We start from the raw sequence: 57671 nt of genomic DNA, 5'->3' as shown, positions 1-57671 counted from the left end.
TTGACTGTTCTTCTTGGTTTGTAACAGATTCGTCTGAATCTTCGTGAAGTTTCTCGTCCTTTTTATGATGTTCAGCTAAATACTTTTGGTTGGCCTTTTGCCACGGAGTTAATTCATCTTGGTTATCAGATGAATTGGGTAAATCATTGGGTTCTTTCTTTTTACTCACTAAGACCACCACCTTTTACTTTTTAATAACACTTTGAACCAATTCATATAAACGTTTAGATGCGTCTGGCATCCCTTGTTTTTTTGAAGCCTGTGACATTTGCTGTTGCACTTTTTCGTCTGTCATGATTTCATTGATTGCTCTTCCTAAAGTTTCACCTGTTAACTCGCCATCTGCGATCATTCTTGCAGCACCCGCATTCACTAAGCTTTGCGCATTTTTAGTTTGATGATCATTAGTAACATAAGGACTTGGGATCAAAATTGCTGGTAATCCTAATGCTGTAAATTCTGCAATGGACGTTGCACCTGCTCTTCCTACAAGCAAATCACTACTTGCCATCACTTCAGCCATCTGTCGAATATATGGTTGAATACTGACATTGCTTAGCTTGATAGCACCAACTTGACTTTTAATTTGTTCATAGTAGCGATCTCCTGAAGCGTATAATACTTGGTAACTATCATCATTAAAGCTATCTAGGAAATTCATTACCGCTTCATTCAACTTCAACGCACCTTGGCTTCCACCAAAAATCAGAACTGTTTTTTTATCTGTTGCTAATCCGAAATTAGCTAAAATAGTCGATTTCGGTGTGTCAGCGACTTCCTGTGCGCGAGGATTACCAATCAGACTTGATTTTTCTTCTGGAAAAAATTGTGCTGCATCTTGGAAAGAAAGCGCAATATGGTCAACATAACGACTAAGAAACTTATTGGTAATTCCTGGAACACTATTTTGTTCATGAATGATTGTTGGAATATTCAACTTTGCCGCAGCGTATACAACAGCACCTGATACATATCCACCTGTTCCAATCACCACATCTGGCTGAAAATCTTTCAAGATTTTTTTTGCTTGGCGAATACTTTTCAAAAATAGTTGGACTGTTTTGACATTGTCAAATGACAATTTCCGTTTAAATCCTTGAATTTCTAAAGTATGAAAAGGAATACCAGTCTCTGGAACAATCTTATTTTCTAATCCTCGTTTTGCCCCGACATACATAAACTCAGCATCTTGATCTTGAGATTTCACATAATTAACAAAGGCTAATGCTGGATAGATATGACCACCTGTTCCGCCGCCTGTAACCAAAATTTTCATTTTTATCGCTCGTTTCTTTTCTATTTTAATTTATTGACAGCTTCCATGAAGCGCGTACCACGAATCTCGAAGTTAGGATATTGATCCCAGCTTGCATTAGCTGGAGATAACAAAATAACATCTTCTTCATCACTCAACGCTAATGCTAGTGGTACAGCTGTTTCAACATTTTCTGTTATTTCAATTACTTGAATACCGGCCTTTTGACCAGCTTCAACTAGTTTATGTTTCGTTTCGCCGAACGCAATCAACGCTTTCACATTTTGAAGAGACGGAACTAGTTCATCAAAACTATTACCTCTGTCTAATCCACCAGCTAATAAAATCATTTTTTCTGGAGCAAAACCACTTAGTGCCATTTCCGTTGCTAAGATATTGGTTGCTTTAGAATCGTTATAAAATTTTCTTCCCTGAATTTCTCCTACATATTGAGTGCGATGAGGAACGCCATGGAATAAATGCAGTGTTTGTTTAATTGCTTCCGTCGAGATATCGTATAATTTAGCAACCGTAATTGCCGCCAAAGCATTTTCAATATTGTGCGCACCAGGAACGCCTAAATCTGAAGCATCCATGATTTTTTCTTGATTATAATAAATGATTCCCTCTACGCAATACGCACCTTTTTCCAATACTTCTGTTGTCGAGAAAGGTAAGATCTGTGCTTGCGTCGTTTGAGATAACATTCGTAGTTCTTCCTGGTTCCAATTCAAAATCAAATAATCTTCAGTTGTCATATTTTTTTGAATTTCCCATTTTGCTTTTACATACTCTTCACGTGTTCCATGATAGTCAATATGTGCTTCATAGATATTTGTGATAACTGCTACATTTGGATGAAAGTCTGTAATACCCATTAGTTGAAAACTTGACAATTCCATAACAATTTTATCGTCTGCTTGTGCTTCCTGAGCTACGCTACTTGCTGGATAACCAATATTTCCGGCTAAACGAGCCATTCCCTTGCTTTCTCCAGCATTTAACAGTAATCCCGTCATTGTTGTCGTTGTCGTTTTTCCATTCGTTCCAGTGATACCAATAATTGGACATTCCGCTACCTCGTAAGCTAACTCTACTTCCGTAATTACCGGAATACCCATTTCTTGTGCCTTCGCCACCAATGGATGGTTATAAGGAATACCAGGATTCTTTACCATTACAGAAAAATCTTCATCCAAAAGTTCAATTGGATGACTACCTGTAACTACTTTGATTCCTAAAGCTAATAAATCTTGGGCCTCAGGGTTCTCATCAAATGGTTTTCCGTCGTTAACGGTGACAAGTGCGCCCAATTCATGTAACAATTTGGCCGCACTAAATCCGCTTTTTGCAAGTCCTAAGACTAGGACTTTTTTATTTTCATATGTTGTTATTTTTTTCATTTCCTGTCATCTCCTACCAAACAAGCCATAATGTAATAAGTGAAGTTCCTAAGCTAACTAACCAAAAAACAATATCGATTTTCCATTCAGACCAGCCACTCATTTCAAAGTGATGATGAATTGGTGACATTTTGAAAATTCGTTTCCCAGTTAACTTAAATGAAGCTACTTGTAACATTACACTTGCCGTTTCCATAACATAAATCAAACCAACTAATAACAACGTCCATTCTTGATTTAGCATCATTGAGATTGCTGCTAACAAACCACCTAAAGCCAAAGAACCCACATCACCCATAAAAATTTTCGCAGGTTTGTGATTGTAAGAAAAGAAACCAATTAATCCACCAACGACACTTAAACAAATAATCAAAACATCTAGTTGGTTTTGATGCCAAGCAATAAGGGCATAAGTTGCAAAAGAAATCGTTCCTAGTCCTGCAACTAAGCCATCGATTCCATCCGTCAAATTCACTGCATTTGAGAACCCAACCAACCAGAAAATTGCGAATAGCCCATAGAGAATTCCTAAGCTAATTTCTAATCCAAAAAAGTTAAGTATACCTGGGTAACCTTCTGAACGATAAACGAGATAAAAAGCTACTCCTCCAACAATTTGCCCAATCAATTTTTGAATGGAATTTAATCCCATATTTCTTTTTTTAAAAACTTTAATGAAGTCATCTAAAAAACCAATGGCACCATATAACGCTAAAACAAATAACAAAATAAAGAGTATGGGTGTTAGCTGGTTTTGCCATGCTCCCACCCAGATGCCAGTTAAGATTGCTGCAATTAGGAACACTAAGCCACCCATCGTCGGAGTCCCGGCTTTGATGTTATGCCATTTAGGTCCTTCTTCACGAATCGCCTGTCCTTGTTTTTTCATTTGAAAGTAGCCAATAAACAATGGCATTACTGCAACTGTCATCGCAAAGCTACTCACAATGGGAATTAATGCTTGTGTCCATTCCATGCTTTTTTTCTCTCCTATTTCTTTTCTTACTCTTTTAAAGTAAAGTGTAATTTTTTATCGGTAATTTTTTCATACGGCGCGAGACTTTGCTCGGTACAATAACCATCACCATCAAAAGTGACTTCAATGCCAAGAATTTTGCCTAACTTCATAATATCGGCTTTTGACCAACCAGTAACATCAGGCATCAGTTCATCGCCACCCGTTTGTAGAATCAATTTTTCTCCCAGAATGAGTTTGTCGCCGTTGGAAGTTGATTGCTTGATAACTTTCTTTCCGTTACCAATCACTACTGGCTGTAAGCCGCTCTTTTGCGCATCAGCCGCAGCAATATCTGATTCTAAATTGCGGTAATCAGCAACCACCACTTTTTCTGTTTGATCCGTCGTTTCTTTAGTGTCGCCTTCTGTTTCTTTGAAGTCCATCGCACGTTTCATTAATGGATTTGCAATTTTTGCTAAAGCCATTCGATCATATGTTTTTGGATGTTTCATCGTTAGATAAAGAACATATTCAGGATCTTCTGAAGGAACCATTTCAACGATTGAATAAAGATAAGAAGTATCTCCAACTTGATAACCACCAGAGTCAGAAGCAATCTGTGCTGTACCAGTTTTTGCTGATACGTTATACCCTGGTACAGAATAAACACCATAAGCACTTCCGTAATTTTCACTTTCAACAACATCACGCATATATTCACGTACTTTTTCTGTCGTTTCTTTTGAATATGGTTGTCCTAATACTTCTGTCTGAGTTGTTCGTTCTTCTCCAGTTTGTGGATCAACGATTTTACTGATGAATCTAGGTTGAAGCATCGTTCCATTGTTAGCGATTGAAGAAAATGCCTTCATCATTTGAAAATTAGTTACACCAACTGCTTGACCATATGCACTCATTGCTCGGTCAACAATATTTTCTGTTGGCAATGTGCCTGCATTTTCGTCGTCTAGTCCAGAGTGAGTACTTTGACCAAAGCCAAGTTTTTGAAGATAGTTGTACCAACGTCCACCTAGTCTTTGTTCTAAAATAACCATCCCCACGTTACTTGACCAAGATAGTGCTTGACGCATTGTCAATACACCTTTTTCACCAAAGTCATGGTCATTGATAGTTGCATCAGCCACAGCGATTTTACCAGAAACAAATGTTTCGTTTTCGTTGTACTCGCCTTCTTCGATAGCCGCAGCAGTCGTAAAGACTTTCATTGTCGAACCTGGTTCATACCGATCCTGTACTAAGAAATTACGCCAAACAGCATTTTCGTCATTTAGCCCCTCCATTGTTTCGGGGTTAAAGGTAGGGCGTTGACCCATTGCTACGATTTCACCAGTTTTAGCTTCCATTAAAACAGCAGTCAGCTCTTCAGGTTGATATTCTTGATTGACTTGATCCATCAAAGTTTCTAAATAACTTTGTAATCTACTATCTAGAGTGGTATAGATATCCTGACCATCTTTAGAAGCAACTTCATCAGCAACCGTTCCTGGTAAAGGATTTTGATATTTATCTTTTTGATAAACAATCTTGCCATCTTTCCCAGTTAAAATATCATTATAAGCGGATTCTAATCCCAAACTACCGACTAGCCCATTGCCTTCCTTATTAGGAATTGCAAATCCAATAAAGTGGGAAGAAAACACACCATTTGGATACATGCGAGACTTGTGAGAATCAAAATAAAGACCAGCTAAACCAGCCTTTTTCATTTGTGACTCAATCGTCTGCTTTGTTTCCTGCGTGATATTCTGTCCGTAATTACCAAATTCAACTTGATATAACTCATTATCCGCTCCATTTTGCAAGATTTTTAGTGCGGCATTTTTCTTAATTGATAAATTATCACTTAAAATTGTTGCGATTTTACTAAAATCTTTTTCTTGAGCATAAAGTTTTTTATTTTCAGACGTATATGTTTTTGAAAGAATTGCTTTGATGGAATAAGAGGTCGCATCTTCAGCAATTGCAATACCATTTCGGTCATAGATTGTGCCTCGTTTCGCCTGCACAACTTCACTTCCTCGGTAAAGCTGCTCTGTTTTTTCAGATAACGAAGTACCAGCCACGTGACCACCTATTATAATGTACGAGAAACGGACGGCAAATAAAAAGAACAACCCAATACTCGTAGCAAATAAAATGATACCTACTTTTTTGCGATTGTTCATCGGATTTTGATTTTTCTTTTCCATAAACCGCCGAAATTTATTTTTAAGACTCATTTACTTCACTTTCCTTAAATTGTCGTCATTAATTGACAATCCTTTTTCTTCTGCGATTTGTTTTACGCGTTCTGTACGCGAAAGTTCATTCTTTTCTTGTTCCAAAGTTGTTTTTTCTGTTTTCTTTTCAGTAATATCCGTTTGGATCGAAGTAATTGCTTGTTCAGCACCACTAATGTTGGTTCTTAACATAATTGTCAAAACGGACAAAGAAATTAGCATAACAATTAAACCACTGATAACTAATTTTTCTAAATTAGAAATTCGTTTCAATCGTCTAGCAGGTGATTGAGGTAGAACAACTTCTTGACTAGAATCTGGCAGTTGTTCAGCTTGATCCACCATGTCGGGGAAATCATATGGATATTCATGTGCTCTTTTTAGTTCTGCCATTATTCTACTCCTCTGTCACTCGTATTTTTTCCGCAATTCGCAGTTTTGCACTACGTGAACGATTGTTTTCTGCTAATTCTTCTTCTGATGGAAGGATTGGCTTTCTAGTGATTACTTTTAATTCCGGTTGAAACTCCTCAGGAACAACTGGTAATCCTGGTGGTAGATCTCTAACTGTACTGTATTCTTTGAATAAACTTTTAACGATTCGATCTTCTAATGAATGGAACGTAATCGCACTGATTCGACCATTTAATTTCAATAATTTGATTGCTTGTTCTAAAGAAGTTTCTTCTGCTCCAAGTTCATCATTTACCGCAATTCGAACTGCTTGGAAAATTCTTTTTGCAGGATGACCACCTTTTCTCCTAGCTGGGGCTGGAATCACACGTTTGATGATTTCAACTAATTCGCCAGTTGTTTCGATTGGCTTTTCTTTTCGTACACGCTCAATTTCACGAGCGATTTGTTTCGAAAATTTTTCTTCGCCATAACGAAAGAAAATTTTTACCAGTTCTTGATAAGAATATTCATTGATAACATGAAAAGCAGAAATTGGTGCTGACTGATCCATCCGCATATCTAATGGTGCATCCTGGTGGTAACTAAACCCACGTTCGGCCTCATCTAATTGAGGTGAAGAAACACCTAAATCATACAAAATCCCATCGACTTCTGTCACTTCTCGTTCAGCTAACTGAAGTTCTAACTCCCTAAAATTAGCCTTGATAAAAGTAACCATTCCTTTTTCAACATATGGCGCTAACCGTTGTTTTGCATGGTCAATTGCCTTTTGATCCTGATCAAAAGCATAAAGATGCCCATCGGTGTTCAATTGGCTTAGTAAATATTCACTATGTCCGGCACCGCCTAAAGTACAGTCTACATAAGTCCCGTTTGGTTTAATGTTTAAGCCATTTACGGTTTCCTTCAACATGACTGTATAGTGTTGAAATGTTTCAGTCATTGGTCAGCCTCTTCCTATTCTATAGTCCAAAATCAATCATATTTTCAGCAATTTCATCGAAGTTACTCTCAGCTTCATCAGAAAATGTTTGCCAACGTGATTCGTCCCAAATTTCGATTCGATTTGAAACACCAATCACTACGCATTCTTTTTCTAGACTTGCATGACTTCTCAAAGTGCTGGGAATGTTGATACGACCTTGTTTATCAAGTTCGCATTCAGTGGCAGCCGAATAAAAAAACCGCACAAAAGTACGTGCATCTTTTTTGGTTAACGGCATTTCGCTAAGCTTATCTTCTAAGTTTTCCCACTCGCTCATTGGATAGCCAAAAAGACAGCCATCTAAGCCACGAGTTAGTACGAACTTTTCACCAAGCTCATCACGAAGTTTTGAAGGCACGATCAAACGACCTTTTGTGTCAATATTATGCCGATATTCGCCCATAAACATTGAAACTACCCCCATTCCTCCACTAACTAAAATTAGTCTACCACAATCCCCCACTTTCTACCACCTTTTCTGGAAAATCTGAGACGAACTTTTTTTACATTAACTATTTTTTAAAAAATCAAGCTGCGAAAAATCTTTTAAAAGACTTTCCACAGCTTTTTTGACGTTATAAATAACTCACAATGTTGAACACAATGAGCACTAAATACAAAATGATTGTTAGCAAAAAAGTTAACCGCCACGTCATTTTCAGATAACGTGAATAAACAATTTCTTCATAATAGTATGCCTGAAAAACTGCAATACAAATTCCTAAAAGTAGTACAGAAATAATAAAAAAGGGTAAAACTGAAATTGTGCCCATATTTCTTGAGAGTTCATGCATTCCTCCCCACAGAAATGGGACAGATAAATCAGGAGCCTTTAAATTAAAGCGGCGATTCAATGCAAAGATTCGCACTAAAAATTGGCAACCAAATAAAACGATTGCCGGAAAGATATACCAAAATAATACAATTGGTGTAAAAGTACCCATGTGATGAAAACTCCTTCTTTCTAATTGCTCTAAGTATACTGCAAATACTTTACACAACTATTTCATTTTATTTAATTTATTGTGATTATCATTTTCAGACCATCACTTTTGTTTCTTGTCTATTACAGTCAGATTATTTTTATAGTAGAAACTAGTAAATAACTTGACAGCTGTTACTAATTAGACAACATCTAAAAAAGAGCTTATCATAATTTTCATCTGTGAACCACCGTTTTAAAAAGTCATTCTTAAATATTTTATTTTTAACAACGAAAAATTTACTTCGTAACTTGAACAAAAACACAAAAGGTTGTACACTATTGCTAATGAATCTAACTTAAGGATGAACGCGATGAATAATAAAAAGCAAACAAGTACTTTTTCTAAAGTAACAAAAGTAGTGATTTGGACAATGCTGATTTTAACTGTTGGCTCAGTTGTACTAACTGCTGTAATGAGCGTATTATAAAAAAGAAGCACCAGCTATTCTCTTGCTTTCAAGAGAGAGCTGGTGCTCTTTTTTATTTATTATGATTTTTTTTTGCCATTTTCAATAACTCTTTGGCATGCTCAATCGTCAATGGCGTAATTTCACTTCCAGCTAGCATCCGAGCAATTTCTTCAATTCTTTGTGGTTCAGCAAGTTCTGAAACTGAAGTTTGTGTTCGACCTGCAACAACATCTTTCACAATATAGTATTGGTAATCAGCAACCGCTGCAACTTGCGGAAGATGCGTGATACACAAAACTTGAGAATATTTTGAAATCTGCGCAATTTTGTCTGCGATTGCTTGCGCCACTCGACCGCTTACCCCAGTATCTACCTCATCAAAAATAATACTTGTCACGCCTTGTTCCGAAGAAAAAATCGTTTTTAACGCTAATAACATTCGCGATAATTCTCCTCCAGAAGCAACTTTCACTAAAGGTTTTAATGGTTCACCAGGATTTGTCGTTATGTAAAATTCAACTTGGTCAAATCCATTTTGGTCAAAGGTTGTTTCTTGTTTAGCAAAACGAACTTCAAACTCTGTATTTTCCATGTACAACCCTTTTAGTTCTTGTAAAATTGACGTCTCAAGTTCCTTAGCAATTTTTTGTCGTTGCTCACGCAAAATCATCGCTTGCTGATGAAGTTCTGTTGCCTTTTCTTCGAGTTCTTTTTTCATTTTCTCTAACTGACCCTCAGAAAAATCAGAGTCACCTAACTCTTTGGTGATATCCTCATAGTAAGTTAAGATTGCTTCAATTGACTCGCCATATTTTCGTTTCAATTGACGGATTACTTCTAATCGCTGATTTACCTCTTCCAAGCGATTATCATCAAGTTCCAAATGATCAATTTGACGACTCATATCTCCAACTGCATCTTGTAACAAGTAGTACGCATTTTGAATGTTCTCAAAAATCGCTTCATACTCTGGATCTAAATGTGCAATCCCCTGCATTTCTGAAACCGCTCGTCCAATTCCATCCACGCTACTCTGCTCACCATTATCCAGCGCGCCATATCCAGCATTCAAGCTATCCACGATTTTCTGATAATTACTTAATTTATCGCGTTCCTCAACTAATCGTTCTTCTTCACCTAGTTGAAGCTTCGCAGCCGCAATCTCTTCTTGCTGAAAATGAAGCATATCCATACGCTGAACAAAAGACTTCTCATTTTGCTGAACTTTTCGCACTTTAGCTTCTAACGTTCGATAATGTCCGTATAATTTTTGATACATTTTTTTCTTCTGTTGGAAGGCTGTATCACCGAATCGATCTAGTAAGATTAAATGTGATTCAGGCTGTAATAGTTCTTGATGTTCATTTTGTCCTTGAATATCAACTAAAAAAGCGCCAATTCGTCGTAAATTTGCCAAAGTCACAATGTGTCCATTGACGCGACAAATATTTTTACCTGTCAAAGCCATATCTCGTCGAACGATTAGGTTATCTTCATCTGATTCAATTCCTAATTCTTCCATTAAATCAGAAAATCCCGGCTGTTTAGGCAACTCAAAAAGGCCTTCAAGAATACACTTATCTGCACCTTGACGAATATAATCACTTGAGCCGCGATCACCTGCTAGTAATCCCAAAGCATCAATGATGATTGATTTCCCAGCTCCAGTTTCGCCAGTTAGTGCCGTCATCCCTTCGTGAAAAGACAATTGCAACTCGGGAATAATCGCAAAGTTGGTAATACTAATTTCTTGTAACACAGCAATCACCCCTTAATTACAAGTAATGTAAGAAATCTTTTTTTAATGACACTGCATCTTCTTCTGTGCGTGTAATCATCAAAACATTATCGTCATCATTAATGATCGAAAATAGTTCTTTCTTGTAGCACTTATCGATTAGGTTCGCCGCTGCAGAAGCATTCCCAGGTAATGTTTTCAAAATGACAAATTTTTCCATCTGATCCACTGCAACAAAAGCATCTTTTAAAATTTTTTCTAATTTTGTTTGAACATCTTCACTTGTTTCTGCCGGCAAACTATAACGATAACCACCATCAGAAGCAGGAACTTTAATCAACTTTAGTTCTTTAATATCCCGAGAAATAGTGGCTTGAGTCACAGAAATTCCTTTGTTTTTCAAAATTTCGACAAACTCTTCTTGTTTCCGGATATCACGTTCGCTCAATAATCGAGTAATCAAACGGTGTCGATCTTTTTTTCTCATTGCTTTTCGCTCCTTAGCTCATTCTTCTTGTTAATGATAGCTTATTTTTCCGGCTTAAGAAAGAAGAAATCTGCAAACCGCTTACTTTTGTTCAAATTGTTCATGTGCCTTAGTGACAACTGCTGAAATATCAATTGTCGGACTCATTGTTCCTTTACCAGAAACTTTTTGGAGATGTGCCAAGAATTCGATGTTTCCTTCGCCACCTGTAATTGGTGAGAAACTCAGTTCTAAGACATCGTAACCACTCGCCATTGCAAAAACTAATGTGTCTTCGATTACTTTTTGGTGCGTTTGAGCATTTCGAACAATTCCATTTTTCCCGACGGCTTCTCTGCCAGCTTCAAATTGAGGCTTAATCAGCGTAACGACTTCTCCCTGATCGGCCAGAATTGCATGTAGAGGCGGTAACATTAATTTCAGTGAAATAAAAGAAACATCAATCACTGCTACTTCTGGTACGCCCTGTTCAAAATCTTCTGGTTTTGAGTAACGAAAGTTGACGCGCTCCATCACGACTACTCGTGGATCTTGACGAATTTTCCAAGCAAGTTGGTTGTACCCAACATCTAAGGCGTAGCTCATTTTTGCACCATTTTGTAATGCCGCGTCTGTGAATCCTCCAGTAGAAGCACCAATATCTAATAAAATTTTATCTTGAACAGTTAGATCAAAAGCTTTTAAAGCTTTTTCTAGTTTAAGACCACCACGAGAAACATACGGTAATTTTTTCCCTTTGATTTTCAACTCATTCGTTACAGGAATCTTTTCACCCGGTTTATCAAAGCGTTCATTCTTTTCGTTATAAATTAACCCAGCCATGACAGAGCGTTTTGCTTGTTCTCTTGTTTCAAAAAGTCCTTGTTTAACGGCCAAAACGTCTACACGTTCTTTTTCCATTTTTTTCCTCATTTCTCCATATCAAATTGTCTGATTAATTGACGTAGCAACTCGCCATCAAATACTAAAACATCTTTTTCTAACTGTGTAACCAATTCATTGGCTTGTTGGATTTCATTTGCTAAAGCTGCATACGTTTTTTCAATTCCTAGTAAACGCGGATACGTATTTTTTCCTTCTTGCGCATCTTTACCAGCTGTCTTACCTAATTTTTCGGTTGTACTCACCACATCTAATAGATCATCCCGAATTTGAAAAGCAAGTCCGAGATGTCCAGCCAATTTTTGTAAACACATCAAAACTTCTTCTGGCTGATTAGCTAAAACACCACCTGCTAACAACGCATAGCGAATCAAGCGACCTGTTTTTCGTTCATGGACAAAGGCAAGTTCTTCTATAGTCAATTCTTGTTTTTCACCTAAAATATCTGCCGTTTGCCCGGCTACCATTCCTTGAGCCCCACTATTACTTGCCAATTGTTGAATAAGCAATAACTTTTTTAAGGGTTCTAGTTGTGTCAAACTAATTAATTGAAACGCCCCTGTCAACAGGCCATCTCCAGCCAAAATAGCAATTGCTTCACCAAAAACTTTATGGTTTGTCGGTTTTCCTCTACGTAAATCATCATTGTCCATTGCAGGTAGATCATCATGGATTAATGAGTACGTATGAACCATTTCAAGAGCCCCTGCTACTTGATATATGGGAGTAGATAATGTTTCACCAAAGGAACTTGCTGTCGCTAAAAGTAGTAATGGTCTAATTCGTTTTCCACCAGCATTAATCGAATAAAGCATACTCTCTTTCAATGCTTCATCAGTTGTATATTCCATTAAAAATTGGGTGATTTCTTGTTCAACCATCGGTAAATTGGTTGCTGAAAATTCGGTTAATTGCATCAAGCTTCCTCGCTCTCACCAAAAGCAACTTCTTCGTTTGTTTCAGTCATCATCTTAGTCAAGGTTTCTTCTGCTTTTGTCAGTGTATCTTGACATTGTTTACTTAGTTCCATTCCGCGTTTAAATGCGTCTAATGCTTTTTCCAAAGGTACATCGCCTTGCTCTAATTGCACAACGATTTTTTCTAATTCTTGCAATGATTCTTCAAATGTTGGATTTTCCATCGGTTATTCTCCTTCTTCGATTTCTTGGACTTTTGTAATAACTTGCCCATCTTGGTAGTGAACAGTCAGTAGTTCTCCTTGTTGGATTTCTGTCACACTTTTAGCTACTTGATTATTAGGTAATGTCGTATAGCTGTAACCTCGGCCCATGATTTTCAACGGGCTTAGTAAATCAAGGGACTGAACAGCTGTTTGAAAATGGCTTTTTTGTTGTTGCATATATTGTTCCATTTTTTCTTTCAAACGCTGTTGTAGATAATCGGTTTCTTGCTTAGCTGTTTTTACACGATAATCAGGAGCTACTTGTTCGAGCTGATGTTTAAGAGAAATAACTTGCTTTTCCTTTTCATAATAAACTTGTTGCGCGGCTTGTTGTAAACGTTGCTTGAAGTGATCTAATTTGATTGTTTGTCCTTCATACAGGCGTTCTGGTTGTCTGAAAACATACGACTGTCTCGAATGTTCAAAACGCTGTTGTTTCGTTTGAATTTGACGCGAAAAAGCTTGCTCTAATCGGGCTTGTCGTTCTTTGATTTTCAACAATACTTCTGATAAAACCGGCACCGCTAATTCAGCTGCTGCCGTTGGGGTTGCAGCCCGCACATCTGCAACTAAATCAGCAATCGTTGTATCTGTTTCATGCCCGACAGAAGAGATAATCGGCGTATTTGCCGCATAAATCGCCCTGGCTACCCGTTCTTCATTAAAAGGCCAAAGATCTTCAATTGATCCCCCACCGCGACCAATTATCATCGTATCAAAATTGCCTAGCGCTTCCACTCGTTCAATATTTTTCACAACATCGTCTGCCGCCTGATTGCCCTGAACTACAGTCGGAAACAATACTAACTGCGCAATTGGATAACGTCTTTTCACCGTCGTAATAATATCCCGAATAACTGCACCGCTAGGACTAGTTAGGACAGCAATTCGCTTAGGAAAACGAGGTAGCGGTTTTTTAGGTCCTTGAAACAGACCTTCTTTCATCAATTTTTCTTTTCTTTCTTCTAGCGCTTGATACAGCGCACCGACACCATCTGGTTCCATATGCTCCACATAGATTTGGTAAGAACCACCAGCTTCATAAAGTGAAATTCGACCGACGACTAAAACCTTCATTCCCTCTTTTGGTTGGAATTTAAGTTTTTGAAACGCGCCTTTAAACATAATTGCCGAGATTTTTGCATGATCGTCTTTCAAGCTGAAATATTGATGCGCGTTTGCCCGCAGGCGAAAGTTAGAAATTTCGCCAGTCAAATACACTCGTTCCAAATAAGGATCTAAATCAAATTTTCTTTTTAGATATTTAGTCAACGACGTTACTGTTAAATATTCTTGCGTCATTTACTCACCTGCTCCAAAAGCTTCAGCAGACTTAACTGTTTGATACATCAACATTGTAATGGTCATTGGCCCAACACCTCGAGGTACTGGCGTGATATAGCTTGCTAATGGCTCGACTTCATCAAACTTGACATCCCCAATTAGTTTGCCTTCTTCATTTCGATTCATTCCCACATCAATTACTACTGCACCTGGTTTGATAAATTCTTTTGTTACAAAATGACCGCGTCCAATCGCAACAACTAAAATATCTGCCTCACGCGCAAGTGCTGGTAAGTCTTTTGTTTTTGAATGTGCAATGGTAACTGTCGCATCTGCCATCAATAATAACTGTCCCATTGGCTTACCAACGATATTACTACGCCCAATTACAACGGCTCGCTTCCCAGCAGGATCAATCGAGTAAGCTTCAAACATTTTCATAATTCCATATGGTGTACAAGGAATCATGTCTGGATCACCAGCAAATAAACGACCAAGATTCATTGGGTGGAATCCATCGACATCTTTTTCAGGTCGGATTGCCAATAATACTTGTTCTTCGTTGATATGTTTTGGTAGAGGTAATTGTACTAAGATTCCATGGAATAATGGATCTTGATTATATTTTTCAATTTCTAAAAGTAATTCTTCTTCAGAAATGGTTTCTGGATAACGTTCTACTTTTGAGTGGATACCAATTTCTTTTGCAACTCGTTCTTTATTTCGAACATAAACTTGACTTGCTTGGTTTTCTCCTACTAATAAAACAACTAGACCAGGATGGATACCAACTTCATTGAGTTCATGCACTTTTTCAGCAATTTCTGTTTGCATTTTTTCTGCTAATTCTTTTCCATTGATTGTGACTGCCATAGAACCACTCCCTGAACTTTTTGTCTTTTTATTCTACCATAGAATTTGATTACCCAATAACAATGATTTTTATTTCTCAAAAAAAAGCTAGGGCCTATGCCCCAGCTTCCATTTCATTTAAAATATTGGATAATACGCCGTTCACAAATTTGCGTGAACGATCATCACTAAATGTTTTCGTTAACTCGATTGCTTCATTTAAAGCAACTGGAGCTGGAACATCGGTCACATATTTCATTTCAAAGATTGCAATGCGCAAGATAACTAAATCCATTTTTGAAATTCGATTGATACGCCAATTATTTTTTAAATGTTTTTCAATCATTTGATCTAATTCATCTTTTTTCGCACACACACCACCAACTAGTGTGTCCAGATAAACCGGAACAAATTCTGATTCTTCCTCATTAATCAATTCACGCTGATCTAACTCAATTGCATGCATGATTGCATCTTCTTTTGTTAAATCTGCATTGAAATCTAGTGGAAATAGTGCTTGCAACGCCATTTCACGAATCTTATGTCTTGATATTTCTTTATTCATTTTCGTCCTCATCGTCTTCAAAAAGTTCTTCCAGTGCGGGTTGTTCTAATTTTTCAGGTACCACTGCTACCACGTGAATATTCACTTCAGCTAAAGCCACGTCTGTCATAAATAAAACTTGTTGGACAACACGTTCTTGCATCTCCATTGCCACTTTGGGAACCGATACTCCGTATTCTAAATAGCAATAAATATCTACTTTTAAGCCATCTTCTTCATTCGCAAGATAGACACCTTTACCATGAGCTGCGCGACCCAATAGTTCAGTTACATTGCTAGCAAAAGTACCACGCATGCCATATACACCTTCTACTTTAGAAGCTGCAATTCCAATAATTACTTCAATAACTTCAGGAGCAATAACAATTTCTCCTAAATCTTGATTTGCGTTTAAGACAAGATTTTTTTCTTCTGCCATTTTTCTTCCTCCTTTTACCTAAGCACGAGATACATATGAACCGTCTCCGGTATTAACAATCAGTTTATCTCCTTGGTTCACAAAGAAAGGTACATTAACCGTTAACCCAGTTTCCATAATTGCTGGTTTCGTTCCGCCAGAAGATGTATCTCCTTTGATGTTCGGATCCGTTTCAGCAACCTCGAGAATAACTGTATTGGGTAACTCAAGACCTAAAATTTCTGTGTCGTACATGATAATGTTAACTTCCATGTTTTCTAAAATATACTTCAATTCATCTTTAATCTGTTCTTCAGGAATTTCAATTTGTTCATAGGTTTCTAAATCCATGAAAACATGGCTTCCTGCACTTTCATAAAGATATTGCATTTTTCGATTACTGATTTGAGCTTTTGCTACTTTTTCTCCAGCACGAAAAGTTTTTTCCTGTACGCCGCCTGTACGCAAGTTTTTTAATTTTGAACGAACAAATGCAGCACCTTTTCCTGGCTTAACATGTTGGAATTCAATCACTCGCCAAATCCCGCCATCCACTTCAATTGTTAGTCCTGTTTTGAAATCATTTACAGAAATCATAAATAGCCTCCTAATTCTTTACGGAGAAAAACTCCCAGCTCTGCTATCTTCTACATGCGTAAAAGTCCTTCTATAGTGTATCACTAAATCTAGCTATTTTCTATAACAAAAGTCGGTGTGCCAAGCAGGAAAAGAAATTTTTAAACATCGGGTGAAACTATAGAATAATCAATTCTTTTGGTGAGTGAGTCAGCACACGATTTCCCTCTTTTGTAATTAATAAATCATCTTCAATTCGAACGCCACCAATTCCTGGCAAGTAAATTCCAGGCTCATCAGTGATAACATTTCCAGGAACAAATTGTTTTTCTGCACGAGAAGAAACATTTGGACCTTCATGAATTTCTAACCCGATACCATGTCCAGTCGAATGACCGAACGCTTCACCGTACCCATATTTTGTAATATAGTCACGTGCTACCGCATCTAGTTGAATACCTGTAAGCCCAGGTTTTGCTGCATCTAAGACAGCAAGCTGTGCATCTAACACGATTTGATAGATTTCTTTTAACTTTTCACCAGGATCACCAATAGCAAACGTCCGAGTCATATCAGAAACATATCCTTGATAATAACAACCAAAGTCCAACGTAATCAAGTCACCTTGCTCGATTACTTTTTCACTCGCTACACCATGAGGCATGGCTGAACGTAACCCACTGGCAACAATCGTATCAAACGAAACGCTCGTTGCACCTAACGAACGCATGTAGAAATCAACCTGATTTGCTACTTCGATCTCAGTCATTCCTGGTCGAATCATTTTTAGAATATGGTCATAAGCCATATCAGCAATGCTACATGCTTTTTCAATAATCGCGATCTCTTCTTCGTCTTTTACTTCGCGTAACTCTTCAATCATTCCACTAACTGGGATCAATTCTGCATTGATAATTTCTTCTAACACAGAATATTCTAAGAAGGATACCGTTGTTTCTTCGAACGCTAAAGCATTTAAGTTTTCTCTTTTCACTAAATCAGCTACTTCATCAAAAATCGGGCCAACGTTTTTAATAATTTCAAAACCTTGTGCTTGATTAGCAGCTTGTTCTGTGTAACGGAAATCTGTAATAAAGAATGCTTTGTCCAACGTGATAACTGCTAAACCAGTAGTACCTGTGAAATTGGTCAAGTAACGAAGGTTATAGGGACTTGTAACTAAAAATGAATCCAAATTTTCTTCTTGCATTTTTTTGCGTAGTTTTTCAACACGTACCATCATCAATAAAATCCTTCTTTCTTTACTTTCTTTTTTCTATTATAGCAAATTATTGTTGTTTCTCGTATGAATATGAATGAAAAAAATTTGTTAACTTTCTTTCCTCAGCAAAAAGAAAAAAGAATTTGTTCAGCAAACGCCAAACAAATTCTTTTCCAACAAAAAACAATCGAATCATTGCTTTTTCTATTTAAAAACTTATGCTTTTTTCCCAAAGAAAAATGAAACAACTGCAACTAAAATAACTGCGCCTAAAATTGAAGGCACAATCGCCATGCCTGCAGCACTTGGTCCCCAGTCGCCAAAAATCGCTTGACCAATACTTGAACCAATCAATCCTGCGATGATATTTGTAATGCAGCCCATTGAATTTCCTCTGTTTGTGATGGCGCCAGCAATTGCTCCAATAATTGCGCCAACGATTAGTGTCCATAACCAACCCATAATCTAACCCCCTTCTTTACAAGATAATTTTATCATAATGATTTTCTTACGAGCAAATGATTGAATTTTACTCCAAGAACAAAACAGAAAAAGAACGAGTAACTTTTCCTAACAGAAAAATCACTCGTTCTTTTTTATTTACGTTTAAAGATATTGCGAACGCCTCTCTTAACAACATCAAAGAGACTCAAAGATTTGACCATGTGATCAGGATCAACATAATTACGGACTGCTCTTAAAACGACTTTTGGTTTTTTTGATGAAAAAGAGTACGTACCATTTCTTTTTGTTTGAATAGCATACCGAGGTATCCATTTACCCTTAAACATTACAGAAGCAATCACGTAATCGACTTCTTCCCAAGGGATTTGAACAAACTTGCGTGCATCTCTTTCATTATAAAATTCAAACCCTTTATCACCAATCATGATTTTCCCATATTCAGTAATTCCTAAATAAGAAGTAGCATTGACTGTTAAATCGACTTTTGTATTGATTGATTGTACCATGCTAATATTAACTCCATTCAAGTTATTCTCTGTTCCAACAGAACAAAATGCTCGTCAGTATCATTACAATTATAGACATTTCTAAAAAATAAAGCAATGCAGGATGAAATCACTTAACTTATCAATTTTTCGAGAAAAATTTAGCGAAATTATCTAAAAATTCACTGATTTCTTTTTCCGTTACTAGTTGAAAGGAGGGTTGGTCAGGACTTACACTTGCGACACAAATACACCCTTTACGAAAAGAATACTGATGAAGATAGACTTCACTACTAACTGCATCTTTTAATTCACCATTAGCGTTGTAGATTAATTCGGTTGATGGTGAAGAGTACCAGTCTTCATTATACAGTTTACTGATTGCCTCTTTAGCAGTCCAGAAAACTACTTTTAGAAAATCATTCTTCATCACTTGTGTCTTTTCGCTTATTGAAAAAACTTCATTGACGATCACATCGTTAATATTTGATTCCATCTCACAATCAATTCCGATGTTTTCATTCGAAATTCCGATGCTAACTAATTTATTTGTATGAGAAATTGAAATATGACAATTCATTTCTTCCAGATAAGGCTTTCCATTAGCCCCTATCTTAATTTCTCCAACTAATTTTTCAGTTGCTAAACAAAGTAATACATAGGCTAAAGCCGAGTTATATTGATCCTCTTTTCTATAAAAATTACCTACATAATCATATCGGCTTCGCGAAGCGCCTCTCACAAACGTCATCACTTCTTCAAATAACAGCGTATCAATCGGAGCAATCAATACTCTTTTCATTTTTCAAAACCTCCTGCAGGTATAAGTTGAAGAAGTTTTTTGATTATCAGAGCAGTCTCTTCCTCAACAAATAAATAATCATGTCTTGAAAATACATCAATTATTCGATTATTACTAAACAACCTACAGATTTGTTGGTTGCTTAACGGACGTTCTTCCACCATACTTCGGACAAAAATAGTTGGTACCGCCAGCGTCTTAGGTTCGTAGTCAATTAAATCTTGAAAAACATCATGATTATTTTTAATCAATCGTTCTGTTGTAATATTTTTCTGATCTCTATTTTTAAAAATATGTGTTTCTTCAAAATATTTTCGATAGTAACCATTTTTTTCTCTTGTTTGTGCCAATTTTACGTCTTCTAGATTTAAATAAAACGGAGAATCTAGAATGATTAGTTCTGTAACTTCCTTATACTTTCTATTTGCCATTAACTGATGGCAAATTTCACTAGCAACTACTCCACCATAACTCCAACCCATTAGTTTAATCTGATCGTTCTCTTTTTCTGGAATAAAATTCTCAATAAGTTCGCTGTAATACTTTGCAATATTTTCAATTCCATCAATTCGTTTTCCTGATGTAAGTAAGTTATGAGGCTCAATAACATAGATAGGAAATTCTGGCGTAATGATTTTTTCAAACAAGGGGCGATAAACATCACTGCCAGTATTTCCTGAATGGACAATGAATAGACCTGGATTTCCCTTCATTTTGGCTGTCCTAGCTACAAAAGTATAAATCGACTGAAAATTGTTTTCTTCTAACAACAACATAGCCATATCACAAAGCTTACTTTGTTTGTGCAGTTCTACAAAATTAACTTTTTGATTTCTATCTTGTAAAATTTTCACACCTAATTCCATTATTTGTAGGGAACTGGCACCTAATTTTTTAAAATCACTATCAAAAGTGATTTTTTCTTCATTAATATTTAAAATTTGCGCCCAAGCTGTCGTTAGATACGCTTCTATCTTTTCTTGCTTTTTACTGATGTGACGCTGATCCACTACTTTCACTTGTTCTGACAGCTCAGCGAAAAGCTGGCTTTCATCCGTTTTTCCATTGCCATTAAGTGGTAGTGATTCTATCTGACTGATTCTGGTAGGGATCATTACATCTGGTAAATAGTGATTTAGTTGTTTCAGAATTAGCTTCTCATTCTCAATTTCTTTGCTACTAATCCAACAGTAAATACGATTTTCTCTGACGGTCACATAACTTTGCTGTAGCTGAGAAATAACACATTGTAGAGCTTCTTCAATTTCTGCTAAATCAATTCTCACACCGTTTATCTTGTATTGTCGATCGCGTCTCCCAAGATATTCAATTTCACCTGATGCTAGTATCCTTGCAAAGTCTCCAGTACGATATCCCCTAATTTTTTGTTGATTATTTGTGTCCTCCACAGTTATAAACGTTTTTGATGTAGCTTCAGGATTAAAGTAATACCCTAGCGCTACTTGTGGACCATAAATAAAAAGCTCACCAACCTCATTTTCAGCAAGAATCTCATTTTGCTCACCAAGTATAAAAGCACTCATTCGGTATACTGGCTCACCAATAGTAATTTTTTTATCGGTATTCTTAATTTCTTTAATTGTTGCAGCCCCGCATTCAGTGTTTCCATAAACATTGAAAATTTTATATGATACCTTACTTAAATCGATATTAGGAAATCTTTGACCTGAAAAAGTTAATATTCTCAAACTAGGAATCTTCATGCACCTAACTATTTGTTCCCCAATCACTGCTGTAGTATTCATAAAGGTAATTGAATGTTTGATTAAATACTCTTCCAATAAATTTAAATCATGGCGAATGAATTCGTTAACTGTATAAAGTGTCGCACCAGAGTAAAGAGTTGAAAAAAGTTCAATATAACTGATTGCAAATGAATAAGGTGTATATGCTGCTACTTTATCTTTCACACTAATTTCAAATTTATTTTTTTCCCATATGACCGTATTCATCACATTTTCTCTAGGAATCTCTACAGCTTTGGGCTTTCCTGTAGAACCAGAAGTAAAATAAATTGCCCACGCATCTGTACGTTTACTTTTTTCTTGTGCAACTTTTTGGAACTGATAATTTCCATCTTTTACAGAAATAATTACTGTCGCTTGAGCCGTCTCAACCATTTGGGTAAGTCTTTCCTTTGGCTGAGTAACATCTTGTGGAATAAAGGTGACAGACAATCTTGTTAGCGCAAGAACCATAATTGGAAAGTAAACACTTCTTGGTATCTGAAGAGCCACACACTGATTATCAAGTTGATATTTTTTTACTAATCTAATCGTCTCATCTATTTTTTCTTTCATTTCAAGATAGGTTAATTCATTTTCATCATCAACTAAAGCTAGTTGATTAGGTATTGTATTTGCATAATCAAAAATTTGTTCTAAAAAATCTTTTGATTCGACCATTGCCTACTCCTCCTGCTCATTCCTCTTCAACAAAATCATTTTGGATATTTGTGTCACTATTTGATTACTCTTTAGCGTTCAATATTGTTTCTAAAATACGAGGATTTTTTACAGCAAATTCATTTTTAGCAAAATAATAATTAATTTGTGCAGCTAGATTAGGTGCGTTGGGATCTAATTGAAGAGCGGAAGCAACTTTTATTTTTTCGTTTTCAAAAATCGTATTGCTTGCATTCATTAAAGCTGCTGCAATAAAAGCTTCATCTGCATCAATATTATTGCTTTTGACTAAGTTTAAAGAATTCTCTGTCCTTTCAAATATTTTTTCATATTCACGAATAATTTCATTTAGAAAATATTTTTTTCTTATTTCTGACGTAATTTCAGTTGTTTTCTCGTTCATTAACAAGTTTTTTTGTAAAGATGGGAAGGTTTGATTTCGAATATAATATCCATAACTTCTTCTCAAAAATGGATGTACCACATATAAATCTGATTCCCATAGCCATTCTAGGAAATACTTGCAGCCTTCATCCAGTGACTGTTCGAGTGCTTTTAGCAATCCATTTAGGTACGGTGGTTCGCCATTTCGATCCCAATGTATTTTGTCAGCAATGAAGACAATTTTTACGAATGAAGAAGCATTATCAATACAAGTCGTATGGTAAAGGATTGCATTTAATATTTCTGTATCTTCGATTTCAAACAAATTTCTGGCAAAAAATTCCCCTTGTTTTGCATGAACAAGCATTGGAATCTTTTTTTCTTCTTCAAAAAGCGGGATGCTATAAAGCTGTGCTACTTCAACTCTATCGCTATCGGGAATGGCTCCCCCTAGATCATGAAGAACACCTGCTACAAATGCACGCTTGGGATCAACATCAAATTTTTTTGCTAACTCATAGGAAACTTTCCCCACGCCAATTGCGTGGAGAAAGTTTTCTGTTACTGGGTTTAAAAAATTTCTTTCTTTCATTTTTATTTTAGCTCCTCTGTTAGTAACCCATACTTTTCGTATCTAACTTTCCGCTGAACTTTATTCGCTTCATCAACCAAAACAACATACGGTTTGTTATCTGTTACCTCACTAATTTTTAACTGACAGTAGCTCATGATAATTATTTTATCTCCCACAGAGACGCATCTAGCTGCTGCCCCATTCAAACAAATCATCCCTGAGTCTCTTGGTCCTGCAATAACATATGTTTCAAACCTTTCACCATTATCAACATCGGCAATCTGTACTTTTTCATATTCAAAAATATGACTTGCTTCCATCAAAGCTTCATCAATCGTGATACTTCCTACATAATCAAGTTCTGCTTCGGTGACCGTTGCTCGGTGAATTTTTCCTTTTAACATTTCAACTAACATTTAATTCTCCTCCTGAAAAATAGCTTTTATTTGAATCATTGGATTTTCAATTATTAAGTGAACGATTCTTTGATAAACAGCTATGAATAATTTTATTTGATCTGGTTGGAACAAATCTTTAGCATAATTGAAATCCAATGTTTGTCCCCAAACAAAGAGTGTTAAATCGCTGAAAGCATCTTTTTGGACTTGTTGATTCATTTCTTTTATGCCTTCAAACAAATTAGAATGACTCAATGCTTCTCCCTTAAATCCTTGAATTCCAAAATATAGCGTATTTCCGCTTAATTGAATCTTGTTTTCCTCTAGCACTTGTTCAAGTGGAACATCCTGATTACTTTGCGCTGAAACAACTTTTTCATTTAGTTTGTTTACAAATGTTATAAACGTATCTGTTTCATTTATCTCGATCTGCAACAATAACTGATTGACAAACAATCCAATCAACTTATCCACTCCAGCAACATTTCGATTGAGCGTAGGGATGGCAATAGCAATTTTTGATTGCTTCGTGATTTTTGCACTCATTAAATAGAAAATACTTAATAAAATGTTATGCATGGTCAAATCATTTTTCTTAATTAACTGTTGAAGTTTTTCGTATTGTTTGTCGTCAATATGGAAATATTCATCTCCGCCAGCCATTTGCTGATTTTTAGAAGTAATCTTGTCAGCTAAATAAACACCTTTAAAGTTCCCTAATTCTTTTTTCCAATACTTCAATTGCTGTTGTTTGCGGTCACTGTTCAAGAAGCTATATTGGCAAGCTGAATAATCCTTGTATTGATAAGGCAATTGTTCTAATTCTTTTTTGTCATAAAATGCTTCAATTTCTTTTAAGAATAGTGAAGTAGACCAGCCATCAAAAGCAATATGATCAATCACACAACAGAATTCATCGTTGGTTATATTTACTTTAATTGGAATTTCCTTGCTCAAATCAAATTCATGATTAAAATATCTTTCAGTATCAATTTCATCTGAAGTAACTACTAGTTTTTGCTCATCTACGACTTGGTAATCTTCATAAATTTTGGTTCTAAGAACTTCATGTCGATCAACTACTGCCACTACGGCTGCTGCTACTCGTGCTGGAACAATGGTTTCTTTTAGTTTAAATCTAATTTTGATGTTTCTATAAGAGTTCTTTGGTGCTCTTTGATATAGTTGCTGAGCATATGCTAATTTTTGTTCTTTGACATCATTAAAGTGTTGCTTAGTTACTTCTAGATGGTCGTTGCTTCGTACTTGATTGTGTTTGTTTTCATCAATAATTTGTGCTATTTTTTCAATCGTTTTATTTTTAAATACTTGACTGATTGTCAGCTTGTATCCCAACTTAGCTTTAACCAAACTAATCAACTTAATTACTTTAATAGAATCACCACCAATACTAAAGAAACTTTCTAGTATTGAAATATTCGTTTTTTCTAATTCAAGAACTTCGCAAACGATATCTAGCATTGTGTCTTCTACTTCATTTCTCGGTGTTATAAATCTTATTTGATTATCATAGGAAATTTTTGGTAAAGCTCGTCGATCTATTTTTCCATTAATTGTTAAAGGAAATTCTTTTACATATTGATAACCAGACGGCATCATATAGTCTGTTAAATACTTCGCAAGGACATCTTCAATGGTTTTACGTTCGATTTCTTGTTCTCCTTGATAATAAACGCCAAGATATTTACTATCTGATTTTCCTAAAGCTAAAGCGAGTACCTGCTTAATCCCAGGAACTTTCAGCATTGCAGCTTCAATCTCACCCAATTCTATACGAAATCCTCTTATCTTCACTTGGAAATCATTACGGCCGATTAATTCATATTCTTGATTCAATAATCTTCGAACGACATCCCCCGTTTTATAGATTCTGGTGTATTCTGGTGAATTAAAAGAATTATAAGGATTTTCGATAAAGCTAGCTTTTGTTAAGCTTTCTTGTCCATAATATCCTGCTGAAAGTTGTGGTCCACCAACATATAATTCTCCAGGTGCTCCATCTGGTAACAACCTCAACTGTTCATCTAAAATATAATGGGCATAATGTGGAAATGGCGTACCTATATTTGAATAGTTGTCTTTTACTTTTTTCATTGAAGTCCATACCGTTCCCTCTGTTGGACCATAGATGTTAATCAAATTGATTGTTTTGAAACGATCAGCAAATGAGGCATTCATTTTTTCGCCACCTACTAAAATAGTTGTTAGCGCACTTTCTAAAATCTTTGCATCATTTTCTTGGAATAAATAACTAATCTTTCCTGGTGTAGATTGTAAAGTTGTTATTCGATTGTTTTTCATAAATATAGGGAAATCTTCTGGCTGTCCCGTAAATAAATGAATTGATTTCCCTCTCAATACTTGTCCAAACACCTCTGTTCCAAAAATATCAAACACAGGTTCAGCAATGCAACCAAATTCAATATCAGTTGTCCCAGTTCTCTCAATTGAAGCAATCATATTAGCCAAATAACAAATGAAATTACGATGTTCAACCATTACACCTTTGGGATTTCCAGTAGTTCCTGAAGTAAAAATAATATAGGCTAAATCTTGTGGCAGAATCCCTACATTAGGATTGCTATCATTTAAAGAGAACTCTTGTTGCATGAATTCTTCAGTAATTGTCAATTTTGCCTTGACTTGCTTTTGAATATAAGCAATTCGTTCACTAGGGTAGGACGTGGCCATTGGCACATAGACAGCTCCTGCTTTTAAAATGCCAAGCATCGCAATTATTATTTTTTCAGACTTAGGCAACAATAACGGAATCTTATCCCCCGCTTTGATACCATATTTTTCAATTAGTGTATGCGCCAAACGATTGGCTTGTTTATTTATTTCATCAAACAAGTAAATGTGTTGATCGAATTCAATTGCTATATTTTTCGGCGTTTCTACAACCTGCTTTTCAAAAATTTCTACAATTGTTTGCTTAGGGTACTCAGCAAAACCAAATGTTGGTACGTTCTTAACATACTTCAGTTGATTTGGTTCATTCATAATTTGTTCAATTAAGTAATGCATCAAATGAAACAGTGCATCAATTGTTCTATCAGCAAATAATTCAGCTGCATATTTTATACGTATATTCAACTCATTTTCTGTCTCATAAGCGACAATTGTCAGAGGATAGTCTAGTTTCTCTACGCCACTTGTTTTCGTAATACGAAGATGATTATCCTCACCACTTCCTTCTGGTACTGGGTAGTTTTCATAAATAAAGAGTGTGTCAAATAGTCGATCACCATTTTGTTGTAGCTCTGAGAGATTGACGTACCCGTTCGTCATTCCTTCATTATTGAGATCCTGAAGTTCATGTAACTGATTGATAATGTTTTCTTCCGAATGCTTCAATTGAATTGGTAAGGTTTGGATGTAAAGACCGACGCTGTTTTCTACATTAGCTATAGGTAAGTTTCTCCCAGCATTAACTACGCCAACTGTCGTCTCTTTCACCCCACCGTAAATACTCAATACTTTATGCCATACATATTGCATAATAATGTTGGTTGTTATTTCATGTTTCTTTAGAAAACCACTTAGCTTTTCATGTTCATTCTTGGACAACTTAAAGATCTTATCCTTGGGATCTTTAATCCGATTAAAGTTTTCAATCTTGGTATCTCTCATCTCATCTTTGAATAGGCCAGAAAGATCTGGGTGTAAAACTTCGTTAAGCTGGATTTTCCAGTATTCTTTATCTTCATTCGTATGTTCTACTAAATAAGCTTGTGATTCAATATAAGCTTTGTCTTTTACTATCCGAACTGGTTGATTATTAACTAAGTCATGATAAATAGCATGAACCGTATTTAACAAGATTGGATTAGACCAACCATCAAGTATTGCATGGTGATTCGTTAGCACGCAGACAAAATGAGTTGAACTCAATTTTATTAGTCTGACTCTAAACAAATTACCTTCTTGTAAGGAAAAAGGAATTTGTCTTTCTCTTTTGACAACCTCTTCAACTGTAACGTTTTCTAGATAGTCAAAATCAACTTGTCCGCGTTTCGCAATGACTTGTAAAATCTCACCGTATTCCGCATTTAATGATAGACGTAGAGTAGGATATTTTTGTTGCGCATAAGCCCAAGCTCTCTGATAATTAACCACATCAATCGCTTGTTCATATTCGAAAATAAATGAACAAACGTAGGCGTCATCATTCGTTAAATTATTTAAACTTTGGTAGACAAAACCTTTTTGTAAAGAATTAGCTAGCAAGACCGTTTCAAGTTCCTGCGTGGCTTGGAGTATATCCAGATTTTTTTGAGTAGTAACTTCTTGAACATCCTCAACGGTCAAGTAAGTACGATTCATTTGCTCTAGGTCAGCTATCAATTTTTTTAGTTCTTTTTCATATTCTGAAGCAAGTTCCGTTAATCCCTCAATAACTCCACTAAACTCTAATGTCAACATCTCTTGATAAATTGCACTATTGATTGTTAGAACTTCAGTAAATGCTACATTCGTGGGATTCCCTAATTCTGCTTGGACAATGGACCAATCATTATCTTTTCCAGTAGCTACTTGTCCTAAATAATTAAACATGATTGACGGAAGTTTTTTTGAATGGATTCCCTTATTTGCAACATAATTTATCCCATAGTCTTTCACTTCTCGTCCAAAGGTTTTTGTTTCAAGTAGATTGGTCGAAATCAATTGCGGATATATTGTGGTAAACCACCCGACTGTTCTTTGAATATTCAAGTTAGGGTCTATTTCTCCACGTCCATGAGATTCTACTTTTACACTGGTGATATCTTTTTGATTTACTTTTTTTAATGTTCTAGCTAAAGCCGTCAATAAAAGATCATTCATATTTGTATTAAAGACTTGATTTACTTTTTGTAGTAATTTTTTCGTTTCATTGGAATTAATAGTTAGCTTTGTACTACGGTACGTATCTCCACATCTATATCTTTCAATAGGTAGGTTATCCGCTTCAAAAGTGAAGTTTTTTTGTTTAATTGAATTGACTGCTTCGCTCCATTGACGATAACTAGTCTGTTTCTTCAATAAGTTCTTTCCTTCATAAAGTTCTTTTAAATCAGATGCAATAATTTGCCAAGATACACTATCAATTATTAAGTGATGACAGATAATAATCAGCATATTTTCTTTTATTGAAAAACGATACAATTTATCATCAAGTTGAAAACTTTCCTGTATTTTATTGAGATCATCCGTGCTATTCACTAATGAAATGTCAACTGTTGAAATTGATGGACCATAAGTCTGAACACCATCTTTGAATGTTAAACGTAAAGCATCATGATAATTAACCAATTTGACAAGGGCATCCTTCAATTTATCCATGGCTACTTCTTCTGGTAATTGAATGGCAAATGCTTGGTTAAAATGAGCTGAATGATATTCTTCAAAGAACCATTCTTGAATAGGGAGCATTTTGACTTTCCCAGTTAATTCCCCTTCTTCAGAACTCATTTGAACTTCACCAAGTTCATCAATCAGTAACGCTATTTCTTTAATTGTTTTCGCATCAAAAATTTGTTTAATTGAGACAGTTTTGTCCATTTTTTGTTTCAGACGATTGCTCAATTGGATTGCTTTGATTGAGTCTCCGCCCAAATTAAAAAAGTTATCTAATATGCTAATTTTTGCTTGCTCATGTCCCAACAATTCAGAGAAGATTGACCGTATTTCTAACTCAGTCTCATTTCTAGGTTCTAGAAATTCTTCAAGGATCAATTCAGAAGTTGGTAAAGAACTACGATCTAGTTTTCCGTTGATTGTTAATGGAAAATGTTCCATATACATATAGATTTTAGGAACCATATAATCAGGGAGTTTTGTTTTTAACATCTCTCTCAAATAATCTGGTGAGAATTTTTCTGAACTCAAATAATAAGCAATAAGTTGCTCATCTTTGTTTACCACGATTGCTTGCTGAATACCATTTATTTCTGCTAGTTGTTTCTCTATTTCACCAAGTTCAATTCTCAACCCGTGAATTTTTACCTGAAAATCATTTCGACCTAAATAATCGATTTCTCCTTGATTATTGACTCGGACAAGATCACCTGTGAGATAAATCCTTCCAACTTTTGGATGGTTGAAGAACTTTTCGTTCGTTAGTTCTGCTTGATTTAAATAACCTCGTGCTAATTGAACACCACCAATAGCTAACTCACCAATTGCGCCTGCTGGCAATAGCTGGTTATTTGTTCCCAGCACATAGCAATTCGTATTAGCTACAGGTTTTCCTATAAGAATTTTATTGATATTGACAGGATTACAATCATAGGCTGTGACGTCAATACTTGCTTCTGTCGGACCATACAAGTTGTATAAATTTGCGTTGGGAATCATTTTTTTAAATCGTTGAACACTTGCTAAACTTAGTGCCTCACCAGAGCAAAAAACATATTTTAGCGAAGACATATCCACTTGATTAGCCACAATATTATAGGTTTCTAAGGTATCTAAGAATACATCCAACATACTAGGAACGAAATGCATAACAGTAATCTGTTTCTTTTTAATTTCACTTGCAAGGTATAATGGATCCTTATGCCCATTTTCCTTTGCAAAAACGATTCTTGCTCCCGTCAAAACTGCCCAGATTTGTTCCCACACGGATACATCAAAAACATAATTCGTCTTTTGATAAACCTTATCTTCTTTGCCTATTGGGTACACTTCGTTCATCCATTGAATACGATTGCTCAATCCTGCATGTTCAATCATCACGCCTTTAGGTTTACCTGTGGTTCCTGAAGTGAAAATGATATAAGCTAACTCATTGAGAGTTGGTCTCATTTTTATCGAAGATTGACTTCCAGTTAAAAATCCCTCAAAGGATTGTGTTACCACTAACGTACAATTTAATTGATTAAGAATATATTCTTTTCTTTCTTCAGGAAATTCGGGAGAAATTGGGACATAAGCACAACCTGCCTTTAGTACTCCCCAAATAGCAATTGCCATTTTTTCATTCCGTTCTAGAATGAGTGGCACCTTATCCCCTCTCTTGACACCATTACTCAATAAATAGTTAGCAAATTGATTAGTCAATAAATCAAACTCTGCGTAAGTTATTCTTTTCTCTTGGTATTCAATCGCAATTGCTTTTGGTGTTCTGATAACTTGTTCAGCCAAAAGATCAACAACTGTCTTTTGAGGATATTCTTTTTTTACTCCTAGTGACATTTTTTCCGGCAAGTAAAGATTAGCTATCTTTGTTGAATCATTTTCGATTACTTGTCTAATCAATGCTGTATAGCTATCAAGCATTGATTGAATTGTGTCCTCACTATAGATATCCGTACAATAGTTAAAGTTGATAAAACCATTCTCTACCAATACAGATAAGTCATATTTTGCAGTTTTTAAACTTAATTCCTCATTACAGTTTATAAACACATCATTCTTTATCAAATTGGTTGGAGCAAAATCTTGAACACTAAATAGAACTTGAAAAATTGGATTTCTTGAAGTGTCCTGTGGAACATTCAACATCTTGACAATTTGTTCAAATGGAATGTCTTGATTATTTTGAATCTCTAGCACGGCTTCATTATTTTGGATAAATAATTCACCTAGGCTCAAGTTATTTGTAATTTTGGTCCTAATAGGTAATGTATTGATAAAAAATCCAATTAAATCTTCAGTACCCGCGACATGACGATTGGCAAACGGTGTTCCTACAACTACTTCTTGTTGATAGCTGTATTGTGAGAGTACAATATCCAGTAAAGTTAACATAATCGTATAAAGACTTGTCCCATGTTTTTTAGCTAAGTCTTCCAAAGAATTTTGCCATTCTTTCTTGAATACACTTCTGACATCCGCTCCAACATACGAAAATTCTTTTGGCCGTTTAAAATCTGCTGGCAGATTTAACGGTTGATAAGCTGCCAAATATTCTTTCCAGTATTCTTTCTGCTTATCTAGTTGTCTATCAGTTAAAAATTCTCTTTGCCAATAAGCATAGTCCTTATATTGATTTTGTAATGGTGGTAATTCATTGTCATGATACAAATCATTTAATTCTTTTAGTAAGATCTCCGTTGACCATCCATCAAAAGCAATATGATGGATACTAATCATTAATTGATTCTTATAAATATTGACTTTGATTGGAATTTCTTTTTCTAAATTAAATCGTTGCTCTACAAATTCTTCTGCAGTTATTTCTTGGTGTGAAATTTTAAGTTTTTCTGATTGAATGACTTGATAACCATCGACAATCAACGTTCGCAACACTTCATGTCTATCAACTATTTGGATTAGGGCTTCTTCTATTTTCTTCCTAACTGTGTTTGTTCTTAAAGTTAAAATAATTGGAACATTATAAGCACTACTATCATCTTCAAACTGATCAATAAACCACAATCTCTCTTGCGCAAATGATAACTCAATTTTTTCTTTCCTTTTTACTTGATAGTTCTGTAGTTGTTTTTGTCTTGGTTTCATTTTTGCCATGGAAAAAATTGTTTTTGCTTGCATGATTTGTTTCACTTGTAGATTTATTTTGTTAGATAGTTTTAACGCTAAAATAGAATTACCACCTAGTTTATAAAAATCATCCATGATAGAAACTTTTTCTATATTCAGTAACTCACAAACAGCATTGGCTATTTCTCTTTCTCTTTTAGTTTGTGGGGATACAAATTTTTGCTGATCAAAAATAGGCTCAGGTAATTGCTTTCTATCTACTTTTCCATTGATCGTTAATGGAATCGTTTCTAATTTTATATATTTATTTGGTACCATATAAGCCGGTAAAACATTTTCTAAAGAAGAATGAAATTCACCCGTGTAATAAACGATAATATTGGCGCCTTTAACTACAGCCACACATTGTTTAACAGATGCTATTTCTAGCATACGAGATTCTATCTCTTTTAATTCAATTCGGTAACCTCGTATTTTAACTTGAAAGTCATTTCGGCCAATGTATAATAACTCTCCGGTTGGTAACTGTTTAACTAAATCCCCTGTTTTATATAGTCTTCCTTTTTCTGGGTGTGAAATAAAAGCTTGTTTTGTTTTTTCATCGTCTTTAAAATAGCCTCTAGCTAAACCAATTCCTCCAATATATAATTCGCCTATTGCGTTATATGGAAGTTGTCTTAATCCTTCATCAAGTACCCACGCAGTAACATTTTTTAAAGGTTTCCCAATGTTTCTAGTATCCATACCTGGCTCATAAAATTTTGTAGTTGCACAAATAGTTGTTTCAGTTGGACCATACGCATTTGCTATGGTTGTACCTTTTTTATTATAAGCTTCATAAATTTCTTTTGGTGTCGTTTCTCCAGCAACAATCAATGTTTTTAGATTTAATAAATCATCTCCATTCAAAATTGCTGGTGGTAATGTAGCTAAATCAATTCCATTTGTAACTATAAATTGTTTCAAATTTTGATAGTCAATTCTAGTGTCCTGATCCAATAAATAAGTCGTAGCTCCTGCTAATAACGTGTAAAATAATTCAAAAACAGATGCATCAAACACAAAGTCTGCAAAATGAATCGCTTTTGTTTCTTTAGTTATTTTGTATAGTTCAATTTGATTGTAAATTGTGTTGATGACATTTTGATGTTCAATCATTACACCTTTGGGAAGCCCAGTTGTGCCCGAAGTAAATATCAAATAAGCAAGATTACTATTTTCTAATTGAACATCTGGGTTTTCTACTTTGTGTGAAGAAACCCTAAACTCTTCTGTAATCACAAATGGTGCATTTGTTTTTTTAATAATGTAATTGATCCGTTCCTGAGGATACTCTGTGCTTAGCGGCACGTAACAAGCTCCAGCTTTTAAAATCCCTAGTATTGCAACTACATATTTTTCCGATCGATCCATGAGTATTGGTATACAAGTTTCTGGGTTTATTCCATACTGGTCAATTAACGTATGAGCAAATTTATTTGCTTCCTCGTTCAGTTCGGCATAGGTTAATCGTTTCTTCTTGTATACAATTGCTAGGCCATTTGAATTTGTTTCAGCTTGTTTTTCAAATAACTGGTGAATCAGCTTATGTGGATATTCTTTTTCTATTTTTTTCACACTATTTTCCGTTAACGTAAGTTCAGCAATTAATTGGCCTGGCTCATCAACGATTTCTTGTAGAATTCGTTCATACGTTTTGGCAATATCTGCAATTGTTTCCTGTCTAAATAAACTTGTAGCGTACGTAAAATCGATTGCGTTTTCTCTATGCATCATTGAAAAATCAAATTTAGTACTATCCAAATCTAACGCTTCATTGATTTCAAGATACACATCTTTATAGGACAATACGTCAGAGACATCTTGGAAACCGAACATAATTTGAAAAATTGGATTTTTTGATAAATCTGTTGAAATATTCAACTCATTTACTATATTTTCAAATGGTAGATCTTGATATTTTTGTGCATTAATTACTTGTTCACTATTCAAACGAATGAATTCATTAATTGTCAATTCAGGGGCTACATTTGCGCTCAAAGCTAGCGTGTTAACAAAAAAACCAATCAACTCTTCCGTACCTTTTATATGGCGGTTGGCAATTGGTGTACCAACAACTACATTTTTTTGATTGCTATATGTTGAGAGTAAGATCATAAATGCACTTAAAGTTACAGAAAATAAACTTGTTTTTTCCGTTTGAGCAAGTTCTTTTAATTTAGTAATTAGTGCTTCGTCTAGCTCATACGTGTATTCTTTCCCTTTATAGTCAAATTCTCTAGGCCGAGCAAAATCAGTAGGAAAATCTAATTCTTCATAATCAGCTAACTGATCGATCCAATAAGCTTTTTGTTCTTTTAATGTTTCATTCGTTTGCACTTTCCGTTGCCAAGTTGCAAAATCTTTATATTGTAAGTCCATATCTGGTAATTTTTCGCCATGATATAACTTAGCTATCTCACCTAATAATAGATTAGTAGACCAGCCATCAAAAGCGATATGATGAATATTAAAAGTTAGAACATGTTGATAGATATTCACTCTTATTGGTATTTCTCTATCTAACTCAAATTCATACGAAAAATAGTCGCTATTTTTAATTGGTTGATGCGCAATTTCGACTTGTGTGTTAAGTACTTTTTGATGAAAATCAACAATAACTGTTCTCAAAATTTCATGTCGTTGAACTACTTCCTGAATAGCTTTTTCTAATTTTTTCAAATCTACCTTTGGATTTAAAACAATAACTATCGGCACATTATAAGCTTGCGTGCCTTCTTCTAATTGATCAATATAAAAAAGTCGTTCCTGCGCATAAGATAACAGTTGGACTTCTTCATTAGGAAAATTCTGTTTCTCAATTTTTAGGCTTTTAGCTGTAACTCTCGAAAGGTTACGAATCGTCTTCTGTTCAAAAATTTCTTTCACAGGTAAATCAATTAGGTTCGCTAATGAAATAGCTGCAATCGAATTCCCGCCCATTCTAAAAAAGTCAGTACATACGGAAGCTCTTGGTATCTCTAATACTTCACAAAACGCTTGAGCAATCTCGGCTTCTCTGGCTGTCTTAGGTTCAATATATTCTTCTTCATACTTTGGAACTGGTAGTTTACTACTATCTATTTTTCCATTAATTGTTAAAGGTATGTCAGAAATTCGAATATAAGCTGCCGGTACCATATAATCTGGAAGCGTTTCACTAACTTTTCTTCTCAACAACATTGCGTCCAATACTTCATCAGCAGTATAGTAAGCAATCAAATTATCTTTGCTTACTACTATTGCAACTTGTTTGATTTTTTTTACTTCTTTTAGATGCTTTTCAATTTCTGGCAACTCAATTCTGAATCCTCTAATCTTGATTTGTTGGTCTTTTCTACCATAGTATTGATATGACCCATCTTCCAATTGACGAACAAGGTCTCCAGTGTTATATAAAATTCCTGTTCCAAAAGGATTCATAATATATCGCTGATTCGTTTCATCTAATTGATTAATGTAGCCTCTAGTTACCTGATTTCCCCCTATATAGAGATTACCTACAGCACCAGCTGGAAGTAGTTTTTGATTATCATCTAATACATAAGGTTTTACCCCGCCTATCGGCTTACCAATAGAAAGGTCCTTTGTATCATTATTTACAAAACTCAAAACAGTCGTTTCCGTTGGTCCATAACAATTATTTATTTGTATGCCTGTTTTGGCATACTTTTCAATCACTTCTAAGGTAATGGACTCACCACCACAATGAATAACTTTCATACTTGGAACTAAATTAAGATCAATCTTGCCAGCTAACGATGGTGTCATACCGATTGCCTCTACATGATAATGATTCAAGGTTTTAATAAAGCGATCAATATCATAAATTAGATTCGTATCAAGCATCACGACACTTTCACCCATTGTAAATGGACGTATCAAATCATGAATAGATGCATCAAACACATATTCAAAGAAAGCCCCATTAATCATTCCTGATTTCATTCCTGAATGTTCCATTTTTGGAACTTCTACCACAAAATTACTTAGGTTTCCATGTTCGACCATTACTCCTTTAGGCTTTCCTGTAGTTCCAGAGGTAAAAATAATATAAGCTAAATCATTTGCATTTATACGTTGATTTGGACGAGCTGTGTTATTAGGAAAGTCTTGATGCATAAATTGATCATCAATAATGAAGCTTGATTTACAGGTTTCAATAATGTAATCAATCCGCTCTTGTGGATATTTTGGACTAATTGGAACATAAGCAGCTCCTGTTTTTAAAACAGCTAAAATAGCAATAATCATTTTTTCAGATCGTTGAAGCAATAAAGGAATTTTTTGCTCCGAACCAACTTGATACTCACTGAGCAAGTAGTTCGCTACTCGGTTCACTTCATTATCTAATTCTAGATAGGTCAATGATTTGTTCTCAAACCGCAGTCCAATACTATCTGGATGGATATCGACTTGTTCTTCTATCAAATGAATGACATTTGGTTTAGGCGAAACCTGGGTATGTTGAATTAGTTTTTCTTGCTCTTCTTTGGAAACAAGAGTCACATCTTTTAATCGTTTATTTTCAGAATGTAAGTACGATTCTAATAATCTGAAAAATTGATTACCTAATCTAGCAATCGTAGATTTCTTGAAAAGAGAAGTATCGTAATTCAAGTATAAAGACATTGCCGATCCATAATCTTCTACTTCAAAAGTTAAATGAAATTTAGGCGCTGAAGTTTTGTATGGATTTCTTTTGGCTTCACCAGAAAAATATTCTTGAGAATCTCTTTGCTGGTAAACGTACATACAGTCAAAAAATGGATTTCTCCCATCAGTTGCTACATTTAAATCTTTCGCAATTTCTTCAAATTGATAATTTTGATTCGAAACTGCAGACAAAATATTTTCATTCATCTTTTGTAAAAATTCAACTGTACTTTGATTCTGATCAATACTTACTCTAATTGGTAACGTATTAACAAACATTCCTAACATATCTTCTGTTTTCTCATGCACTCTGCCATTAGCAACTGTGCCTAGAATAAAGTCTTTTGAATAATATATTTTAGATAGTAAGAAGCAAATAGTCGTAAATAAAACAACATATTCACTTACTTTATTTTTTTTCGAGAATGCTCTCAATTCACTCAATAATTTTTCATCAAATGTAAATATTTCTGTTTGTCCAATTGATAAGAGATTCTTCTGGTATTGATAATCAGTTGCCAACTCTAATCTTTGATATCCTTCTAAATAGTTTCTCCACCATTCAGCTTCGTTGACTACATCTTGTTGATTAAACCAATTACTGTAATCTTTATAATGATATGCAGGCATTGATAGGCTTTCATTTTCATAAGCTTCTGATAATTCTTTATAAAAAATTTCTTCACTGGTTCCATCTGTAATAATATGATGCTTATCTATAAATAAAGAATCATTGTTATCTCCTCTTAACAAGCGAACACGCATCGTATGTCCTTCTTCTAAGTTGAAAGGTATAACCAATGACTCGAAATCCGAGACAAAAGGAATAATCTTAAAATCAAGTATCCCTTCTTGCATAATTTCTTGGATATACTTTCCATCTTTTGTAAGAAATCGAGTTCTTAGTGTTTCATGCTTATCCATTAATAAAGATAGCGCTTTCTTTAATTTGTTAATGTTTACATATCCATTAAAATCTAAAATTGTTTGTTCATTATACTTCGTTTGTTTTTTATTTAGTTGATAGAAAACAAACATCCTTCTTTGAGCTGGGCTCATGAATGTTTCTGTAGTATTAATTTGTACTAGTGGGATTTCTTTCACTGAATTTTGAGCAGCAATAGTAGCCGCTAACTCTTGAATACTATCCGTACTTAAAATTAATTTTGTAGATATTTTTTTATTTGTTTGATTCATTAGTTGATTAGACAACTTGATTGCTTGCAATGAAGTACCACCAAGCTCAAAAAAGTTATCTAATACACTGACTTTTTCAACTTTTAATAATTTTTCAATTAAGCTAACTAAGATTTTTTCATGCTGATTTATTGGCGCTACAAAATTTTTTCTGGCAATAGTTACTTCCGGTAATTTTTTCCTATCTAGTTTTCCATTATCATTTAAAGGTAGCTTTTGAAGCCAGACATAAGCATGAGGTTGCATATATTCAGGTACACCCATATTAACGACTTTTTTTATTTGTTGTTCATCAATTCGTTCATCACTTACATAATAGGCAAGAATAAATTGGTTTTTATAACCTACTACTACCGAATTACTGATTCCTTCTACTTTATTGATTTGAGCTTCGATTTCCCCCGGTTCAGTTCTAATTCCATTAATATTTAATTGAAAATCATTTCTCCCCACAAATTCATATTCATGGTTAGTCAATTTTTTCACTAAATCACCAGTTTTACACAATCTTCCTTCACCAAACGGATTCACTACAAAATGCTTTTTCGTTTCTTCATCTAAATTTAAATATTCTTTGGCTAATTGATCACCTGCAACACAAATTTCACCAATTTCGCCAACTTCTACTTCGTTAAACGACTCATCTAATACATAAGTAGTCATATTCGTTAACGTAGCGCCAATATTATTGATGTCTTTTAGCGAATCAATAACCTTAGCAGTCACAGAATGAAATTCTGATTGCCCGTATACATTAATAAGCTTCACTTTATTTATTTTCGCGTTTTTGACAAGACTGGGTGGTAGTTTTTCGCCTGCCACGGCTACAGCTTTTAGTTGAGATAATTTTGAAAAGTCTAAGCTATCTGCGAGTGATGGTGTACTTTGAAAATAATTAATTCTTTTTTTCTCAATATATTGTGAAAATGTATCGATATCTTCCAAACAGTTTGGCTCAGAGATAACCAGTTTATGTCCATTGAACAATGCTGTATAAATCTGAGTTGTTGCAACTGAAAAAACATAGTTAACCAAAAAGAGCATATTAAGTGGTGCAGCAGTTTTGATAGCTAAAAACTCAGCATACGCCTTGATATGATTTAAAACACTCTTATGCGTGTGAACTACTCCTTTTGGATTTCCTGTAGTTCCTGAAGTATAAACCAAATACGCTTTTTCATTTTCATTGACTAGAATATCCAGATTAGTTGAATTTTGTTCAAATTTTTGATTCATAAATTCATCATCAATCAGCAGTTTGGCCTTCGTTTGTTTTCGTACAAAATCAATTCTAGCTTCTGGATACTGTTTAGATAGTGCTGTGTATGCTGCACCCGCTTTCAAAACTGCTAACATTGCGACAATAATATTCTCATTTCTTTCCAACAATAAAGGAATAATGTCGCCAACTTTGATCTTTTTTTCTGTCACTAAGTAATGAGCTACAATATTTGCTTTCTCATTTAACTCTTTGTAGCTCATTGATTCATTCTTAAATTCAACAGCTATTGCATTCGGACTTTTCACAACTTGTTTTTCAAACATTTTAACTAAACTATCGGTCATAATAACGCTACCTCCCTAAAAAAAATAGTCTGAAGCTCAAAATGAGCTCAGACTATCTGATTATAATTTTTACATCAATCCGATTAAGTGGAAGACAATACCAACCACGAATAATCCAAGGATAATGATGATAGGTGATACTTTTTTCTTAAGTAACCACATACAGAACAATGTTAAACATAGTGCAGCAAGACCAGGGATCAAGCTGTCTAAGTTGTCTTGTAATGTAGTAACTTTAGAAGAAGTTAAAGATAAACCTGCTGCTTGTTGTTCCAAAGCAGATTTAATTCCTTCAGCACCAGCAGGTAATTTGTCCCACTCGATGTATGCACCTTTATCAAGTTTTACTGTAGATACTGTAGGCGCAAAGCTGATTGATACCCAACGGTTAACTAATGAACCCAAGATAAACATCCCCAGAATTGAAGCACCTTTAGTGATGTCTTGTAGTAATCCACCAGATAAATCTTCCGTGATTTTTGAACCAGCTTTGTAGCCGAATTCCTGTGTGTACCACATGAAAGCCATACGAATAATATTCCAACCTAAGAAATAGATGATTGGACCTAAGATATTACCACTCATTGCAAGAGAAGCTGCTAATGCGCCAAGGATTGGTTTCACTGTGAACCAGAAAACTGGATCTCCGATACCAGCTAAAGGTCCCATCATACCAACCTTAACCCCTTGAATTGTTACATCGTCAACAGGTGCACCATTTGCACGTTCTTCTTCAAGTGCCAATGTAACCCCTAGAATTGGTGAAGCTACATATGGGTGAGTATTAAAGAACTCCAAGTGACGTTCTAGTGCAGCTGCACGGTCTTCTTTTGTTTTATATAATTTTTTGATTGCTGGAATCATTGAGAAAGCCCAGCCACCATTTTGCATACGTTCGTAGTTCCATGATCCTTGGATGAAAGTTGAACGCCACCAAACAGAAATACGATCTTTTTTCGATAATTGAATTCTTTCTTCTGCCATTTTCGTGTACGCCTCCTTTAGTAGTTATCTATGATATCGCCTAGTGGGTCACCAGTATTTGAGCCACCGCCGTTACCTGAACCGCCGCCTTGTTTAGAAAGGGCTAAGTAGATAAGAGCAAGAGCTACACCGATTGCACCAAGTCCGATAAGAGTAATTTCAGAAACAGTTGCCAATACAAAACCAATTGCAAAGAATGGCCATACTTCTTTTGTAGCCATCATGTTGATAACCATTGCATAACCTACAGCTACAACCATACCACCACCGATTGCTAAACCGTCTGTTAACCAAACTGGCATAGATTCAAGTAAGCCTTTCACAGGGCCTTCACCGATTGCCAAGATCAAAGCAGCTGGAATCGCAATACGAATACCTTGCATACAAATTGCTACAATATGCCATAATTCAACTTTTCTGAAGTTACCTTCTTTAGCAGCAGCATCCATCAAGTGAACGAAAGCCGTTGCGATTGTACGACAGATAATTGTTAATAATAGACCAGCTACAGCTAGAGGTACAGCGATCGCGATAGCTGAAGAAACCCCAGCTCTTCCTTGACCACCTAATACTAAAATAATTGCAGATGCAACAGATGCTAAAGCAGCATCGGGAGCTACAGCAGCGCCGATATTTGCCCAACCAAGAGCGATCATTTGTAAAGTACCACCTAAAATAAGGCAAGGTATTAAGTTCCCAGTAACTAAGCCGATTAACGTACATGCGATTACTGGTTGATGGAAATGAAATTCATCAAGAATTCCTTCCATACCAGCCAAAAATGCTACGATAACGACTAATATCATTTGAATAAAGTTTAATTCCATGATGTTAAGCCTCCATTTTTCTCTGATAGTTAAAACTATGCTTGTTTATTATTTTTTGTTTAGTTCTTCTTGTGCTTTTTTCAAGATTTCATCCATGTTTCCTTTTGAATCATTTGGTACTTTACGTACATCAAATTTGACGCCAGCGTCTTCAAGTTTACGGAAAGTATCAATATCATCTTGACTAAATGCCAATACTTTATTTGGTTGCACTTTACCTGGTGAATGAGCCATAGAACCAACGTTAACTGTTTCTAATGGTACGCCACCTTCAACCGCTCTTAAAACATCTTGTGGGTTTTCGAATAAAAGTAAAGCACGTTGTCCACCAAAGTGTTGGTCATCTTTAGCTAACTTGATCATTTGTTCAATTGGAACAACATGAGCTTTTACACCTGGAGGAGCAGCTTGTTGAATCAATTTTTTACGAAGTTCGTCTTTAGCCACTGCATCAGAAACAACAATAATACGAGTTGGGTTTGTTGTCTTTGTCCAAGCTGTTGCAACTTGTCCATGAAGTAAACGTGAATCAACACGAGCTAAAACATAACTAAACTTACCTGGAGTTCCAGATGCAGATTGCTGTACTTCAGCTTTTGGTGCTTCTTCTGGTTCCAACTCTTCAGGTTTAACCTTCACACCTTCTTTTGCAGTTTCAATGATATGTGCTGCAATTTCTTGCGCAGATTCCATTGAAAAACGAGAAGCATATGCTTCAATTAACATTGGCAAGTTCAAACCACTGACGATTGCCCATTTGTCTTTGTGTTCTTCAAACAATGTATTTGCTTGATTGAATGGAGTACCACCCCATAAATCAACTAAGAATAACACTTCGTCTTGATTGTCAAAAGAAGCAACAGCCTCTTCTAACTTGGCTCTCAAGTCATCTGGACCTTCGCTTGGTTTCAAAATAACTGCTTTAACGTTTTCTTGTTCGCCAAAGATCATTGAACCAGACTGTAAGATTCCTTCAGCAAACTGTCCGTGACTTGCTAGGATAATTCCTACCATACTTATACCTCCTATTTCTTTTTGTTGTAACAAAAATCAAAATTAAAAATAATTGCTAACCATTACAACAGATTGTTTGACCGACCACAACATCCAACTATGCCTTTTTTGCTTTTGCTAGTAGCTCCATCAAAAGAACTTTTCTGTCTGCAGGTACTTTGCGAATCTCTAACTCTACTTTTTGACTATCCAAATAGTTAAAAGCTTCTATATCGCGCTGATTTACTGAAACAAAATTAGTAATCATTGTTTTACCATCAGTAAAACTCATACCGCCAATATTTAATGAGCTGAGCTGTACACCACAGCGAACAATTGCTTCTACATCCTGAGGGTTGGTGAACAACAGCATTACTTTCGCATTTGCTAATAATCCACTTTGATAAACTTGAATCATCTTTTGAACGGTTATAACGTTCGCATGAATTCCTGGCGGTGCAGCCTCTTTTAACAGAAACTTTCTCAAATCATCTTTTGCCACCATATCGCTGACCACAATGATTCGTTCAACACCAGTCGATTTTGACCAAGCCGTCGCAACTTGTCCGTGGATTAAACGATCATCTATACGCGCTAATCGAATATCCATCTTCAAAACTCCTTTTTTCAAACTACTTCACAGAAACCCCTATCATTTCTGTGAAAGCAACCAATTCCTAGCACACTTATATAAAAGCAAGAAGCGTGCCAACTTTTAAAAAATACACTACTGGTTCTTTAAGCTTTTTTAAACAATACACAAAAAGGATACACTTTTTTAGTGTATCCTTTTTGTGTATTGTTTATTTAGTGTGTTACACCTTGGCCAACTGATTATGAATCAAGCGCAAAATATAATAGCTTTCAACTAAAGGAATCTTGAGATTCACTCTTTCTTCCAATGGAACAATTAAATTTTGAAGCATCCTATAAAATGGGTCTTGAACTGTTTCATCCAGCTCTTCTTTCTCAGCAGTTAGCGGTTCATTTAATACGATTCGTTCGATCATTCCTGCGGTGTGCATGACCAAATTGATTTTAAAACCGTATTCCCTACTAGCCAGTCCAATACTTTCTGTCACATGCTCAGCAAAGTCCCAAATAGGATCAATCAGCTTTCTTCCATTAATAAACGTAAAGTTATCTGATATAAATTCCACGCAGGTTTCTTTCGCTGTTTCCTCGGTTAAAGAAACATCTGGTGTTTCTTCTAAATCTGCTTCAAGCAACAGTTGATCTAAAATCAATTCGATATTTTGATCAATGAATCGTTCTAGTGGAATAAATGGCGCTGCAATTTTAGGATCAGTGATTCCCGTTGTAGCAATCACTTGATAATCTGCTTGAATACGTGGTAGTTCTTTTTCTAATTCAACGATGGACAAAGCTAAAACCGTCAGTTCTGCTTCTTGTCGCTTACTTACCGCACGTTCGATCAATTCTTTGATTCTTTTTGCCGTACCTTCACCCGAAGCACAAATAGCTAAAATTGCTTTTTGCTCTTGGACTGGCTTCTCAATAACTGGTGCAGGGGAAACGGCCGCGTAACCACGAAAGTTTTTTAAGGAGTCATAAAGCGTATCTAAGTCTGTGCCTAGGACAGAAACTTTTCGAACAGTTTCTAAGACTAATGAGGTCGTCACCATGTCGACTGTTCGAATGGGAACCCCTGTATCTCGTTGAATTTGGGTATTGAATGAAGCCAACGACCCCATATCAACCAACAACACAACCCCACTTCCCTCATCAACTTCTTGAACATTTCGTTCAATGCGACTAAGTGCAGTTTTAGGATCCATGTCCAACGGCATATCGACTGCTCGAACATTATCAACATCTAAAAGTTGTTTCACCACTTGAACCATGCTACTAGCTGTGCTATTCCCGTGAGCTGCAACGACCACTCCGATTCGGCCAGTAGCTTGATTGGCTCTTAAAGAAACTAACAAGACCGTCAAATAATAATCTTCACTTTCCGGAATACGAACTTGAAAATATTCTTCAATGTATTTACGTACTTCTTTTGCAACAGCATACTCTTCTGGAAAATCAAATGTCATTTCTCGAATATTATCATTGGTATGTCGTTCTTCACCTAAATTGATTTTTTTCAAAAATGAACTGATATGCAAACTCATTGCATAAATAAAATTCTGTTGAAATTCATAAGGTAAAGAGTTCTTAACCATACTATAAATTTGATGTGTCACTTCGATTACTTTAGGATCAACAAATTCAGCTAACTTATTGTCAGCATTGAAAGAAAAACCATGATCTTTATAGAAAGATTTCAAATGAATATTGATATCTGTCGAAATAAAATGGTTGATTGCTTCTTGATCTAAGCCATCAGATTTCAACAAAGCCGCTTTATCTCCAATAATATCGTATAAGTTATAAGGTAATTCATACGAATCTGATTGAATTTTCATCACATCATCGTTTGGTACGATTGTTAGCTTCGGTTCTAAAATTTTTGATAGCTCTGCCATTGCTACTCGGTTGCTGGCTAATTGGATCAGACCACTTCGAATTCCTTCAGTTAAATCACTAACCGTAATCGAAATTTCGGGTGAGTTCATATGATTCAGGAATCCACGCGCACAAATCAATTGGATATTTGATTTCAATTGTCCAATATTCCCATAAGTAACGCTACCAATCAAGGCTTTGGCAACATCTTCTGTCAGAGAAATTTTTCGTTGGATTCGATTCGCTTCGTGAGCAATCATGATTTTTACCAAATCGACTTTTTCATTAGCAGGTCGCTTTTCAAAAGACGGCAACTGAATGTTGATTGGAATTCGTCTCACAAAAGTTTCTAATAAAGAAGAACCTGGGTCTTCTGTTGTTGCGCCAACGATCCGGACATTTGCTTCATGTGATTTTGTCGTCTCACCCAATCGGCTATAAGTTCCATGATCCATAAAATAAAAGATCATTTCTTGTCCTTCTGGTGGTAAGCGATGAATTTCATCTAAAAAGAGCATCCCGCCATCTGCCTGGTCGATAATCCCCATTTTTTCTTCAGCCGCACCAGTAAATGCTCCTTTGGTATAACCAAAAAGATGACTCATCAATAATTCTGGATTATTCGCATAATCGGCACAATTAAACACAATCAATTCATTTTCTTCATCAATGACATGATTTGCTTTGGCAAAATGAAACATTGCATGTGCAAAGTAGGTTTTTCCAGAACCAGTTGGTCCCGTAATTAAACAATTTAATCCTCTAGGTGGATATAAAATAGCAGCTTTCGCCTGTTCAACAGCATTTTTCATACTGCCATTTTCACCGATAATTTTGGAAAAAATATCTTTTGTATCAATATGAACGATTGGTTCTTCAACTGGTAGAACATCTTCTTTGTAACTAACCACGTGCTTGCTTACAGGTTTTTGATATTCGTCTGCCTTTTGATATATGTAACGGACTGGTCTGCCATCGGACTTGACTAATTTTCCTTCACGAACTAGCTGGTTTAAATCTTTACTGCTATTTGTTCGTTGAATTCCTAATATTTCAGCAATTTCTTGAGTAGTTACTCCTTGATCTGCTTCTACTTTTGTTAAATGAGCGGTTTTTTCTTTGACATAGAGATAAATTCGGTCAATACGCTTTGTCAATTGATACGCCCCTTCCTGTGTTTCCAAATTTCCTGCTACACTATTTCCTTACTATTATAGAACAAACATAACTAAAAATAGCTAACTACAAAACATAATACTATGGATTTCTAGAGGATTCGTCAACTATTTACCTCATGCTTTTTCAAAATAAACGAAACATTTGTTAAACAAGTATTTACTTTTATACACTATTGTTCTTTTTTCATTAAAAAAACTTTCTTTAAAAGTAACTAAAACTATCATTTTTTACAGTCAATTCACTTGTATTATTTAGTACCGCACTTGGAACTTTTTCACCAATCAGTGATGCGAATAAACATGTGCCCAGCAAGAACAAACAACAAAAATTGTCATTTAGAATAGCTGAATACATAACGCAAACTACAGAAGGCTTCAATTGATGATGTTTTCATCAAAATCGTTGGCAACGTTTCTCTTTCATCGTCTTAGTTTATAACAAAAAACTGTAGGACAAAGAATTTTTCCTTTGTCCTACAGTCTGAGAAACCTGACGTCTGTCAAATTTCTTTTTATTCAATGATACTTGTCATACACACAATATTTTTTAACATAGATCTTACATTACAATGTTTTACCAACCCGCAAAATAACCAATAATCACTTGCATCAACCGCCCAAACCAAACACTTACCAACAGGCAGGCAACCAGCCCAAATAAAACTTCAGCTACAAACAACAATACTTGAAGCAACGGATGCCCATTTAGGTTCACTGATTTTACCTTCATCAAAAGCCCTTCTTTTGTCCTGTGACTTATTCACTCCCCCAACTTTCCTTCACCATACAATGTATCTAAAATATTTACCATAGACAAAATTTACAAACTGTTTAGTTCCGCTTTCTTTCCACCTGTTCTTTCAATTATTTTTTCCTTCTTGGCTCTGGCAACTTCTTTGAAAAATCCGTGCGCCCTAACAAAAAATCTAAATTTGTCTCAAAAAAATCAGCGAGTGCAATCAAAATATATAGCGGAACTTCCCGTTCACCACGCTCATATTTTGAATAGACAGAATAATCACAGTGAAGATGTTCAGCTAATTTTCGAATCGTTAGCTGATGCTGCTTACGTAAATAATATAGTTTCTTCATAATGAAATCCTTTTTTGCTAATTATATAATGCGCTTTTCTCAATCGGTCAATTGTGGACAAAAAGACCACTTGTTTCAGTAAACCAGACTACACAACACGATGAATGACTTGCTCTAACTTCCCTTCTTTCTTCATTTTATTTTGACAACCGCAAATTTGTTCTTTCTATTATTCCCTTTATTGCGAAAGAAAAATGAACATGCTATTCTTAAAATTGATAACACTACACCAACATTTCGGAAAAAGGTGATTTTATGATTCCAAAGTATGAACAAATCAAACAAGATTTACTAACTGAAATCAAAACAAATAAATTTGTTCCAGGTGATAAATTTTATTCAGAAGCTGCGATTAAGCAAAAGTATGCCGTCAGCTCAATCACAGCGGTTAAAGCACTCAATGAGCTAACGAATGCCGGCTACCTTTATCGAGTACAGGGAAAAGGCACTTTTATTTCACGATCAAAAGTAGCAGAAACTGTCAAATTCTCAGATCTTGAACGGAATTCATTTGATAAAGAACACGTCACTGTATTATCCATCGAAGAAAAAAATGATGCCACGATTTTGCATGAATTAAAATTACCTAGCGATGAAACCTATTACAAAATCAAACGCGTTCGTTACTTTGATGAAACGCCTTTCTTGGTTCACCTTACTCACTTACCCAAAAAGCTAATGAAGCAACCACTTGCAGATGACTTATCAACTTACACAAGTGTCTACGAACGAATCCGTTTAGATTTCGGTATCGATCTTTTTTCCTTAGCATCTGTTGAAACAAATGAAATTGTCTTTCCTGATGATCCCGAGTTGCTTCGTTTGTTGAATCTAAGTTTTAGAGAGCCTGCTGTCAAACAGGTCAAACATTCTTACCTACCAGATAAAAGTGTTGCGGAGTATATCGTTAGTTACAAACATTGGAAATATTTCAAAACAAAAATTGAAGTAGAAGCAAAATAAATTAGCGACATTCTTTAGGTACTTTTTATTTAAAAATTGCTTAGCTAATAGGTCATCAAAAAATTGTACAAACTTGCTTAAAAACAAAAAAGCTCCATCCCTCGCCAAGCGAGGGATGGAGCTAACTGTTTATTAAGCTTCTTGAGCTACTGGATAAACAGACACTTGTTTTTTGTCGCGGCCTTTACGTTCGAAACGTACTACGCCATCAACTTTAGCAAATAAAGTGTCGTCTCCACCAATACCCACGTTTACACCTGGATAGATTTTTGTACCGCGTTGACGGTAAAGAATTGATCCACCTGTAACAGTTTGTCCATCAGCACGTTTAGCACCTAAACGTTTTGATTCTGAGTCACGGCCGTTAGATGTAGAACCGCCACCTTTTTTGTGGGCAAATAATTGAAGATTCATAGATAATAACATGGTCTGCACCTCCTATTTATCAGTAATTGTTTTAATTTGGATATATTCTGAATTCTCAGCTTCTATGGATTGTAAACCTAATAAAAGATTTTCCAGTAGAATTTCGGCAATATTCGTTTGTTCCTGTGTCATGATTGAGCTAACTTCGGTATAAAGATACCCGCCGTCTTCTTCATTCACGTCAACAATCGGATCAAAACCAGCTAATGAAGCAATCCCATTGACTGTGCTGATTGCTAATGCAGAAACACCTGCACATACAATGTCACTTCCATAAGGACCCGCATCAGCATGCCCTGTCAAAGTAAATGAAACGATTTGACCTGCGTCATTTCGCTTAAATGTTCCTTTGATCATCATTCAGGCCTTCTTTCTCAAACACTAATTAAGCGTTGATTGCGTCGATAACCACTTTTGTGTATGGTTGACGGTGACCTTGTTTGCGGTGTGAATGTTTTTTAGGTTTGTATTTGAAAGTAACGACTTTCTTTTGTTTGCCGTGTTTTTCAACAGTTCCTTCAACAGTTGCACCGTTGACTGTTGGAGCGCCTACTTTTGTAGATTCGCCACCTACTAAAATAACTTCGTCAAAGACAACTTTTTCACCTGCTTCAACGTCAAGTTTTTCGATGTAGATTGCTTGACCAACTTCAACTTTTACTTGTTTACCACCAGTTTTAATAATTGCGTACATGCTATAAAGCACCTCCTTATTTTATACTTAGACTCGCCATCCTAAGTGACAGCCAGGCTGTGCTTACTACTTATTCTGTGCGGTTGTAGCTGTGGAGTCCACAATTACAACGTTACTAGCTTAACAAAATAAACACTATCCGTCAACTAAAATTTCTGATCTTTCTGACCTCTTTAGTCGCATTTTTTTCTCTATCCTTTTATACTAAAAAAGAGTCAAACGAAAAATGAAAGTAGATGAACGCATGAACTACCCTACTACATTAGTGAAAGAAGTAAAACAACGAATGAATAATCGACCTGTCGAAGGTTTTGTCGCAGGGCAAGGTTCTCTTAAACCAAAAATAATGTTTGTTGGTGAAGCTCCAGGAAAAAACGAAGTTGAAAACCATATCCCTTTCAGCGGACAAGCAGGGAAAGAATTGATGGCCTGCCTTGAAGGACTGAAGTTAACCAGGGCAGATGTCTACATTACTAGTGCAGTTCGCAGTCGACCTTATCGTGTCGTTGAACGAATAAATAAGCGAACCCATGAAAAAGAAATCGTTTATCCAAACAGAACCCCGACTAAAGCTGAAGTGTTTGCACACGCCCCCATTCTCGACTATGAAATTGCCAAAATCAAACCTGATTTAATTGCTACTTTAGGAAATATCGGCCTACAACGTTTACTAGGAAAAGACCACACTGTTTCAAAAAATCATGGGCAATTATATGTGGGACCCGTTTTAGAATTGAACAAACAGAAAACACACTACGAATGGTCAAAGAAAACTTATCGCATTGTTCCCCTGTTTCATCCTGCTGCTATTTTTTACAATCGTTCTTTAGCTCCACTTATTAAGCAAGACTGGGAAATACTGGATACGCTCATCAACGATACAAGAAAAGGAAGCTCTGAATAATCTCAGGCTTCCTTTTTTTAGTTTAGTTATTTCTTTTATTCATTCGTTTCATATCGTGCATGTAATGCAGACAATGCATGTGCTACGGTTTGATGTTGTTCCGTGCTTTCTCCTTGCCACAAGTGTTTCATATATTTTTCTACTTCTGGTTGGAGGGAAGTATAGATAACTAGTTGGCCTCTTTCGTCTGCATTCGTTTGAAATTCGTCAAAGACAGACAGCGCCGTCAGGTCAATACTCGGAACACCACGCATCGAAAAGATAATGCCATCTTGGTCACTCAACTCAGCTAATTTTGATTTTAATTTTTCTGATGACATGAAAAACAAAGGGCCACTGATATAAACAACTGTCCAGTCTTTTAATTTTTCAGTTTCAGGTAAATCCACTCGTTTCCAATCAATTGTTTCAAGCGAAATCGTAATCGCCGCACTTTTCATGACAAAGAAAATGCACCCGCCAATGATTCCGATGACGATTGCAATACTTAAATCAAAAATAACCGTACAAATCATTGTTAGGAAAAATAGAAGAATAGAAGTCCAATATTTTTTTGAAAACAACTCGTGGATGGTTTCCCACTCATTCATTCGCCAAGCAGTAACAATCAAAACACCCGCCAATGCAGGCATCGGAATTTGAGACATCACTGGCGCGAAAACGAGCATAGATAGGAATAGAACACCAGCATGAATGATTCCAGCCAGACGTGTCTGAGCACCTGATTTAATCGCAACACTCGTTCGAGCAATTGCGGCTGTCGCAGGAATTCCACCAAAGAAAGGTAATAACAAGTTACCGATTCCTTGCGCCACTAATTCTTGATTACTATCTAATGGTTTGTTTGCCATTCTTCCAGCTGACGCCCCGCATAATAAACTCTCGACCATTCCTAAAAGTGCAATGCTGACTGCCGGAACTGCTACTTGTTGTAAATCGGCAATCTGAAAATCACTTAAAACTAAACGATTGCTACTAATTATTGTCTGTGGAATTTTACCTACCGTCGCCACAGGCAAATGAAAAATCAACATAGCACCTGTCGCAAGAATAATTGCTAAAAGCGAGCTTGGCATTTTTTGTGCCCAGCTTTTCGGATAAAAAGCCATTCCCAGAATCACTAAACTTCCCATGAACAAGGCGCTCCAATTAACTGTAAACCCTAACGTCTGATAACTGCTTAATTTTTCAATCACATTCGCGCCTTGTGAATGAACACCAAATAAGTTATCCACTTGGCCCAAACCAATAATGATTGCGATTCCTGACGTAAAACCGGTAATTACCGGTGCCGGAATAAAAGAGGTTAATGTTCCCAACCGAAAAATTCCGGCAATCAACAAGAAAATCCCAGCTAAGAAAGTCGCCAGCAACACACCATGGATTCCTTGCGTTGCTACAATGGACATTAAGATTGCTGCCATTGCCCCAGTTGGTCCAGAAATTTGATAGAAACCACCTGACAAACCACCAATAATGACACCAGCTAAAATAGCAGTAATCAATCCTGCCGCCGCATCAGCACCACTTGAAACCCCGAACGCTAACGCAAGAGGCAAAGCAACTGCTGCAACAGTTACACCTGCCAACAAATCTTTTTGAAACTTTGCTAAATCATACCCTGAAAATTCTTTTTTTAACAACAAACGATAATTTTTGAACAACCTACAAACTCCTTTTCATGAAAATTTCTTAAATACACAATCATTAGGATAGCATAATTTTAGTCTAAAAGTAAGAACATTCACAAAGTCCTGTTATCATTAACCAGCTTTGCTACTACTGAACTAAAAAACGTGAGAAAATATATTAAAATAAATAGAACAAGAGGTAGACCAAAAAAATCTCTTCTTGATCTGCCTCTTGTCGTGTTCAATTATTCTTTTCTTTAGTTGTTTGCTTTTTATCGCAAAAAAGTCAGCTAGTCAATAATTCACTGATTTTATTTAAGGTTTTTCGATTGCGAACAGTAAAAGAATCATCGAGTTTTGTCAATTTATTTCCCAGTTTAGAATTCCGAATACTCTGCGCACTCAAGAAATAAATTTCTCTTTTTCCAACAAAAACCTTGTCTTGCCCTACAAATTCTTCAGCCAGCTTTGCTACAGCAGACGCATCGATTTCTTGATTGCCGAGATAAAAATACACGTGCTCGACCTCTGGCAAATGATCATTCATTTTCTGGATTTCAGCTTCTGTAAATGGAAACTCAGCTAAGATAGTTGCAAATTCCTCAGCTGTTCGTAAAACAATTTTGCTCTCAAAACCAAATCGTTCAACAAATGCTCTGGCAAGTTCAGACATAATCATTGTTTCTGGTCTATTTGACTCAAAAATGACATTCCCACTTTGAATATACGTTTTGACATTTTGATAACCTAAATCACTAAATAATACTCTTAAATCAGCCATCTTAATGCGATTTTTACTTCCAACATTGATTCCCCGAAAAAATGCGATATAGTTCATTTGTCTACTCCTTCTTTCTCGTTCTCGCTCTGCTTAACTAAATGAAGGATGGGATAATTTTTCCCAAAACCATCTATTTGGTCCTCTGAATCAATTGTAAATCCATGTTTCAAATAAAATGCTTTAGCGTTTTTATTTTGCGCGTTGACATCTATTTTTTGAATGTTTTTATTTTCTAATAACCAAACTAAAATTTTACTGCCATATTTTTTTCCCATAAACTCTGGGTTAAGAAATAGCATTGCTAACTCTTCATCCTGTGTACCACTAAATCCTAGCAACTGTTCATCATCGTACCATAACAAGAGTTCAACAGCATTCAAGTAGTTTGGTATAGCTTCTTGATAAAACACAAAATCTTTTTGTGATAAAAAGTTATGTGTTTCTTTAACTGATTTCCCCCAAACTTCTAGTACTTTAGGGTAATCATCCAGTACAGCTTTTTATGCGTCAACATATGCTTTCTCCCTAACTTTAATAATAAATTTTTCTGGTGCTGAATGGATTATTTTTGTATCTATTTTCTCAAATGCATCTAGTTATTTGTTGATGATACGAACTATTTTTCGATAAATTCTATCTATTTTGAAGTGTCAAATAGACGCATTTAAAAGATCTAGCTAACCCAACTGCTTCTAACTTTAACTGAGTAAAAACTTTTACCACAAGTTTGACACAAAAACAAAAAACCGTTAGAAACAAACGTTTCTAACGGTTTTTATACGTCACAGGAGGGATTCGAACCCCCGACCGTCCGCTTAGAAGGCGGATGCTCTATCCAGCTGAGCTACTATGACCTCACATGTTTATCACATGAATTAGCGCAACAAGGTAATTATAGAGAAACAAAAAGATTCTGTCAATAAGAATTTAGTTATTTAATTGCAAAAAGTTTTCAACAAAATCATAGAATTCAAAATAAAAGCTTTTTTTCTACGTATCTTTTTGTGAAGGCTTAGATTAGACAATTTACTAAATTAATTTCACAAAAAAGACTGGGATCTCTCCTTCCCAGCCAGATAACTATTTTTATTTTCTTTTTAGAATCAGTGATTGCTTAGTTCTGATTGTTTATTGAACTTCAGCTAATGAAACATCATCAGCTTCTTTAGTAATCATAATCACGCCATCACCCAACGGCAAGATGCTTGATGTTAGTCCAGGATGATTCATGACAACTCTTAGAAATTCATTTAATTTACGATGAATTGCTCGTTTTCCTCTGGGAATTTCTTCATCTGGTAATAAAATTGTGCCGCCTTGAAAAATATCATCTACCATCAGCACCCCGCCTTTTCTTAATAAACGCAAACATTCTGGAAGGAACTCAATATATTTTGACTTCGCACTATCCATAAAAATAAAATCGTATGGGCCTATCAATGTTGGCAAAATTTCAGCTGCTTGTCCTTCAAGTAACGTTACTTTATCTGTTAAACCAAGACGTTCATAATTTTTTTTCGCTTTTTCAATCATTACATCAAAACGATCAATCGTTGTAACGTGGCCTACCTCACTAATTGAAGTTGCCATCAAGCTAGACGAGAAGCCTATGGCAGCGCCAATTTCTAATATATTTTCTGGTTTCATTTGACCAAGGAAAAATTTCAAAAAGAGTGCCGTTTCATGAGGAATGACAGGAACTCCTGCCTCATGCGCCTCTTCTTCAAGAAGCCCTAGCTCACCAGGTAATTTTTTTTGTTGTGTTCGCATAAAATCCAGTAATTCTTCCTTTATAACTGGACGATGCATCATTTCATTGCGCATACTTCTCCTCCTCTTTCCAACATTATACTTAGAACAAATTTATTGTACAAGTTACTAAAAGTTTTTCTTAGCAAAAAAAGTTCGACAGAAATTCTGTCGAACTAAGTATTTGATCAAATCATTCTACAATTTTTCTTTTTCCGAAATTCATCTACCGTGTTCCACGTCGTGACAGCAGTTAAACAAAATGCCATACCCCAAAACAAGATATTCATTTTCGAAAAGCTATCTTTAGCCAGTAGCGCACCTACATAGGGAATTTGAAAAACTGGTTTTCCAATTACACTTCGTGGTTTTATCATGCCTGATTCAACTTGTGTCTGCGTATCTGCTTTCGTATAAAAATATTCTTGGTTCTCACCTGCAGCGACCACACGCCGGGTTTTCACTCGCTCACCAGAATTTTCATAATAAGTAATGACGTCACCAACTAAAATATCTTCCGCTTTTTGTGGTCGAACATAAACAACACTTCCGTTTGAATACAGTGGAGCCATATCTTTATCAGTAACAATTTGTGGTGTTAGGCCAAGCAAGTGTGGCAATAAAACAATACATAAGATAATGGCTAAAAATAGAATCAATACAATCGAGCCAATAAGAGTTATTTTTTTGTTAAAAGGCACCGTTTTCCACCTCAATCCCCTAATTTACTAAAGTAACAATATAATAACACAAATTTTTATCTATATTTCTTTTTTATTAGAAAACTGATATTTAAAAATGGAAAATCTCCTTATTTTCTTAATTAAATAGCTAATTAAGTGTTATAAAGGCATTGACTACAAATAAAAAAAAGTTTAACCTAAATGTACTCCAATTGGAAAGGACCGTTACATATGACTCCTTTAAATAACGCATATAATAAAAAAGATTTTTTTTCAACAAAAATGAAATGGTTTTCTATAATAACATTATCCTTGTTATTTTTATTTGGCATTAGCTATTTCTTCTATTTTATCCTTTCTCCAGTCGATAGTGATGAAACAAAAGAAATTCAACAAGCTTGGAATTTTTATTCAAAGGATGATCCTGAGACTCGCTACAACAGTGAGTATTTAGAAAAAGTGCCCCAAGTTTCAAAAAATGAAACTTTCGTGATGGAAACCACTTTAACAAAAAAGCTTGACCAAGCCAGTATCTTGTTGAAAGGAAATCATCAATGGATCAAAGTTCGATTAGATCAACAAATTCTTTACGAACGAACAGGTGACGCAAATACCAAAAATCCTGGGTTATCACTAGCAGTCATTGATTTACCTGACAATTATGTTGGAAAAAAATTATCAATTGAAGTTGCCTCTCCTTACATAAATTTTGCGGGGATCCCACCAAAAGTTTATATTGGCACTGCCTCTTCAATGGTCACGTTTATCTTCTCTAAATCAGTACCACAGTTTTTAACTATGATTATCGCAATTCTATTAGCGGTTGGAACATTGATTATGGCAATCTATATTATGTATAAACAACAACGGCTGGATCTCTCATTGATTTTTTTAAGCTGTTTTGCATTAATCGTCGGCTTTAGCGCAATGTCTGAAGATATTTTGAGTGGATTGTTATTTGATCCAATCGTTCATTCTACTCTGTCGCATCTTTTTACCGTTTTAAGTGCATTGTTCCTAATTTCTTATTATGCGTTACGCATGGAACGTTATCGACGGCTTTTTGGAATCTGGTGTCTTATTCAAGTTTTCTTATCTTGCTTACCCATTTTATATGTTCTTTTCACACCAGAAGAGCTTCCTGAAATGATGCAATTGATTAGTATCATTCGAGTTTTCAGTACACTGGTGACTTCCCTTGCCTGTATTGGTGAAGCCTATCATGGAAATCGTTTTTTCGTCTCCTGTACGCCTTGGATCATTCTGATTGCAATTAGCCACTGCTACTTGTTTATCCAAAGCACCCTAGGAAATTACGCTAGCACACTCAACTGGTCAACTATTCTTTATATGATTATTTTGCTAGTAATTGTCATTTATAGTATTTCTGAACATATCCATGCCGTAGATCAAAATATTCGAGAAGCTAATTTTTTAAAAACTAAAACTGAGCTGCTTGAGGCGCATTATGAATCCTTACGTGCACATATGAAGGAAATCAGCACACTTCGTTTAGACTTTTTAGATCGAATGACAACAATTCAAGCAATGTTGCAAACTAGTCAACCAGAGCAAGCAGAAAACTATCTGAATGAACTTCTTGATGAAGCACAAAATTTTGAGCTTATGACTTCTTTATCTGGTCATTCATTGACAAATTTGATTTTGGCACGTTATCAAGAAATTGCGAATAAGCAAAGTATTGAAATTCATTTTAATGCCGACCTTCCAGGAACGTTATTTGTTCACGATGACGACTTGACCCAATTATTGATTCATATCTTGGAACATTCTTTCAGAGAATCACATGCAATTGAAAACCCATTACAGCGAAAAATTTTCCTTTCAATGCGTGTCAGTGATGATGATTTCATTATTCATTGTGAACACAATGCACATTATGATACAAATATTTTTGACCGTGGAATAACGACCGAATTAGATAGTCAAGAACACTTTGATTTAATGATGATAAAGCTTGTCACTGATAAGTATTCTGGTAAATTAACTCAAGAAAAAGATGAAATTTTTGATCGTGTTACGATTCAACTTTCTCGCATTTAAAAAACTAAAAAAGCTTCCGGAAAAATTTCCCGGAAGCTTTTTTGGTTACTAATCGGTCACTCTTTTTAATAAAGTAATGACAGTAAGTCTTCCGACTCGATTGCACCAAAGTATTTTTTAACGTCGATTGTATCGACCGTTTTCTCTAATGAAGCTTTTTCATATTTTTGACCAATCAACGCTTGTTCAACATCAGCGATATTTCCTAAACCAAAGAAATCACCATAAATTTTTGCATCGTCGATCAATCCATCAGCAACATCTAAATGAACTTCAATCGAGCCAATTGGAAAACGTTTTTGACGAGAAAAATTGAAATCAGGTGATTTTCCATAATTCCAATTCCAATTTCTGTAATAATCTTCAGAAATTTGATTGATTTTTTCCCAATCAGCTTCAGTTAATTGATATTCTTTAATATCAGCCTCTGATTCTACACCAAAGATTTTTAATAAGATTTCTTGACGAAACTCTTCCGTTGTCATCTCTTGTTTATCTTCTGGCAAGAATGGTTTGATATTTGTCACACGTGAACGAATAGACTTGATCCCTTTTGATTCAATCTTGTCTTTTTTCACCTTCAAAGCATTAACAACTTCATTGATATCGGAATCGAACATGATTGTCCCATGGGCAAACATTCTGCCACTTGTCGCATACATTGCATTCCCAGAAAACTTCATTCCATCAATTACTAAGTCATTTCGACCTTTTAACTCGGCACCTGTAACACCTAATTCATGAAGTGCTTGAATAATTGGTTGTGTAACTTTTGCAAAATCACGGAAAGAATTTCCATCATCAGGCATGATAAAACTGAAATTCAAATTACCAAGATCGTGATAGACAGCTCCGCCACCACTTAGTCGGCGAACCACATGGATTCCTTGCTCTTCAACATAGTCACGATTGATTTCTTCAATCGTATTTTGATTACGTCCGATAATAATC

At 35.5% G+C, this 57671-nt stretch carries 47 protein-coding genes, 1 tRNA gene and 1 other annotated feature (2 of these 49 cut by a window edge); of the genes, 4 read left to right on the top strand and 44 right to left on the bottom strand.

The window, feature by feature from the left end; all coding sequences use genetic code 11:
• The 9 genes from RV17_RS00490 to RV17_RS00450 all read right to left on the bottom strand — a co-directional run.
• Positions 1 to 169 carry the start of a cell division protein FtsQ/DivIB gene (locus tag RV17_RS00490; RefSeq protein WP_071868213.1) on the bottom strand. It extends 971 nt beyond the left edge of the window, so 169 of the gene's 1140 nt are visible here — the first part of the coding sequence; it begins with the start codon at positions 167 to 169; its stop codon lies off the left edge, out of view.
• 15 nt (positions 170 to 184) lie between these two features.
• Positions 185 to 1276, bottom strand: coding sequence for an undecaprenyldiphospho-muramoylpentapeptide beta-N-acetylglucosaminyltransferase (murG, locus tag RV17_RS00485; protein ID WP_071868212.1), 1092 nt, complete (start codon positions 1274 to 1276; stop codon positions 185 to 187).
• 20 nt (positions 1277 to 1296) lie between these two features.
• The gene (gene murD / locus RV17_RS00480; RefSeq protein WP_071868211.1) at positions 1297 to 2658 is read right to left on the bottom strand and encodes a UDP-N-acetylmuramoyl-L-alanine--D-glutamate ligase; all 1362 of its coding nucleotides are present in this window, start codon (positions 2656 to 2658) and stop codon (positions 1297 to 1299) included.
• Between the two features lie 13 nt (positions 2659 to 2671).
• Positions 2672 to 3634 (bottom strand): phospho-N-acetylmuramoyl-pentapeptide-transferase, encoded by a 963-nt coding sequence (gene mraY / locus RV17_RS00475; RefSeq protein ID WP_071868210.1) that lies wholly within the window; start codon positions 3632 to 3634, stop codon positions 2672 to 2674.
• 26 nt (positions 3635 to 3660) lie between these two features.
• Positions 3661 to 5856 (bottom strand): penicillin-binding transpeptidase domain-containing protein, encoded by a 2196-nt coding sequence (locus RV17_RS00470; RefSeq protein WP_067480544.1) that lies wholly within the window; start codon positions 5854 to 5856, stop codon positions 3661 to 3663.
• Complete coding sequence (gene ftsL, locus RV17_RS00465) at positions 5857 to 6249, bottom strand: cell division protein FtsL (RefSeq protein ID WP_067480541.1); 393 nt, start codon at positions 6247 to 6249, stop codon at positions 5857 to 5859.
• Positions 6250 to 6253: 4 nt separating this feature from the next.
• Entirely contained in the window at positions 6254 to 7216 is a 963-nt protein-coding gene (gene rsmH / locus RV17_RS00460; RefSeq protein ID WP_067480538.1) for a 16S rRNA (cytosine(1402)-N(4))-methyltransferase RsmH, read from the bottom strand.
• A 19-nt stretch (positions 7217 to 7235) separates the two neighbouring features.
• Entirely contained in the window at positions 7236 to 7667 is a 432-nt protein-coding gene (gene mraZ, locus RV17_RS00455) for a division/cell wall cluster transcriptional repressor MraZ (RefSeq protein ID WP_067481326.1), read from the bottom strand.
• Between the two features lie 166 nt (positions 7668 to 7833).
• Positions 7834 to 8202, bottom strand: coding sequence for a DUF3397 domain-containing protein (locus RV17_RS00450; RefSeq protein WP_067480535.1), 369 nt, complete (start codon positions 8200 to 8202; stop codon positions 7834 to 7836).
• 352 nt (positions 8203 to 8554) lie between these two features.
• Here RV17_RS00450 and RV17_RS00445 point away from each other — a divergent pair, with 352 nt between their 5' ends.
• The gene (locus RV17_RS00445; RefSeq protein WP_067480532.1) at positions 8555 to 8671 is read left to right on the top strand and encodes a DUF4044 domain-containing protein; all 117 of its coding nucleotides are present in this window, start codon (positions 8555 to 8557) and stop codon (positions 8669 to 8671) included.
• A 52-nt stretch (positions 8672 to 8723) separates the two neighbouring features.
• On the opposite strand, the gene recN is transcribed toward RV17_RS00445, so the two are convergent.
• The 25 genes from recN to RV17_RS00325 all read right to left on the bottom strand — a co-directional run bounded on the left by recN (position 8724) and on the right by RV17_RS00325 (position 46825).
• Positions 8724 to 10412, bottom strand: coding sequence for a DNA repair protein RecN (gene recN, locus RV17_RS00440; protein ID WP_071868209.1), 1689 nt, complete (start codon positions 10410 to 10412; stop codon positions 8724 to 8726).
• Between the two features lie 16 nt (positions 10413 to 10428).
• Entirely contained in the window at positions 10429 to 10878 is a 450-nt protein-coding gene (gene argR / locus RV17_RS00435) for an arginine repressor (RefSeq protein ID WP_067480526.1), read from the bottom strand.
• 81 nt (positions 10879 to 10959) lie between these two features.
• Positions 10960 to 11778, bottom strand: coding sequence for a TlyA family RNA methyltransferase (locus RV17_RS00430; RefSeq protein WP_071868208.1), 819 nt, complete (start codon positions 11776 to 11778; stop codon positions 10960 to 10962).
• 8 nt (positions 11779 to 11786) lie between these two features.
• Positions 11787 to 12677, bottom strand: coding sequence for a polyprenyl synthetase family protein (locus tag RV17_RS00425; RefSeq protein ID WP_071868207.1), 891 nt, complete (start codon positions 12675 to 12677; stop codon positions 11787 to 11789).
• Positions 12677 to 12901, bottom strand: coding sequence for an exodeoxyribonuclease VII small subunit (locus RV17_RS00420; RefSeq protein WP_067480516.1), 225 nt, complete (start codon positions 12899 to 12901; stop codon positions 12677 to 12679). Before RV17_RS00420 ends, RV17_RS00425 begins: the two co-directional genes overlap by 1 nt.
• Before the next feature lie 3 nt (positions 12902 to 12904).
• The gene (xseA, locus tag RV17_RS00415; RefSeq protein ID WP_067480513.1) at positions 12905 to 14245 is read right to left on the bottom strand and encodes an exodeoxyribonuclease VII large subunit; all 1341 of its coding nucleotides are present in this window, start codon (positions 14243 to 14245) and stop codon (positions 12905 to 12907) included.
• Entirely contained in the window at positions 14246 to 15100 is an 855-nt protein-coding gene (locus RV17_RS00410) for a bifunctional methylenetetrahydrofolate dehydrogenase/methenyltetrahydrofolate cyclohydrolase (RefSeq protein ID WP_071868206.1), read from the bottom strand.
• A gap of 94 nt (positions 15101 to 15194) precedes the next feature.
• A complete protein-coding gene (nusB, locus tag RV17_RS00405; RefSeq protein ID WP_071868205.1) occupies positions 15195 to 15644 on the bottom strand; it encodes a transcription antitermination factor NusB in 450 nt (149 codons plus the stop codon).
• The gene (locus tag RV17_RS00400; RefSeq protein ID WP_071868204.1) at positions 15637 to 16062 is read right to left on the bottom strand and encodes an Asp23/Gls24 family envelope stress response protein; all 426 of its coding nucleotides are present in this window, start codon (positions 16060 to 16062) and stop codon (positions 15637 to 15639) included. Before RV17_RS00400 ends, nusB begins: the two co-directional genes overlap by 8 nt.
• Before the next feature lie 18 nt (positions 16063 to 16080).
• Entirely contained in the window at positions 16081 to 16638 is a 558-nt protein-coding gene (gene efp / locus RV17_RS00395) for an elongation factor P (protein ID WP_067480502.1), read from the bottom strand.
• A 157-nt stretch (positions 16639 to 16795) separates the two neighbouring features.
• Positions 16796 to 17860 (bottom strand): M24 family metallopeptidase, encoded by a 1065-nt coding sequence (locus tag RV17_RS00390; protein ID WP_071868203.1) that lies wholly within the window; start codon positions 17858 to 17860, stop codon positions 16796 to 16798.
• Between the two features lie 195 nt (positions 17861 to 18055).
• Complete coding sequence (locus tag RV17_RS00385; protein ID WP_067480496.1) at positions 18056 to 18301, bottom strand: GlsB/YeaQ/YmgE family stress response membrane protein; 246 nt, start codon at positions 18299 to 18301, stop codon at positions 18056 to 18058.
• 134 nt (positions 18302 to 18435) lie between these two features.
• Complete coding sequence (locus RV17_RS00380) at positions 18436 to 18810, bottom strand: DUF956 family protein (RefSeq protein ID WP_067480493.1); 375 nt, start codon at positions 18808 to 18810, stop codon at positions 18436 to 18438.
• A 121-nt stretch (positions 18811 to 18931) separates the two neighbouring features.
• Positions 18932 to 19591, bottom strand: coding sequence for a 4'-phosphopantetheinyl transferase family protein (locus tag RV17_RS00375; protein ID WP_071868202.1), 660 nt, complete (start codon positions 19589 to 19591; stop codon positions 18932 to 18934).
• Positions 19588 to 22017 (bottom strand): non-ribosomal peptide synthetase, encoded by a 2430-nt coding sequence (locus RV17_RS00370; protein WP_071868201.1) that lies wholly within the window; start codon positions 22015 to 22017, stop codon positions 19588 to 19590. The genes RV17_RS00375 and RV17_RS00370 overlap by 4 nt, the downstream gene beginning before the upstream one ends.
• A gap of 64 nt (positions 22018 to 22081) precedes the next feature.
• Positions 22082 to 22993: a bis(5'-nucleosyl)-tetraphosphatase (symmetrical) YqeK gene (gene yqeK, locus RV17_RS00365; protein ID WP_071868200.1), complete on the bottom strand. Its 912-nt coding sequence runs from the start codon at positions 22991 to 22993 to the stop codon at positions 22082 to 22084.
• Positions 22994 to 22995: 2 nt separating this feature from the next.
• Positions 22996 to 23391: an aspartate 1-decarboxylase gene (gene panD / locus RV17_RS00360; protein WP_071868199.1), complete on the bottom strand. Its 396-nt coding sequence runs from the start codon at positions 23389 to 23391 to the stop codon at positions 22996 to 22998.
• Positions 23392 to 39279, bottom strand: coding sequence for a non-ribosomal peptide synthetase (locus tag RV17_RS00355; protein ID WP_071868198.1), 15888 nt, complete (start codon positions 39277 to 39279; stop codon positions 23392 to 23394).
• Positions 39280 to 39348: 69 nt separating this feature from the next.
• Entirely contained in the window at positions 39349 to 40263 is a 915-nt protein-coding gene (locus RV17_RS00350; RefSeq protein WP_067480490.1) for a PTS system mannose/fructose/sorbose family transporter subunit IID, read from the bottom strand.
• Positions 40264 to 40280: 17 nt separating this feature from the next.
• A complete protein-coding gene (locus RV17_RS00345) occupies positions 40281 to 41090 on the bottom strand; it encodes a PTS mannose/fructose/sorbose transporter subunit IIC (RefSeq protein WP_067480487.1) in 810 nt (269 codons plus the stop codon).
• 48 nt (positions 41091 to 41138) lie between these two features.
• Positions 41139 to 42104, bottom strand: coding sequence for a mannose/fructose/sorbose PTS transporter subunit IIA (locus tag RV17_RS00340; RefSeq protein WP_067480484.1), 966 nt, complete (start codon positions 42102 to 42104; stop codon positions 41139 to 41141).
• 97 nt (positions 42105 to 42201) lie between these two features.
• Positions 42202 to 42693 (bottom strand): mannose/fructose/sorbose PTS transporter subunit IIB, encoded by a 492-nt coding sequence (locus tag RV17_RS00335; protein WP_067480482.1) that lies wholly within the window; start codon positions 42691 to 42693, stop codon positions 42202 to 42204.
• A 205-nt stretch (positions 42694 to 42898) separates the two neighbouring features.
• Positions 42899 to 45712, bottom strand: a complete 2814-nt coding sequence (locus RV17_RS00330; RefSeq protein WP_067481324.1) for a sigma-54-dependent transcriptional regulator — start codon at positions 45710 to 45712, stop codon at positions 42899 to 42901.
• A gap of 595 nt (positions 45713 to 46307) precedes the next feature.
• On the bottom strand, positions 46308 to 46463 hold the full coding sequence (locus RV17_RS13335; protein ID WP_157495812.1) for a hypothetical protein: 156 nt from the start codon (positions 46461 to 46463) through the stop codon (positions 46308 to 46310).
• Positions 46464 to 46597: 134 nt separating this feature from the next.
• Positions 46598 to 46825 carry a helix-turn-helix domain-containing protein gene (locus RV17_RS00325; RefSeq protein ID WP_067480478.1) on the bottom strand — a complete coding sequence of 76 codons (228 nt, stop codon included), beginning with the start codon at positions 46823 to 46825 and terminating at the stop codon, positions 46598 to 46600.
• Between the two features lie 255 nt (positions 46826 to 47080).
• On the opposite strand from RV17_RS00325, the gene RV17_RS00320 reads away from it, so the two are divergent.
• A complete protein-coding gene (locus RV17_RS00320) occupies positions 47081 to 47788 on the top strand; it encodes a GntR family transcriptional regulator (protein ID WP_071868197.1) in 708 nt (235 codons plus the stop codon).
• A gap of 132 nt (positions 47789 to 47920) precedes the next feature.
• Here the strand turns inward: RV17_RS00320 and rpmA are convergent, their stop codons facing one another.
• The 3 genes from rpmA to rplU are packed head-to-tail and all read right to left on the bottom strand — an operon-like array spanning position 47921 to position 48908.
• Entirely contained in the window at positions 47921 to 48214 is a 294-nt protein-coding gene (rpmA, locus tag RV17_RS00315; protein WP_010751514.1) for a 50S ribosomal protein L27, read from the bottom strand.
• Positions 48215 to 48226: 12 nt separating this feature from the next.
• Positions 48227 to 48571 carry a ribosomal-processing cysteine protease Prp gene (locus tag RV17_RS00310; protein WP_067480472.1) on the bottom strand — a complete coding sequence of 115 codons (345 nt, stop codon included), beginning with the start codon at positions 48569 to 48571 and terminating at the stop codon, positions 48227 to 48229.
• 28 nt (positions 48572 to 48599) lie between these two features.
• Positions 48600 to 48908: a 50S ribosomal protein L21 gene (gene rplU / locus RV17_RS00305; protein ID WP_067480469.1), complete on the bottom strand. Its 309-nt coding sequence runs from the start codon at positions 48906 to 48908 to the stop codon at positions 48600 to 48602.
• A gap of 19 nt (positions 48909 to 48927) precedes the next feature.
• Positions 48928 to 49003: a sequence feature (ribosomal protein L21 leader region), on the bottom strand.
• 149 nt (positions 49004 to 49152) lie between these two features.
• Between rplU and RV17_RS00300 the strand changes: the two genes are divergently transcribed.
• Positions 49153 to 49812 (top strand): uracil-DNA glycosylase, encoded by a 660-nt coding sequence (locus RV17_RS00300; protein ID WP_067481322.1) that lies wholly within the window; start codon positions 49153 to 49155, stop codon positions 49810 to 49812.
• Positions 49813 to 49847: 35 nt separating this feature from the next.
• Here RV17_RS00300 and RV17_RS00295 read toward each other — a convergent pair whose 3' ends face one another.
• The 6 genes from RV17_RS00295 to RV17_RS00270 form a co-directional block, all read right to left on the bottom strand.
• Complete coding sequence (locus RV17_RS00295) at positions 49848 to 51476, bottom strand: SulP family inorganic anion transporter (RefSeq protein WP_071868196.1); 1629 nt, start codon at positions 51474 to 51476, stop codon at positions 49848 to 49850.
• Positions 51477 to 51729: 253 nt separating this feature from the next.
• Positions 51730 to 52281 (bottom strand): DUF1697 domain-containing protein, encoded by a 552-nt coding sequence (locus tag RV17_RS00290; RefSeq protein ID WP_071868195.1) that lies wholly within the window; start codon positions 52279 to 52281, stop codon positions 51730 to 51732.
• Positions 52278 to 52634: a GNAT family N-acetyltransferase gene (locus RV17_RS00285; protein WP_307725182.1), complete on the bottom strand. Its 357-nt coding sequence runs from the start codon at positions 52632 to 52634 to the stop codon at positions 52278 to 52280. Before RV17_RS00285 ends, RV17_RS00290 begins: the two co-directional genes overlap by 4 nt.
• A 370-nt stretch (positions 52635 to 53004) precedes the next feature.
• A tRNA-Arg gene (locus tag RV17_RS00280) sits at positions 53005 to 53078 on the bottom strand.
• Between the two features lie 274 nt (positions 53079 to 53352).
• Positions 53353 to 54048 carry an O-methyltransferase gene (locus RV17_RS00275; RefSeq protein ID WP_067480457.1) on the bottom strand — a complete coding sequence of 232 codons (696 nt, stop codon included), beginning with the start codon at positions 54046 to 54048 and terminating at the stop codon, positions 53353 to 53355.
• A 113-nt stretch (positions 54049 to 54161) separates the two neighbouring features.
• Complete coding sequence (locus RV17_RS00270) at positions 54162 to 54674, bottom strand: signal peptidase I (RefSeq protein ID WP_067480455.1); 513 nt, start codon at positions 54672 to 54674, stop codon at positions 54162 to 54164.
• Between the two features lie 213 nt (positions 54675 to 54887).
• Between RV17_RS00270 and RV17_RS00265 the strand changes: the two genes are divergently transcribed.
• Complete coding sequence (locus RV17_RS00265; protein ID WP_071868193.1) at positions 54888 to 56720, top strand: hypothetical protein; 1833 nt, start codon at positions 54888 to 54890, stop codon at positions 56718 to 56720.
• A 65-nt stretch (positions 56721 to 56785) separates the two neighbouring features.
• Here RV17_RS00265 and lplA read toward each other — a convergent pair whose 3' ends face one another.
• Positions 56786 to 57671: the 3' portion of a lipoate--protein ligase gene (lplA, locus tag RV17_RS00260; RefSeq protein WP_067480448.1), read on the bottom strand. Its footprint extends 119 nt past the window's final position; the window shows 886 of its 1005 coding nt (coding positions 120-1005); its start codon lies off the right edge, out of view; it ends in the stop codon at positions 56786 to 56788.

The organism is Enterococcus thailandicus, assembly GCF_001886265.1.
Lineage (GTDB): Bacteria > Bacillota > Bacilli > Lactobacillales > Enterococcaceae > Enterococcus_B > Enterococcus_B thailandicus.
This window is presented reverse-complemented; position numbering and strand designations above follow the sequence as displayed.

Coding starts and splice junctions, on each gene's coding strand:
- murG (WP_071868212.1), bottom strand. CDS start 1,276: ATGAAAATTTTGGTTACAGGCGGCGGAACAGGTGGTCATATCTATCCA.
- murD (WP_071868211.1), bottom strand. CDS start 2,658: ATGAAAAAAATAACAACATATGAAAATAAAAAAGTCCTAGTCTTAGGA.
- mraY (WP_071868210.1), bottom strand. CDS start 3,634: ATGGAATGGACACAAGCATTAATTCCCATTGTGAGTAGCTTTGCGATG.
- RV17_RS00470 (WP_067480544.1), bottom strand. CDS start 5,856: ATGAGTCTTAAAAATAAATTTCGGCGGTTTATGGAAAAGAAAAATCAA.
- ftsL (WP_067480541.1), bottom strand. CDS start 6,249: ATGGCAGAACTAAAAAGAGCACATGAATATCCATATGATTTCCCCGAC.
- rsmH (WP_067480538.1), bottom strand. CDS start 7,216: ATGACTGAAACATTTCAACACTATACAGTCATGTTGAAGGAAACCGTA.
- mraZ (WP_067481326.1), bottom strand. CDS start 7,667: ATGTTTATGGGCGAATATCGGCATAATATTGACACAAAAGGTCGTTTG.
- RV17_RS00450 (WP_067480535.1), bottom strand. CDS start 8,202: ATGGGTACTTTTACACCAATTGTATTATTTTGGTATATCTTTCCGGCA.
- RV17_RS00445 (WP_067480532.1), top strand. CDS start 8,555: ATGAATAATAAAAAGCAAACAAGTACTTTTTCTAAAGTAACAAAAGTA.
- argR (WP_067480526.1), bottom strand. CDS start 10,878: ATGAGAAAAAAAGATCGACACCGTTTGATTACTCGATTATTGAGCGAA.
- RV17_RS00430 (WP_071868208.1), bottom strand. CDS start 11,778: ATGGAAAAAGAACGTGTAGACGTTTTGGCCGTTAAACAAGGACTTTTT.
- RV17_RS00425 (WP_071868207.1), bottom strand. CDS start 12,677: ATGCAATTAACCGAATTTTCAGCAACCAATTTACCGATGGTTGAACAA.
- RV17_RS00420 (WP_067480516.1), bottom strand. CDS start 12,901: ATGGAAAATCCAACATTTGAAGAATCATTGCAAGAATTAGAAAAAATC.
- xseA (WP_067480513.1), bottom strand. CDS start 14,245: ATGACGCAAGAATATTTAACAGTAACGTCGTTGACTAAATATCTAAAA.
- RV17_RS00410 (WP_071868206.1), bottom strand. CDS start 15,100: ATGGCAGTCACAATCAATGGAAAAGAATTAGCAGAAAAAATGCAAACA.
- nusB (WP_071868205.1), bottom strand. CDS start 15,644: ATGAATAAAGAAATATCAAGACATAAGATTCGTGAAATGGCGTTGCAA.
- RV17_RS00400 (WP_071868204.1), bottom strand. CDS start 16,062: ATGGCAGAAGAAAAAAATCTTGTCTTAAACGCAAATCAAGATTTAGGA.
- efp (WP_067480502.1), bottom strand. CDS start 16,638: ATGATTTCTGTAAATGATTTCAAAACAGGACTAACAATTGAAGTGGAT.
- RV17_RS00390 (WP_071868203.1), bottom strand. CDS start 17,860: ATGATGGTACGTGTTGAAAAACTACGCAAAAAAATGCAAGAAGAAAAT.
- RV17_RS00385 (WP_067480496.1), bottom strand. CDS start 18,301: ATGGGTTGGTTATGGACACTAATCGTTGGCGCAATTATTGGAGCAATT.
- RV17_RS00380 (WP_067480493.1), bottom strand. CDS start 18,810: ATGGTACAATCAATCAATACAAAAGTCGATTTAACAGTCAATGCTACT.
- RV17_RS00375 (WP_071868202.1), bottom strand. CDS start 19,591: ATGAAAAGAGTATTGATTGCTCCGATTGATACGCTGTTATTTGAAGAA.
- RV17_RS00370 (WP_071868201.1), bottom strand. CDS start 22,017: ATGGTCGAATCAAAAGATTTTTTAGAACAAATTTTTGATTATGCAAAT.
- yqeK (WP_071868200.1), bottom strand. CDS start 22,993: ATGAAAGAAAGAAATTTTTTAAACCCAGTAACAGAAAACTTTCTCCAC.
- panD (WP_071868199.1), bottom strand. CDS start 23,391: ATGTTAGTTGAAATGTTAAAAGGAAAAATTCACCGAGCAACGGTCACC.
- RV17_RS00355 (WP_071868198.1), bottom strand. CDS start 39,279: ATGACCGATAGTTTAGTTAAAATGTTTGAAAAACAAGTTGTGAAAAGT.
- RV17_RS00350 (WP_067480490.1), bottom strand. CDS start 40,263: ATGGCAGAAGAAAGAATTCAATTATCGAAAAAAGATCGTATTTCTGTT.
- RV17_RS00345 (WP_067480487.1), bottom strand. CDS start 41,090: ATGGAATTAAACTTTATTCAAATGATATTAGTCGTTATCGTAGCATTT.
- RV17_RS00340 (WP_067480484.1), bottom strand. CDS start 42,104: ATGGTAGGAATTATCCTAGCAAGTCACGGACAGTTTGCTGAAGGAATC.
- RV17_RS00335 (WP_067480482.1), bottom strand. CDS start 42,693: ATGGATATTCGATTAGCGCGTATAGATGATCGTTTAATCCACGGACAA.
- RV17_RS13335 (WP_157495812.1), bottom strand. CDS start 46,463: ATGAAGGTAAAATCAGTGAACCTAAATGGGCATCCGTTGCTTCAAGTA.
- RV17_RS00325 (WP_067480478.1), bottom strand. CDS start 46,825: ATGAAGAAACTATATTATTTACGTAAGCAGCATCAGCTAACGATTCGA.
- RV17_RS00320 (WP_071868197.1), top strand. CDS start 47,081: ATGATTCCAAAGTATGAACAAATCAAACAAGATTTACTAACTGAAATC.
- rpmA (WP_010751514.1), bottom strand. CDS start 48,214: ATGTTATTATCTATGAATCTTCAATTATTTGCCCACAAAAAAGGTGGC.
- RV17_RS00310 (WP_067480472.1), bottom strand. CDS start 48,571: ATGATCAAAGGAACATTTAAGCGAAATGACGCAGGTCAAATCGTTTCA.
- rplU (WP_067480469.1), bottom strand. CDS start 48,908: ATGTACGCAATTATTAAAACTGGTGGTAAACAAGTAAAAGTTGAAGTT.
- RV17_RS00300 (WP_067481322.1), top strand. CDS start 49,153: ATGAACTACCCTACTACATTAGTGAAAGAAGTAAAACAACGAATGAAT.
- RV17_RS00290 (WP_071868195.1), bottom strand. CDS start 52,281: ATGAACTATATCGCATTTTTTCGGGGAATCAATGTTGGAAGTAAAAAT.
- RV17_RS00275 (WP_067480457.1), bottom strand. CDS start 54,048: ATGCGCAATGAAATGATGCATCGTCCAGTTATAAAGGAAGAATTACTG.
- RV17_RS00265 (WP_071868193.1), top strand. CDS start 54,888: ATGACTCCTTTAAATAACGCATATAATAAAAAAGATTTTTTTTCAACA.